The organism is Halosimplex salinum (genome assembly GCF_003730195.1).
GTDB classification, from domain to species: Archaea; Halobacteriota; Halobacteria; order Halobacteriales; family Haloarculaceae; genus Halosimplex; species Halosimplex salinum.
Genome location: NZ_QWGG01000001.1, coordinates 337,543 through 391,868, shown reverse-complemented (window position 1 = coordinate 391,868; position 54,326 = coordinate 337,543). Strand labels below are relative to the sequence as shown.

Sequence of the window (54,326 nt, the reverse complement as noted above, 5' to 3'; positions counted from 1 at the left end):
CCCAGGACCCGCCGGTCGATGCCGGTCCGTCCGTGGGTCCCGACGACGATCAGGTCGACGCCGTGTTCGTCGGCGTACTCGTTCAGCGTCTCGACCACGTCGCCCTCCTCCAGCGCCGTCTCGACGGCGACGTCACGGTTCTCCACCCGCTCTCGGGCCCACTCGAGTCGCTCCGCGAAACGACCCTCGCGGTCTTCGGCCGCCTGTTCGGAGCGCACGTCGAGCCCCAGCAGGCTCGGTTCGACCACCGAGACGGCGTGGAGCGCTGCCCCCGACGCCTCGGCGATCCCGGCCGCCTCGTCGACCGCCGCTTCGGACCCCTCGCTACCGTCGGTACCGACCAGCACGCTCTCTGGCGGGTACTCGCTGTCGCTCTCGGGCGGGACGACCAGCACCGGCGCACCGCTCGACCGGACGACCCGCTCCGTGACGCTCCCGAGGACGATCTGCTCGATGTCGCGTCCGCCCCGTGTACCCATGACGACGAGGTCGATCCCCTGGTCGTCGACGTACTCCCGGATCGTCCGCGACGGCCCGCCCTGGATCACCTCCGCCACCGTTTCGACGCCCGCCTGACGCGCCTCGGTGGCCGCCTCGTCGACGATGGTTCGCCCCTCGCCTTCGAGCACGTCCCGGACCTGCCCCTCGATGCGAGTGAGACTCGGCTGGTTCGTGTCCGCGACGTTGAGCACGTGAATCGTCGCGTCGTGCGCGTCGGCGACGGCGATAGCGACACCGAGGGCGGCGTCTGCCGCGTCGCTCCCGTCCGTCGGGAAGAGGACCGCGTCGTACATGGCTCGTTATCCGCGAGCCAGGGTGAAAAGTGCTGGCCGAACCGCCCGTGTCGAACCGCACCGCCCCCGCACTTGTTCGGGCGTCCGGGTATCACCCTACCCCCCGATGCTGTGGGCTGTTTTCACTCCCTGGGAATCCCCTTACCCCCCTTTATGCAGCTACTACCAACTCGGAAGTGAGTATGACCGACAACATCGGTGCGCCCGGAACGGATATGTCGCGTCGCGAGTTCGCCAAAGCCGCCGCCGGTACGACCGGCCTGTTCGCTCTCGCCGGCTGTCAGACCGCACAGCGCGAGAGCTCCGGCGTGACCGTCTCCGACGCCGAAGCGAGCGGGTCACCCGCGGCCCAGTCGCTGAACCCCGCGGACCTGCCGAAGACCTCGCCACCCCAGGTCGTCAACGTCGACGAACAGGGCGGGAAGGTCACCCTCTCTAGCGTCCCCTCCTACCACGAAGTCCACCCCGGCGAGACGATGGGCGGTCCCGTCGACCTGCCGGCGACGTGGGCGTTCCAGGCCGACGACCGCGAGCCCAGCGTCCCCGGTCCGATCCTCCGCACGACCGAAGGGGAGGACATGGAGGTCACGCTCGACAACACCGACGGCAAGCGGCCCCACACCGTCCACTTCCACGGCGTCAGCAAGAAGTGGGAAGACGACGGCGTCCCGACGACGACCGGCATCACCGTCCCGCCGGGCGAGAAGCACACCTACGACATCCCCGCGAACGTCCCCGGGACCCACCTGTATCACTGCCACTACCAGACCCACCGCCACATCGACATGGGGATGTACGGCTTCTTCCGCGTCGACCCGGAGGGGTACGAGGAGGCCGACGTCGAGACGTTCATGACGCTCAAGGAGTGGGACAACAACCTCAACAAGCAGATGGCCGGGATGGACGTGGACTACAGTCCCCGCGAGCGCAACCCCAACGTGTTCACCATCAACGGCAAGTCCGCCCCGCGGACGCTCCACCCCGAGGACGGCTCTCCCGTCATCGTCGAGCAGGGCGACACCGTCCGCATCCACTTCGCCAACAACGGGTACATGATGCACCCGATGCACACCCACAACCACCGCTTCGAGGTCGTCGAGAAGGACGGCTCGCAGATCCCCGAAGCGGCCCGCTACAAGGAGGACGTGCTCAACATCGCGCCGGCCGAGCGCAAGACCATCGAGTTCGAGGCCGACGCCGACCCCGGCATCTACCTCATGCACTGCCACAAGGTGTTCCACGCGATGAACGGCAACTCCTACCCCGGCGGCATGGTCGGCGGCATCGTCTACAAGGAGGCCATGGACTCCGACATCTTCGCCCAGCTCATGGACTACGCCGGCTACGAGGGCTGACCCGGTTGTAGTCGCCCGCACTCGATTCTGTTCTCCGACCCCGGCCCCGATTCACCTCGTCTCCGATCTCCGGCCCCGATTCACCTCGTCTTCGAACCCCCGGCCCCGATTCACCTCGTCGTTCGCAGCCGTTTTCGACCCGCACTCACTCCACGACGTAGGACTGTAACTCGCCGCGCGAGCGCACGTCGACGAACCGGTAGCGTCGCCCGTCGGTCAGTTCGCCGGCGAAGTCGGCGTCGTCCGCCCCCTCGATATCGTACACCTCGTCTGCCTCTCTGAGCCCGTGGTCGTGGAGTCTGTCCCGGACGTCGCCGGAGAGCGTCGACTCCGGTGGGACCTCGACGACGAACAACCGGTCGGAGAAGCTCTTGGCCGTCCAGGCGTCGGTCACGCCCTCGCGGTCGGTCAGTCGGTCCGCGAGCGTCCGCAGGTCGCCGGCTCTGTCGCTCATACCGGAGCGTTCGCCCGGCGGTCCGAAGCCGCCACCGCCGAATCGATTCGGGTCGCTGCCGCGACGGCGCTCACCCCTGCGCGACCGCTTCGTCGTACCACGACGGCCGGTCGACCGTCGTCGACCCCACCTCGCGGAACCGGACCGAGCGCCTGACGCGAACCACCGAGCCGTCGGCCCGCTCGGCGTCGTAGACGACGTGATACGATTCGACGAAGCCCGACTCGGTGACGAACGCGTGAAGCGTGGCGTTCGTGACCGCGCCGGCGTCGCTCTGGTCGTCCACGAACTCGTCGGAGCGCGTCGCTGTTCCGACGATGTGGACCAGTTCTCGGCCGTCGTCGGTCGTCCGCTCGGCGACGCTCGTCCGGAAGCTGTCGAGCGTCCGTCGGAGGTCGGCCTCCGGTCCAATGTCGAGCGCCACCGTCCCCAGCCAGAACCGCCAGGTCCCGACGTAGTCCTCTGAGGCGTCGTACCGGCTGTACTCCGTTCTGTTGTCGATCACCTGCCGGCGGAGGTACGTCTCGTCGTCGGCCCAGTACTCGGCGCGGGTCGGCGGTTCACCGATGACGACCGGCGCGTCCGGGCCCCGGACGGAGACGTCGACGTGATACCGCCGCGACGGCGAGAGTTCGAGTTCGACCGCGAGCACCGACCGGATCGACCCGTTCGGTCTGCGGACCGTCCGGTTAGAGAGCAGCGTGTACGCGTTCCCGTCGAGTGCGGCGGCGTGTGCCACCGCGAGCGCCGACGAGTCTGTCACGCCCGACGGGCCGATGCCCGGCGGGAACCCCTCGTCGGTCGGCACGGGCGCGGGCGTCACCGTCTCGGGGCCGGAGTCGGGGTCAGGCCCCGGAACGATCCCGCTACAGCCGGCGAGAACGACGAGAACGACGACGACTGCCGCGGCGCGCATACGCCGACGTTCGGTTCGTGTGCGGAAAAGGACCGCGGCGGTTCGGCGGCGGACGGACTCGACCGCCGCTCTCACGGGCCTACTCGTCTACTCGTCGCCGTAGGACTCCTCGATCGAGCGGAACACGGAGACGGCACGCTCCTCCCGATCGACGACGTCGCGCTCGCCGTAGCGGACCTCCTCGAACAGCCGCGTGAGTTCGGCCACGTCGGTCTCGTCGAGTCCGACGGCCACGGCCGCGTCGGCGAACTCCCCGGGCGTCGCCGTGTCGGGGTCGGCGACGTCGAGCAGACTGGTCATCTCCCACCACGCGCGGTACACCTCGTTGTCCACGTCGGCGTTGCGGGCTTCCAGCCGGTCCGCCACGCGACCCGCCGCGACCGCGAAGTCACGCGGGTCGACGGGGTCGCCGTCGTCGGTCGCGCGCTCTCCCTGGTCGATCTGGGTGACGGTCTGGCCGCCCGAGGCGCGGAGCAGGACGGCCGCCGTCCCGACGAGGACGACCCCGAACGCGCCGAGGATCACCTCCGGCGGCAGGTTGGTCGAGACGAGCGGGTTGCCCGCGAAGTCGCCCCCGAGGTCTCCGCCCAGCGACCCGTTCCCGACGCCCGGCCCGCCCCACGAGGGGCAGTCCGTCGAGAGGAAGTAGGAGAGCAGCGCCGGCGGCGCGATAGCGTACAGTCCGAGGAGCGACGCGCCGGCGGAGTACCGCCGCTTGATCGTCACCACGAGCGCGGCGAACGCGCCGAAGTAGACGACTCCGCCGTACCACGACGCCAGCGGCTTGATACACCGCGTCATCTCGATCGGCTCTCTCGGCTCTCCCGGCGTCCCCGGCGTCTGCGTCGGCTCCTCCGGGCCGTCGGGCGTCGGCGTCATCGATCCCCCGTCGATAGGCGGCGGGTTCGGATCGCCGTCCTGGACCGGTTCGCCCGTCTCCGACGGACCGGCGTCCACCACCGACGCGATCGTCGCCGCACCGACGGCGATCGCCGCCATCGCCACGATTCCCACCACTACCACCCGGAGGGACTTCCTCGACAGGTACTCGTCCATACCCGTGCCAATGGCTACCAATTGTAAATGTTTTTCGTGCGTATTTACCGGCTGTCAGTAGTGTTAGCCGGAATTACAGGCTCGACCGGGAGGGATTCGGCCCAGCGGTCTCCGCAGTGTATCGGAGCCGACAGTTTCCGCGACGGGAGTGGCGCGAGCGGCCGGTCACTCCGGGGCCATCCCCTTCTCGGCGAGTTCCGCGACGGCGTCGTCGGTCTTTTCGAGCCCCGAGAGGTCCATCCCCGCGAGCACGTGGTCGGTTTTCGTGAACTGCACGTCCTCGTAGGCGACGACCTGTATCCGATTCCCCCACGGGTCCCGGAAGTCGAGTCCGGGACCCTCCAACAGTTCGACGCTCTCCTCGGCGAGTCGGTCCGCAACGAGGTCGGTGTCGTCGACGACGACACCGAAGTGCCGGTGTGCGTCGCTCGACTCGCCCGCGTCGTCGGCTTCGGAGAGCGCGAGGAACTGGTCGCCCATGTCGAGGAAGACGGCGCTGTCTGTCTCGCCGCGGACGGGGAACGCGAATATCGACTCGTAGAACGCGCGCGCCTCGTCGGCGTCGCCGACGGTCAGCGCGACGTGGTTGATCCCCACCATCCGAGCGCGGTCGATGTCCTCGGCCATGGTCGGGGTTCGGTCGCCCACGCAATGAAGTGTCGGCTCCGAAGCGGTAGGCGACGGTCAGTCGTCGCCGTCGCTCTCCCCGCCGTCGGACACGTCCGACGAGGGTCGTGCGTCTTCGACACGCTCCCCGCCGTCGGTCGCCAGCGTCGTCTCCCGCTGCTGTTCGAACCACGCCCACTCGCGGCCGTGCTGGTTGGTCTCCTTCAGGTCCCACGGGTCGCCGTCCCGCACGAGCGGGCCTTCGAGCCACGACTGGACGATGTTCCAGACGAAGATCAGCTGGCCGACGGCGAGGATCAGGGCGCCGAGCGTCGCCGAGCGGTGGAGGAGCGTGAACAGCAGTTCGGGGCCGACATCCAGCGAGTAGGTCGCGTACCGGCGCGGCATGCCGGCGTAGCCGAGCAGGATCATCGGGAAGAAGGTGAGGTTGGTCCCGACCATCGTCAGCCAGAAGTGCCACTTCGCGAGCGTCCGCTGGTACATCTTGCCCGTGTAGAGCGGGAACCAGTAGTAGATCCCCGCGAAGACGGCGAACGCGATGCCGCCCATGATGACGTAGTGGAAGTGCGCGACGACGTGGTAGCTGTCGTGCAGGAGCAGGTCGACTGGGATGGACGCTTCGAACACCCCGGTCACGCCGCCGACGATGAAGTTCGCGATGAACCCGACACAGAAGAGGAAGGGGGCGGTGAGCCTGAGTCGCCCGTTCCACATCGTCGCGATCCAGTTGAACGTCTTGACCGCCGACGGGACCGCCACAGCCAGCGAGACGGCCATGAACGAGGCGCGCAGGCGCGGGTCCATCCCCGTCGCGAACATGTGGTGGGCCCAGACGCCGAAGCTCAGGACCCCGAGCGCCAGCGTGGAGTAGACGACGAACTTGAACCCGAACAGCTTCCGGCCGGTGAACTTCGGGAGGATGTAGCTGATCAGCCCCATCGGCGGGAGCACGAGGATGTACACCTCGGGGTGGCCGAAGAACCAGAACAGGTGCTGCCACAGCATCGGCCCGCCGCCCTCGCCGATCGCGTAGAACGTCGTGCCGAGGTTGCGGTCGAGCAGGAGCATGACGATAGCGCTCCCCAGCAGCGGGAAGGCGAAGACGATCTGTCCCGACTGCGTGAGCACGGTCCACGAGAAGATGTCGAGGTTCGCCCAGGTCACGTCCTCGCCGCGTTCGGTCGCGATGGTCGCGATGAAGTTGATCGCGCCCATCGTCGCCGAGACGCCGGTGAGGTGCAGGCCCAGCAGCATGAGGTCGACGCCGGCGTTGGTCTGTTCGACCGACAGCGGCGTGTACATCGTCCACGCCGTCTGGGCGGGCGCGAGACTCGGCAGGAGGAAGCCGCCCCAGATCAGCAGGGCGCCGGGGGGAAGGAGCCAGAACGCGATGGCGTTGATCCGCGGGAACGCCATGTCGTCGGCGCCGATCAGCAGCGGGACGAAGTAGTTCGAGAACGCCGCGAGCATCGGCGTCCCGAATAAAAATAGCATCGTGATGCCGTGACTGGTGAGCAGGCCGTTGTAGACGCCGCTCTCGAGGAAGTTCGAGGTCGGCGTCATCAGCTCGAAGCGCATCAGCATGACCGCGACCCCGCCCCAGGCGAACGAGAGGACGGCGAAGACGCCGTACATGAGCCCGATGTCCTTGTGGTCGACGGTGGTTAGCCAGCGAACGATCCCGCTCGGTTTGTGTGCGTGCTCCCGGTCAGTGCCGTAGGCCCCGCCGCCCGCGGCGCCGCCGCCGTCTCCGACCTGCGGCGTGTACGAGCGCCAGTCTTCGAGCCGTACGACCCAGACGAACACGCCCAGAAGGAAGACCGCTGTCAGCCCGGACAGCGTGAGCGTCGCGATATCAGCCATGTGACGGGGGATTCGACGCCCCCTCCCGTGGATGTTCGCGGGAACATATTCGGATCGCCATCTCCGACCGAGACACGGGTACCGCGGGCGCGTGCACGCTGGCGGTCGAGCCGCCGTCAGTCCCGGGCGCGCTGGATGAACACACCGAGGACGAGATACGCGTAGGCGAGCGCTCCGAGGAGAGCCAGCACGCGCCCGGCACCGACCGCGAGGGCGGCCGACGCCGCGGCACCGGCGACTTCCGCCACCAGCCCTCCGGCCATGAGTCCCAGCGCCGCGGTCGCGAGGTCGTCGCCCGCGCCGGGGAACCGACCGACCGTCGGCGGGTAGAACTGGAACGTGACGCCGACGACGGTCAGCCCGAGGAAGCCGAGGAGGTTCAGGCGGTAGTGGGCGGCGACGAGAGCTGGGTCGACCGGGCCGAACGCGAAGGAGAGCCCGAGCACGACGGCGAGCACGCCGAACCCGACGCCGACGAGCGGGCCGTAGAAGCCCACGCGCCGGCGGTCGCTCGACCGGTAGAGGTGGACGTACGCGGCCGCGAACCCGAACACGGCGACGGCTTCGACGATAGCGCCCGTTCGGAAGACGGAGCCGGCGGGGAGGCCCGCGGCGAGCAGTGCCGGCCCGAGCGCGCCCGTCGGCAGGACGACCCACGGGACCCGCGAGGGAACGGTCGCGACGAGAAAGCGAGGGAGGAGTCGGAACCCGACGGCGAAGACGAGCAGCGCGGCGCCGCCCGCGGCGAGCAAGTGCGTCGCACGCGGCGGGTAGCCGTCGAGGACGGGCGCGATCACGGTGTGCGCCGCGAGCGTCTCCCAGGACCCGAGGGCGAGATAGGCGAGGACGACCGGGACGAACAGGTTCGCCGCGCGGTCGACCGGCCGTCGGGCGGCGTTGTGGTCGCCGGTCCCCGTCTCCGCGCCGGTCTCGTTGTCCCTGAGCGTCCAGCCGAGGGTCCCGAGGAACACCGCGAGACCGGCCGCCCACGCCGCGGCCCCGACGGCCCCCACCGCATCGGGCACACCGGCGAGCGGGTCGAGGGCGAGTCCGAGCGTTCCGACCGCCGCGAGCGGCAGGTGCAGCGCCGGAGCGAACGGCCACGCCAGGTTGCGGTCGAAGTAGGAGGGGACCAGCGAGTACGCCTTCCCGAAGACGACGTGCAGGACGAAGCCGAAGAGCCCGAGCGTCACGGTCGTCCGCCGGGGCAGGCCGGCAACGGCCGCCGCCTGCCAGCCCACGAGCCAGCAGACGCCGCTCGCGACCAGCGCGCGCGACCATCGGGAGAGCGTCGCCGACGACATCCCGCGAACCTGCGACCGCGGGCCCCCTCAATCTGGCGGCGAACGCCGTCGCGGACCCCTCCTCGTCCCGAGCGGTACACACCATCGAACATGTTCGTCCGAAGGGACAGGCCGTCGGCCGGCGTACCTCCGAGTGCATGCCAGCTACGACGCTCGACATCCGGGACGTGCCGCCGCCGGAGCGCCATCCGATGATCCACGAGGCCTTCGAGGACCTCGACAGCGGTGAGACGCTCCGGATCGTGAACGACCACGAGCCGAAGCCGCTGTTCTACGAGTTCCAGGCGGAGGTCGAGGACTTCGACGCGGACAACTACGACGTGGAGCGTCGGGACGTCGACGAGTTCGTCGCCGACCTCCCCAAGGTATGACCGACGCGGACTCCGCGCCCGAGACCGAGACCGAACTCGTCCACCTGCCCGACCTCGACGGCGATGGCCGCGGCGTCCTCTTCGAGGGGGCACCGAAGACCGTCCGCCTCGCGCTCGAGGCCGGCGATCGTGTTCCGCCCCACCAGCACCCCGACGAGGAGATCGTCTGCTACGTGATCGAGGGCGAACTCGAGATGGAACTGGGCGAGGAGACGCACGAACTGGTCGCGGGCGACGCCGCCCGCTTCTCGGGCGACCAGGACATCTCGCCGACCGCCCGGGAGGACAGCGTCGCGCTGCTCGTACTCGCCGAGGGCTGACTCGGCGGATTCCACAATTTTCGACCCGAAAATCGACTACCCGAACAGGTCCAGCGCCGTCTCGATAGTGTCCGCGTCAGTCGTCCCGGCGCCGTCCGCGTCGGCGTCGCCCGCCGCCGTGCCGTCCGCGTCAGTCGTCCCGGCGCCGTCCGCGTCGCCGTCGCCCGCCGCTGCGCCGTTCTCGTCAGCCGTCGTCGCGCCGTCCGTCTCTCCCGTCGGCTCCTCCTCTGCGGCCGACCGAAGTCCGCGTTCCGGGGTCGCGATCAGCCGCGCGACGAGTCGGTCGGCGAGCGCGGAGACTGCCTCGCGGTCGGCCGTGGAGAGGTCGCCGGTCGCGTCCAGTTTCCCGAGCGCGGTCTCGACCTCGCGGTCCCGGATCTCGGCGGCCCGGTCGTGGATGCGCTCGACGGCGGCCTCCACCTCGGCGTCGGTCGCTCGCTCCGTCGGCCGAGGCGTCTCCGCCGAACGGCTGTCGCCGGCGGCGTCCGTGAACGACGCGCCGGTCATGGACGCCAGATAGTCGTGACCGTGACGCCGTCGCGCTCGACGGTCTCGTACCGGTAGCCGCGGTCGTTGAGTTTCGGATAGAGGTGCTGGGGGGCGCGGTCGTTCAACTGGACGAGGACCGCGTCGTCGTCGAGGTCGACCAGCCGTTCGAGCGTGTTCTTCAGCGGCTTCGGCGGCCCCAGGTCCCGCACGTCCAGCGTCTCCCGCGGGGCGTCCTCCGGAGCGTCGCTGGCCGCGAGTATCGCGTCGACGTTCAGTCCCGTGGACATGGGCGAAGATCGGTCCGCGACCGCCCCCAGCGTTGCGCCGAACGTGTTCGGGGACTGGTCGGATATCGAGAACGGGGAAAACGGCGGACAGGGGGTACTGCTCGGCCGGTCGGAGAACGACGGGAGTGGAGGCTACTGTTCGGCCGGTCGGAGTTCGACGCGCTCGGCCTCGTAGTCCTCGATGAACGACCCGGGGCCGCCGACGCTGACCTCGCCGTCGTCGGTCTCGAGGTAGAGGCTCGTCTCCAGCGTGTACTCGTTGGTCGCGGGTTCGACGAACGCCTGGCGGACCTGGCTGACCCGGCCCTCGACCTCCGGGCCGTCGTCCGTCGTCACGTCCGCGTAGAGCTCGGTCCCCTCGCGCCGGTGGAGCGCGGCCTCCAGCGCGGCGTGACGGAGCCACTCGCACGTCTGGGGGAGCGGGTCGGGCTCCCGGACGTGGATTTCCGTCGCGGCCGGCCAGTAGGCGCCGAAGTAGAGCCCGACGATGGACCCGGCGAGGTTGTCCTGCGTGACGGCGACGGCCTCCTTGTCGACGTGCGTCCCCGAGAGGATGCCCGAGTGGCCGATCATCGCCGACTCGTCGTCGGCCGCGTACATGAACGGCAGACTCTCGGACCAGGAGCGCGCCACCGCGGCCGACGCTTCGAGTCGCGACTCCTCGCCGTCGAGGTCCGCGGCGTCGCCGACCAGCAGGAAGACGAGCACGCCGCGGTCGACCGCGGCTTGCAGTTCCGGTTCGATGTCCTCGTAGGCGTGTTCCGGGACGGCGACGAGCACCTCGTGTTCCGCCTCGGAGATCCCCTCCCGGAGTCGCTTGACCGCGGTCTCGCGGGCCTTGACGATCTGTATCTCCGGCGTCTGCGGCTCGGTCTCGTTGAACCGGTCTTCGAGCGTCGGCGTGATCGACTCGAGGCGGTTCGAGAGCGAGTCGATCGCCTCCTGGGGCGGGAGCGCCCGGATCGTCGTCGGCGAGGCGTGGTCGTTGACGCGAACGAGGTCGCGGTCCGCGAGCCGTTCGGCGATGTTGTAGACGGCCCGCTGGGTCACGTCGGCCTCCTCCGAGACGGTGCTGACGGTCGTCTCGCCGTGTTCGAGGACGGCGAGGTACGTGTCGATCTCCGTGTCGGAGAAGCCGAAGACGTTCAGTTCCTCCCTGAGCGTCCCGTCGTCGACGTGGTCGCTGGTCATCGTATCACTTCGTTGTATGGTGTCACGTATGGTAGTTCCTCTTGCAGTTCGGGTCGTCGCGCGGGGTCACAGCAGGTCATCGAATGGGTCCCAGTCGGCGTAGATGAACGCGGCCGAGGCGACGAACACGACCGCGAGCATCGCGAAGCTCACGACCGAGACGACGAACGTGCCGGTCCCCGGCTCGATGAACGGTATCGACAGCACGAGAAATCCCAGCAAGACGCCGCTCGCGGTGAGAAACGAGCGCCAGACGTTCGTCACGGTGTACTCCTCCGTCGTACGTCGTCGCAGGGCTGACAGTTCACGGTTCCGCTCCCGGCCGGGCGCCGGCCCACGGATCCGTCGCGGCGACGGGGGCCGACAGCCGGTCCGGGAGTGGTCCCTTGCATGTCTGACGTCAGTCCTCGATCGACGGTGTTTCGGCGGTGTCGACGCCTTCGAGCGGCTCGCTGTGCCAGTACTCGTGGTCCGGGTCCGAGCGGTGACAGGCGACGGCGCGTCCGTCGTCGATCGACTCGCCGTCGCCGAGATCCGGCGCCTCTCGGGTACAGACCTCGCGGGCCTCCGGACAGCGGGTGTGGAACCGACAGCCGCTGGGCGGGTTCACCGGGTCCGGGATGTCGATCGACCGGACCGGTGGGTCCGTCATCTCCTGGGCGCTCGGGTCGAGGTTCGCCGTCGCCCACCGCAACACCTTCGTGTACGGGTGCTGAGGGTCGCCGAGCACCTGTTCGGGCGGTCCGATCTCGACGAGTTCGCCGAGGTACATGATGCCGATCCGCCCGTCGGCCTTCTCCGCGAGGTAGCGGGCGTTCGACAGCGTGTGCGAGATGAACACGAACGAGGTGCCGAACTGCTGCTGGAGTTCGAGCAGGAGGTCCATGGTCTCCACGCGGAGGGAGACGTCCAGCGCCGACACGGCTTCGTCGGCGAGGATCACGTCCGGGTTCATCAGGAGCGCCCGCACGAGGGCGACGCGCTGTTGCTCCCCGCCTGACAGCTGATGTGGGAAGCGGTTCGCGTAGTCCTCGGGCGGTTGCATCCCGACGCGCTTGAGCAGCGCGTAGATGCGCGCTCGGCGGTCCTCGGTCGAGAGGTCCGGGTCCCAGCGCTTCAGCGGCGCTTCGAGCGACGTGACGACCTTCTGGTTCGGGTTCAGCGACGCGCCGGGGTCCTGGTGGATGATCTGGAGCGCCCGACGGATCGAGCCGTACTCGACGTCGGGGTCACCGACGCCGTCCTTGGCCGCCCAGACGTCCTGGCCACGGTACGAGACCGTGCCGTCTGTCGGCCGCTGGACGCCGATGATCGCCTTGCCCAGCGTCGTCTTCCCGCACCCGGACTCGCCGACCAGGGCGAGCACGTCGTTCTCGGGGATGTCGATCGACACGTCGTCGACGGCCCGGACCGCGTCCGGTTCCTCGAACAGCGACTCGATCGTCCCCTGCTCCTCCTCGAAGTGGATCGACACGTCGTCGAGTGAGACGACCGTCTCGTCGTCCGGGGCGGTCGCGCCCGCGACGCCCGCAGTGGCCTCGGCCTCGGCGGTGTGCCCGGAGAACTGCTCCGCCGGGTCGGCCGAGGCGTCATCGACGGACTCGGTCGCGTCGAGGACCGCTTCGACGTCGAACGGGACCGCCTCGTCCGCGCGCTCGTGGTGGAAACACGCCGTCCGCTGGTCCGGCCCGGCGTCGTACCAGCCGGGCTTCTCCTCGTGACAGCGCTGGTCGGCGAGCGGACACCGCGGCGCGTAGTGACACCCGTTCGGGACGTGTGCCGGATTCGGCGCGGTCCCCTCGATGGGGGTCATCGTGTCCAGCGGCGCGTCGAGGTTCGGCACCGCCTTCAGCAGCGCCCTCGTGTAGGGGTGTTCCGAATCGCGAACGATCTGTTCGCTCGGTCCGACCTCCGCGAGTTCGAAGGCGTAGAGGATGGCCAGTCGGTCGGCCAGCCCCGCCACCAGCGGCAGGTCGTGCGTGATGAACAGGATCGACAGCTCGTACTTCTCCTTGATGTCGTCGAGCAGGCTCAGGATCGAGCGCTGCATCAACAGGTCGAGCGCCGCCGTCGGCTCGTCCATCAGGAGCACGTCCGGTTCGAGGATCAGCGAGAGGGCGATCAGCGCCCGCTGGCTCATCCCACCGGAGAGCTCGTGCGCGTACGACTCGAGCACCCTGTCGGGGTCGAGATACAGGTCCGAGAGGAGCTCTCGGGCGCGATGCATGCCCTCGTCGACGTCGTAGTCATGTGCGTCGAGGGTCTCCTCGAAGTGCCCGGCGATCGTCATCGTGGGGTTGAACGATGACAGCGCGCCCTGGAACACCATCGAGATCTCCTCCCAGCGGAACTTCTTGAGGTCGTCGCCCTCGAGGTCGAGCACCTCGACGGGCTCGCTCCCGGTCTCGGGGTAGTACCGGACGCTCCCGGTGGTGATTCCGGGTTCCTCGACGGCGTCCATCATCGCGTTCGCGAGCATGGACTTGCCCGACCCGGACTCGCCGACGCAGCCGAGGATCTCCTCGCGACGGAGGTCGAGGCTCACGTCGTCGAGCACCATCGCGTCGCGCGCCTGCAGGTCGTAGGTGACGCTGACGTCGCGCACCTCGACGATGGGGTCCTCGGTGGCCGTCGCGGTCTGGTCGCGTCCGCGACTGCCGCCGTCGATGCTCCCGTCGTCCCGTGTGCTTGCCATGTCAGATCCCTCCCGTCGCCGCGGTCGTGGTTCCGCCGGAACCGCCCTCCTCGTCGTCTTCGTCGCCGCCCTCGACCGACTTCGCGTGGCGAGCGCGGACTCGCGGGTTGAACACGCGGTCGGCCCCCTGCGCGAGCAGGGTCAACCCGAGCGCGAGGACGATGATCGTCAGCATGGGGACGAGCAGCCAGTGGAACGCGGCGGCCGAGGAGGTCGCTCCCGCCCGGTTGACGGCCGCGTTCATCATGACGCCCCAGTTGACGCTGTTGTACGGCAGGACGCCGAGGAAGTACAGCCCGACCGACCCGAAGATGACCGCGCGGGCCTGCCGGACGAAGTTCATCGTGATGTACGGCATCAGGTTCGGGATGATGTCGCTCCCGATGATCTTCGGCGTCCCGATGCCCATGATCCGCGAGGCCTCGACGTACTCGGCGTCGCGCAGGGTCAACACCTGCGAGCGGATGGCCCGTGCCAGCCCCGCCCAGGCGTTGATGGTGATGAGGATCCCGATGACGGCGGGATTGCCGTCGATCTGGAGCGCCGCCGCGAGCACGATCGTCAGCGGCAGGCCCGGGATGGTCATCATCACGTCCGTGATCGTCATCAGGACGCTGTCGACGCGTCCGCCCTTGTACCCGGCGAGCGTGCCAGTGGCCGTCCCGAGGACGACCGTGAACACCGCACCGGAGGTGATCATGATCAGCATCGACGGCGTCGCGTAGACCGTCTGCGAGAGGATGTCCGTCCCCGACGCCGTCGTCCCGAAGGGGTGGTCCAGCGTCCGGAACGCGCCGATGAGGTAGTCGCCCTGGTTCGGCGACGGCGCTTCGACGAGTTTCGGACCGACGATACCCATCAACAGGTAGAACGTGACGACGAGCAGGCCGAAGCGCGCTCGCCAGTCGCTCCAGACGATCCGGCCGGGCGCGAGCAGTTTCTCGTCGGCCCACTGTCGCCGCCGCTCGCCCTTCGTCAGCGACACGTCGGCCATCTGCTCGAACTCCGAGACGTTCCCCTTCGAGCGGGTCCCGCCGTCCGAACGAAGTTCGGACGAGGCTCGGGCTCCCTCGGAGCCCTCACCGCCGTCGGCCGCGACCCGGCCCTTCCGGCCGTGGCCCGAGACCGCGGGACGTGCGGGGCCGGACTCGTCGTCCGTGCCGACGACCTCGTCGGCGTCGATGGCGTCGTCGTTGCCGGCGATGGCGTCGAAGGTCGGGTCCTCGCCGTCGTCGTCTCTAATAGGACTCACGCGAGGCACCTCCTTTGGCGCGCGGGTCGAGTATCCCGTAGGTCAGGTCGGCGATGGTGATACCGATGACCATCGCGACCGTGATGAGGATGAACCCGCCCATCATCAGCGGGTAGTCCCGCGCGTTGATCGCCTGGATCAGGTAGAACCCGACGCCGGGGTAGGCGAAGATGTTCTCGATGATGACCGCCCCGCCGAACACGGTCCCGATGGCGATCATCAGGCCGGTGTACATCGGCAGGATGGCGTTGCGAGCCACGTATCGCAGGGCGATCCGTCGGGTCGAGAGCCCGCGCAGGCGCGCGACCCGGAGGTAGTCCTCACCGAGGACGCGGATGGAGTTGCCCCGCATCGACAGCGCCCAGCCGCCGAAGCCGACGACGGCCATCGACGCGATCGGCATCGCGCCGTGCTGCAGGACGCTCGCGAGGAACGGGACGTTGAACCCCGGCGACAGCTCCGAGGCGTAGCGGCCGCCGGTCGGGAAGAGCTCGTAGCGATAGCCGAGGAAGGCGACGAGCAACAGCCCGACGACGTAGCCCGGCGTCGAGTTGAGCACGAGACCGATGCCGGTGCTGGTCACGTCGAAGCGCGACCCCTCCTTGTACGCCATGATCGCGCCCAGCGAGACGCCCACGGTGAAGGCGAGGAACAGCGCTGAGGCGGTCAGGAACACGGTCCACGGGATAGCCGGACCGATGACGCTCGTGACGGGCTGTTCGTACCAGATAGACTGGCCGAAGTCGCCCTGCACGATCGCGGCCATGTACTCGACGTACTGGACGTAGATCGGCTCGTCGACCGCGATGTTGGTCTGGGCGGCGATGCGCTGGTTGATCTCCGCCATCGTCATGTCGCTGCCACCCTGCTGGATCGCCTGCGCGCGCAGGTAGTCCAGCGGGCCGCCCGGCAACAGCCGAACGAGGCCGAAGCTGGCCGACACCACGACGAAGACGGTGAGTATCGATTGGCCGATCCGCTTCAGTACGTAGCTCATGGGTTTCGGTTACTCGCTCGCGGTGGAGAGCGCCGCGACGAGGTCCGACGGAACGACGGTCTCGCCGTCGCGGACCTGGTCGTGGAGCACCGACGATTCGAACTCGCTCGGCAGGTTCCACGCGTTCTGCGCGTCCCAGCTGTCGAACAGCCACTGGAAGTGGAAGAACGGGTGGGACTGGTCGTACGACGCCCAGCCCTGCAGGCCGACGACGAAGTCGCCGTTCGAGTAGTCCTGTCCCCAGTAGGTCGAGGTGTCTTTCATCTCCGCCTGCGCTTCGATACCGAACTCCTTCAGCTGCGAGACGACGGTCTCCGCGCCGGCGACCCAGTCGGAGAAGCCGGACGGTCCCGCGATCGGGATCGTCAGCGGCTCGCCGTCCTTCTGCCAGGTGCCGCCGGACTTCTCGTAGCCCGCGTCCTCGAGGAGCGCGGCGGCCTCGTCGGTCTGGGCCTCGCCGCGACCGTACGTCTCGAACTCGTCGACGACGCCCTCGAGCCAGGCGCCCTCGATCTGCCCGTTGAACTCCCCGGTCAGGCCGCTCGGGTAGGAGACGGCGATCTTGGAGTTCGTGCCGGCACCGGAGTTCTTCGCGACCGCTTCGCGGTTGACGACGTGCGCGATGGCCTTGCGGACGCGCGGGTCGTCGACGGGTTCCTCGTCGAAGTTGAAGACGAGGCCCAGACCCCAGTGGCGCGGGATGAGGCTGACCTGCACGGAGTCGGGGAGCTGGTTCAGCTTGTTCGACGGCATGAACAGCGTCGCCGACCCGTCGGTCTCCTCGTTGATGAGGGAGTTCCAGCGGCCCTGGTTCTCCGGCTTGTAGAGGTACTCGACCTCGGGGTAGTTGATGTTGTCAGCGTCCGGGTGGTCGTCGTACTTCGTCAACAGCGTCCGACGGGTGTCGGCGTCCTCGAACTGGAAGGGGCCACAGCCGACCGGTTCGGGCGTGGTGTCCTCCGTGAGGTCCGCGAGCGCCTGCGAGCGCTCGTCCTCGGACTCCGCCTCGTCCAGCGCGGTGACGAACTCGCCGTAGCTGCCCTCGTGGGCGACGAGGTACTTCGGCTGGAGGTACGCCAGCAGGATGTCGCCGTTGACCTCCTCGACGAGCTCCATCTCGACCGTCGTCTCGTCGACGGCGGTGACTCGCTCGGAGATCATGCCGTCGTCCTCCGGCGCGACGAACTCGCCGAGACTGCCGCCGTTGTAGATGTCGAGTTTGATCTGGTTCGCCACGTCCGTCGCCGTGACGGCGTCGCCGTTGTGCCAGGTCTGGCCCTCGCGGACGTTCAGGGTCAGGGTCGTGCCGTCCAGCGAGTGGTCGCTGACGACGTACCCCGAGTACTCCTGGGTCGCGAGGTTGTACTGCATGAACCGGTCGAACAGCATCCGGCGTGCCTCGCCGAAGTTCTTCCCGTTCCAGGGGTTGTACTGGGAGTCCTGCGGGACCGCCCACTGCGCGAACGTGAGTCGGTCGTCGTCGGAGCCGTCCTTCGCGGTCCACTCGCCCGAGCGGGGGAGCCACTCGGTCGGCCAGTAGGTCTGCACCGCGTCGCTGTCCTTCGAGGGGACCGACCAGTCGTCGGTCGTCTGGAACGACTGTGCCAGCTTCTCCTGGAGCGGGAGCACCGGGAGCGTCTGGTTCGTCACGTACGCGAGCTCCTGGATCGTCGCCAGTGACTCGCTGTCGACCTGCACCGGCGTCGCAGTCGGCGTCGGCGTCTCGTCGTCCGCACCGCCGCCGTCGCCGTCACCGTCGCCACCGTCACCGTCGTCGGCGGGTGTATCGGTTTCGACTGCCGACTGTCCACCACAGCCTGCGAGACCAGCCGCAGCGCCCGTTGCGCCGAGTAGCTGCATCATTCGACGGCGCGAGACCGAACGCCCGTCCGTGCCGTGTCGCTGATTGTCAGACATCGCTCGTTCAGTATCATGAAGGACCATGCAATAAAAACTTTGGTTGAACCCGTTCTTCATAATCCTCGTCAGAATTAAGTGGGTCGTTCCTCTGGGTATCTCGTGAGCGGAGTCCGCGTCGGACTCCCTGGACAAGTCATGACGAGGAGACACCAACATCGTATCGAGGAGGAGTCTCGCGACGGATCGCGGCGCGGGCGGTCCGAGCGCCGTCGCCGTGAACCGGCCCGTCCGAGGAACGGTGACCGGCGATGAGCGGCGTCAGCGAGGCCGAGCGGGTCTGGTGGAAGGAAGCGGTCGTCTACCAGGTGTACCCGAAGAGTTTCCGGGACAGCGACGGCGACGGCGTCGGTGACCTGCGGGGACTCGTCGACCGCGTCGACTACCTCGACGACCTCGGCGTCGACGCCGTCTGGCTCAACCCCGTCTACGACTCGCCGCAGGTCGACAACGGCTACGACATCAGCGACTACCGGTCGATCGCCGACGGCTACGGCGACATGGCCGACTGGGAGCGCCTGCGCGACGAACTCCACGACCGCGACATGCGCCTGATCATGGATCTGGTCGTCAACCACACGTCCGACCAGCACGAGTGGTTCCAGCGCTCCCGGCGCGAAGAGGGCGAGTACGCCGACTACTACCACTGGGTCGAGGGCTCGCCCGAGGAACCGCCGAACGACTGGCAGTCCGTCTTCGGCGGCCCCGCCTGGAGCTACGACGAGGAGCGCGGCGCCTGGTACCTCCACCTCTTCGACGAGGCCCAGCCGGACCTGAACTGGACGAACCCGGACGTGCGCGAAGCCGTCTACGACATGATGCGCTGGTGGCTCGACCGCGGCATCGACGGCTTCCGCATGGACGTCATCAACATGATCTCCAAGGCCGAGGGCTACCCCGACGGCGGCGGTGAGCACTTCATGAACGGCCCCCGCGTCCACGAGTACGTCGGCGAGATGGTCGACGAGGTGCTGGCCGACGAGGAGATACTCACCGTCGGCGAGACGCCCGGCGCCTCGGTCGCGGACGCGAGGCGGTACGTCGGCGAGGACGGCCTCTCGATGGTGTTCCAGTTCGAGCACGTCACGTTCGACCACGACGAGCACAAGTGGGACGCCCGCGACCCCGACCTCGTCGAGTTCAAGCAGATCCTCGCCAAGTGGCAGACCGGCCTCGCCGAGGACGGCTGGAACTCCCTGTACCTGAACAACCACGACCAGCCCCGGATGGTCTCGCGGTTCGGAAACGACGACGAGTACCGACGGAAGTCGGCCGAGCTTCTGGGGACGCTCACCCACACCCTCTGCGGGACGCCGTTCGTCTACCAAGGCGAGGAACTCGGCATGACGAACGCGCCGTTCGAGACGCGCGAGGACCTGCGGGACGTCGAGGCGCTGAACTACGTCGACGCGACCATCGAGGACCCCGACACCGCCGCGGAGTCGTACGCGGACGTCCGCGACGCCGTCGAGGCGATCGGCCGGGACAACGCACGGACGCCGATGCAGTGGTCCGGCGACGAACACGCCGGCTTCACCGACGGCGAGCCCTGGATCGACGTGAACCCCAACTACACCGAGGTCAACGTCGAGCGCGCCCGCGAGGATCCCGACTCGGTGTTTCACTACTATCGCGACCTGATCGCCCTCCGCGACCGCGACCTCGTCGTCTACGGCGACTTCGAGTTGCTCTACCCGGACCACCCCTCGCTGTTCGCCTACACGCGGACGCTCGAAGTCGACGGGGACGACGGCGAGAGCGAGGGCGCGACCGAGCGCGCGCTCGTCGTCCTGAACTTCGACGACGAGCCGACGACGTTCGAGGCGCCCGCCGACGTGACTGTGGACGGCCTCGAACTCGCGCTCGCCAACGACGACGCACCCGCAGTTCCGGGCCGTTCGTTCGAACTCGGGCCGTGGGAGGCGCGCGTCTACCTGACGCCCGACGACTCCGACGGCAGCGACGCGACCGACCGCGCAGAACCCACGAGCGCCGACCGATGACACAGACCATACCCAGTACGGACGAACGCATCGACCGCGAGTGGTGGAAGGAGGCAGTCGTCTACCAGATCTACCCGCGGAGCTTCAACGACAGCGACGGCGACGGCGTCGGCGACATCCCCGGCATCACCGAGCGCGTCGACTACCTCGACGCGCTGGGCGTCGACGTGGTCTGGCTCTGTCCCGTCTACGACTCGCCGAACCACGACAACGGCTACGACATCCGCGACTACCGCGCGATCCTCGACGAGTTCGGCGACATGGCCGACTGGGAGCGCCTGCGCGACGAACTCCACGACCGCGACATGAAGATCATCATGGACCTCGTGGTCAACCACACCTCGAACGAACACGAGTGGTTCCAGCGCTCCCGGCGCGAGGAGGGCGAGTACGCCGACTACTACCACTGGGTCGAGGGCTCGCCCGACGAGCCGCCGAACAACTGGGAGTCGCTGTTCGGCGGCCCCGCCTGGAGCTACGACGAGGAGCGCGGCGCCTGGTACCTCCACGTCTTCAACGAGAACCAGCCGGACCTGAACTGGCGCAACCCGGACGTGCGCGAGGCGGTGAAATCCGTCGTCACGTGGTGGCTGGACCGCGGCATCGACGGCTTCCGCATGGACGCCATCAGCCACCTCTCGAAGCCCGAGGGGTACCCGAACGGCGACCCGGACGAAGACGGTCCCCTCGGGTCCGAGCACTACACCCTCGGCCCGCGACTGGGCGAGTACCTCGACGAACTCGGCGAGGTGATCCCCGAGGAATCGATGACAGCCGGCGAGATGGGCGGCGCCTCCGCCGAGGACGCCCGGGAGTACATCGAGCGCGGCGACTGCCTCGACATGGTGTTCCACTTCGACCACCTCGGCGTCGACCAGGGCGGCGACTGGACCGGCGACGACTGGGGCGAGTGGAGCCTCCCGGAGTTCAAAGAGCTGATGACGCGCAACCAGCGGGAAGTCGCTCGCCGGACCTGGGAGGCGCTCTTCCTCGGCAACCACGACCATCCCCGTATCGTCTCGCGGTTCGGGCACGACGACTACCGCGAGAAGTCGGCCAAACTCGTCGGCACGTTCCTGCTGACGATGCGCGGGACGCCCTACCTCTACCAGGGTCAGGAGATCGGGATGACCAACACGGAGTTCGACGCGCTCGGCGAGATAGACGACGCGATGACGGTCGGCATCGTCGAGGAACTGCTCGCCGACGGCGCCGTCGACTCCTTCGACGAGGTCCGCGAGGCCGTCAACTACCGGAGTCGCGACCACGCCCGCACACCGATGCAGTGGGCCGCACAGGACGGCGCGGACTTCACCGAGGGCGAGCCGTGGCTGGCGGTCAACGACAACTACACCCGGATCAACGTCGAGGACGCCGTCGACGACACCGACTCGGTGTGGCACCACTACCGTCGACTGGTCGAACTCCGGGGCGACGACCCCGCGCTGGTCTACGGCGACTACGACCTGCTCGCGCCCGACGACGAGCAGATCTACGCGTTCACCCGCACGCTCGGCGACGACCGCCGCCTCGTCGTCCTGAACTGGTCGGCAGAACCCGCCGTCTTCGAGAGCGCCGAACTCGCCGCGGCCGACGCGACGGTCATGATCGGGAACTACGACGACGCGCCGACGGCACCGCTCGGGGCCGAGTTCCGCCCCTTCGAAGCCGTCGTCTACGAGTACTGACCGGGCCGAAATCGCGTCCGGTACCGAGGTCGACCACCGCGAACTGGCCGCCGCCGCACGGCCCGGCGACGCGACGGTGCCATGGCGCGCACCTCGCACAGGCGGCCCACCGTTATTCCGTCTATTCCCGTACCTCGGGGTATGACAGCGTTTACCAGGCGCCGATTTCTCGCGGCCGCGAGCGCCGCGTCCGTCGGCGCGGCGGCCGGTTGCGCAGTTCCGGGGTCCGGCGCCGCCCGTGACAGTGGGGGCGGTGGGGACGGTGCAGACAGATCGTCGAGCGGGGACACCGGCCCGGACTCGGACCGAGACCCCGAATCCGACACCAGTTCCGAACCCGACGAGAGCGCCGTCCCGACCGCGACCCCAGCGCGCGACCCGACGACCTCGCTCCCGACAGCCGACCGGACGCTCCCGCTACCGATGTCGCCCGGCGAACTCACGTCGGAGGCCCAGTCGGGCGGCCCGCCCAAGGACGGCATCCCCGCCATCGACGACCCCTCGTTCGTCGACGCCGGGGACGTGGACTTCCTCGCCCCCGGCGACCCCGTGTTCGGCGTCGCGCGCGGCGACACGGTCAAGGCCTACCCCCAGAAGATCCTGGTGCAACACGAGATCACAAACGACACCGTCGACGGGACTCCGGTCGCCGTCACCTACTGCCCGCTGACGGGCACCGCCCAGGGGTTCGAGCGCGGCGACACGACCCTCGGCGTCTCGGGCCGACTGATCAACAACAACCTCGTGATGTACGACCGCGCGACCGAGACGTGGTGGCCCCAGATCCTCGCGACTGCGATCCCCGGGCCCTGGAACGAGGACCCGCCGACGGCGTCCCTGCGGGAGTTCCGCCTCGTCTGGACGACGTGGCTGGAGTGGACCGACCAGTACCCGGAGACGCGAGCCCTCTCCACCGACACCGGCTACGCGCGCAACTACACCAGAGATCCGTACGGCTCGTACAACCCGAGGGAGGGGTACTACGCCAACGGGCGGACGCTCTTCCCGTCGCTCGGCGACGACGACCGGTACCAGGCTAAACGCGTCTTCCTGGGTGCTCGAACGCCCGACGGGGCCGTCGCGTTCGACGAGAACGCTCTCCTCGACGCCGGGACGATGGCCGGCGAACTCGGCGGAACCCCCGTCGTCGCCGTCGCCGACCCGCGGCTCTCCACCGGATACGTGTACCTGAACCCGGACGGGCGCGAGTTCTCGCTCGTCGACGCGGAGGTCCGCGGTGCGGACGGGACGTACGCCCCCGACGACCTGCCGCTGACGCGCGTCCACGCGTTCGACGCGATGTGGTTCGCGTGGAGCGGCTACTACCCGGACACGAACGTCTATGCCTGAGACGGCGGACGGCGGGAGAGGCGGCCTGCTCGCCGACGTTCGAGGAGCGCTCACCCGGACCCGAACGGCCGCGACGCTCCCGCTCCACCGGAGGGACGCCGCGCTCGTCTTCGCGGCGACGAGCGCCGCCTACCTGACCGTCTACCTCTACGCGCTCGGCCATCTCGCGCCCGGGCTCGGGGGGTTCGGCGTGACCGTCGTCGACGGTGCGGCCGAGAAGTTCTTCCGGCCGGCGCTGGGCCCGCTCTCGTTCACCCCGGTCGCCAGGGTGAGTCTCGGCCCGCTGACCTACCTGTTCTCGGCGAACACGGTCCTCGGTGCGGGGGTGGCCGGACTCGTCGGCCTCAATCTCGCGCTGACGTATCTCGCCTGGACCCAGCCCGCCAGTTGCGGGATCGGCAGGCCCTCCGCGGGCGTCCTCGCCGGCCTGCCGGCGCTCCTGTCGGGGACCGCCTGCTGCGGACCGGTCGTCCTGATCGCCGTCGGCGTCCAGGCGTCGGGCGTCCTGCTCACCACCTTCCAGTTCCTGCTTCCCCTCGCCGTGCTCCTGTTGCTCGCCGGCCTCGTGCTCGTGGGCCGGCAGGTCGACCCCGCGGCCGTCTGAGACGGAGTCGATCGATTATACCAATGTTTAATATTCGAACGGCACTGAGTTAACATATGAGCGTCGTCAGCGTCTCGATGCCGGAGGAGTTGCTCGAACGGATCGACCAGTTCGCGGACGAACACGGCTACACCGGTCGGAGCGAGGTCGTCAGGGAGGCCAGTCGGAACCTCCTCGGCGAGTTCGAGGACAAGAAACTCGAGGGCCGCGAGCTGATGGGCGTCGTCACGGTCGTGTTCGACTACGAGACGACGAGCGTCGAGGAGAAGATGATGCACCTCCGCCACGAACACGAGGACATCGTCGCCTCGAACTTCCACAGCCACGTCGGCGGCCACCACTGCATGGAACTGTTCATCCTCGAGGGGTCGCTCGAGGAGATCTCCTCGTTCGTCGGGAAGATCCGCGCCACGAAGGACACCCTCACCATCGACTACTCCGTGCTCCCCGTCGACGACTTCGGCCCGCTCGCCGACATGACCTGATCGCGCCTGGACGACCGCAGGACTCTATTTTCCGCCGCCACGCCCGATAGCGGCGAGCCCGGAGACCGGGCGTCGGACCACGCCTCTACGGTCGAACCGGTCAGCTCTCCCCTGCCGATTCGATATAGCGAAATAAGATACATCGCCCGATCGACGCCGCTCACTGCTCGGCACTCGACTGCCGTCAGAAACGGTTACACGAGGATTTCAGGCGTTTTGACGGCTCGGGCTCCGCGACTCGTGGCCGGACTCCTGGCCGGAGTACAGCGAGTAGGTCAAGACGGCGAAGCCACAGGCGGTGAAGACGCTCTGAACGCTGACGGCGACGACGAGGTCGACCGCGACCACTCTGTGGAGGACTCCACCGAGGATCGCGCCGATGGTCACGAGGCCGATCCCGACCGCGAGCGCACGCAGTGCGGGGTCGGCCGTGCGGCGGTACGCGCGCCAGGACAACCCCGTCAGTATCGCGCCGAACGACAGGGTGGCTGCCTTGGTCAGTGCGAGGACGAACGTCGTGGTGAACACGGGTAGTACTCCGTGCACACGGGTACCAGACGGGTACCGAAATACCCCGAGACGTGTTCCCACGCTGTGAGAACGAGGCCGAACAACGGCGGACGACTCACTCCGAGTACAGCGAGTAGACGATGACGGCGAATCCGGCGGCCGTCAGCGTGCTCTCGAGGACGAGCGCGATGTCGGTGACCGCCATGTCGCTCCCGTCCCCGCCGGTGAACGGGAGCACGCCGGCGCCGACCAGCGAGAATCGCAGTAGCTGGTCGACGAACCCCGCCATCAACGTCCCTATCGTAACGATGCCGAATCCGACGGCCAGATACCACAGTGGCCTGGCCCCACTCCGGGAGTAGGCCTTGTACGAGAAGTACGTTATCAGCCCACCGAGCAGGAGCGTGATCGTTTTCAGTGCGACGAGTAGCGCGGTGGCGGGTGTGGTGTGTGGGCTCATGTTTCTTTGCGCACCTCCGACCAGAGCGATTCGAGGCGCTGGTCCGGCGTCCGGGGCCGACGGGAGATCTCAGTTTCGAACTCGCGGTCCTCGGTCAAAGCGATGACGACCTCCTCGAAGTCGACCTCGTAGATGCTGGCGTGCTGGCCGTCGGGACGGATCTCCGTCCCCTCGAACAGCAGTTGCGCCTCCTCGAGACGGTCGATCTTCCGGTAGGTCGTCGACAGCGGGATGTCGCTGGCCTCGGAGATCTCGCTCGCGGTCATCGGTTCGTCGAGCGACGTGACGATGGCCCGACAGTCCGGGTCGTCCAGCGCGTCCAGGACGTCCTGTAGATCCGGCGCCTCGTCGTCCGCGAACGGGTCACGGACCATTCTATCGACTATTTACCCGACGACCGTTATAATCGCACCGACACGCATCGGCCACGTCCGCCCGGGATTCGCCGAGCACGGAGCCGCTGAACCGTTCGATCAGATCACACGTTTCGAACATGTCCGTTCCGAACAGGTGACTCGCAGTCACGGGCGGCCGTCCGATCGAGGCGCCTGGGCGGCCTCGTCCCACGGTAGCGGCCCGTCGTACCCCGGCGGGACGTACCCACAGAGCGGGTCACTCGCAAGCGGATCCCCGGTGTACGCGTAGGCCCGGGAGCGACTCCCGCCACAGACCTGCTTGAAGGGGCACGCACCGCATTTCCCCTGTAACTCGTCGCGGTCGCGGAGCGCGGTGAACAGGTCCGACTCGCGGTACAGTTCGGTGAGGTCGTCTTCCGGGACCGTCCCCACCGATTTGGGCAGGAACCCCGACGGGAACACCTCGCCCGTGTGACTCACGAACGCGAACCCGTCGCCCGCGAGGACGCTCGCCCGCTGGTTCTCGTCCGCTGTCGGTGCGTCGGTCCCCCCGTCCGCCGCCTCGGCGGCGGCTTGCCTGCGAACCCGCCGGTAGTGGGGCGCTTCCGTGGTCTTCAGACCGAACGGGGCCTCGTCGGCGACGTCCGAGAGCCACTCCATGACGCGCTCGGCCCGTTCGGGCGAGACCGGGTCGAGCACCCGGCCGCGGCCGACGGGGACGAGGAAGAAGACGCTCCAGAGCACCGCGCCGAGGTCCGCGACGACATCGCGGATAGCCGGCAGTTCGTCCACCGTGCTCGCCGAGACTGTCGTGTTGATCTGCAGGGGGATCCCGGCGTCCTGGGCCTGTTTCGCGGCTCGCATCGTCGCCTCGAAGCTGCCCGATTCGCCGCGGAACTCGTCGTGACTGGTCGGATCGCCGCCGTCGAGGCTCAACGCCATCCGCTTGAGACCGGCGTCGGCCAGCGATCGTATCGAGTCCGCGTCGAGTTCCTGCGTCCCGCTTGGGGTGAGCGAGATGACGAGCCCCTGGTCCGTCCCGTAGTCGACGAGATCCACCAGATCCGGGCGTTTCATCGGGTCGCCGCCGGAGAGGACGACGAGCTGGCGCTCGTCGAACTCGGCGACCTGGTCGAGGAGCTGTTTGCCCTCCGCCGTCGAGAGTTCGTCGGGGTGACGCGCCGGCTCCGCGTCAGCGCGGCAGTGGTCACAGTTGAGTTCGCAGGCCTGGGTCACCTCCCAGATGAGAACCATCGGTCGCTCGGCGGTGTCGACCGGCGGCCGCATCAGCGCCACCTCCGCGACCCGCGGTCGGTCCCGCCGTGCCCGTGTCCGGCGCTCGGCCCGTCGCACTCGGTCCGCGTTCCCGTCCGAGTCTCGGTCATCGTGCCGAGATTCGAACTCGGTAACCTAAGGGGTCGGTCGCGTTCCCAGCGAGTGAAAATACGAGTCGAGGGTATACGGTGGCGGTCCGTCTCGCCCGATATGTCCGACCCCGAACACGGCTCGTCAGCCCTCGACGCGCCGGTCGACGCCCCGCGCGGTGACGTGACCCGGGAGTGGGAACTGTTCGTCCGCGAGACGTCCGGCGACCCGCTCCGCCACGCGGGGAGCGTGAGCGCCCCCACGGCCGAGATCGCACGCGAGCAGGCCGCACAGCTGTTCGACTGGACCGTCGAGACCCTGTGGGTCTGTCCCGCCGACGAGACCCGACGGTTCGCCGCCGACGGCGTCGGCCTCGGCGACCGGGCCGACGCGACCGGCCCCGACGAACCCGGGGGTGAGGAGGCGTGATCTCGGTCAGCAAACTGCTCTGTGACCTCGACGCCGAGGGCGACGGGCTCAGGTACGACGCGGCCGACGAGTCCTCGAAAGAGCAGATCCGCGAGCGCAAGCAGCGCCGTCCCGTCGTCGTCTGGAACTGCACCAAACAGTGCAACCTCTACTGTGAGCACTGCTACGCCGCGGCCGAGACCGAACCGGCGCCCGGCGAGATGACCACCGCGGAGGGGAAACAGTTCCTCGACGAACTCGCCGACTTCGGCGCGCCCGTCGTCCTCTTCTCCGGGGGCGAACCCCTGGCTCGCGACGACCTGACGGCGCTCGTCGACCACGCCAGCGACGCCGGGCTCCGACCCGTGCTCTCGACGAACGGGACGCTCCTCACCGAGGACCGCGCCGCCGCGCTCCGGGACGCGGGACTGCAGTACGCCGGCGTCTCCGTCGACGGGATGCCCGACCGGAACGACGCGTTCCGCGGGCAGGAGGGCGCCTTCGAACGTGCCCTGGAGGGCATCGAAGCCTCGCAGGCCGCCGGGCTGAAGACCGGTCTCCGGTACACGATCACTCGACACAACGCCGACGACCTGGAGGACGTGGTCGAACTGCTGGCCGACCGCGGCGTCGACCGCTTCTGTTTCTACCACCTCGACTACGGCGGCCGCGGGGCCGACATCCAGGACGTGGACCTCACGCCCGAAGAACGGCGAGACGCGGTCCGGCGGGTGTGTGAGATGACCCGCGAGTACCACGACGACGGCCACGAGATCGAGACGCTACTCGTCGGGAACTACGCCGACGCGGCGTATCTCGTCGAGTACGCCCGTCGAGAACTCGGCACCGAGCAGGCCGAGCGCGTCTACCAGTACCTCCGACGCAACGGCGGCGATCCCACCGGCGAGCGCATCGCTGACGTGGACTACCAGGGCAACGTCCACCTCACGCAGTTCTGGCAGGGCTACTCGCTGGGGAACGTCCGCGACCGGCCGTTCGGCGACATCTGGACCGACGAGTCCAACCCGCTCCTGCGGGCGCTCCGCGAGCGCGAGGACCACCTGACCGGCAAGTGCGCCGACTGCCAGTACCAGGCGATCTGTCGCGGCGGCTCGCGGCTGCGGGCGCTCGCCGACGGCGACGACCCGTTCGGACCAGACCCGCAGTGCTATCTCACGCCCGAAGAGCGCGGCGTCGGCGACGCTGCGCGGTCTCCCGGTGCCGCCGACTGACCGCCCCGCCACCGCGCATATATCGCTATCCGCGATACGAAACCGACTGCCGGCCGACCACGGAGCGGTCGACGAAGTCGTCCAGCACGGTTGCGAACGGCCGCAACGCTTTCGGCGATGCCCGAGAGACTCGGAGTGAATGGCGCTCGCGTATCTCACCGTCGACGACGCACCGTCCGAGACGCTCCCGGAGAAACTCGCCACGCTCGACCGGCGCGACGTGCCCGCGCTCTTCTTCTGTGAAGGGAAGCGACTCGCGGAGTACGCGGACCACGCCCGACAGGCCGTCGAGGCCGGTCACCTCCTCGGAAATCACGCCTACTCACACCGGCACGCCTCCGAGATGCCCGTCGAGGACTTCGCGGACGAGGTAGAACGGACGGAGACGGCCATCGACGAGGTGTACGAGGCCGCCGCCGTCGAGCGGCCGGCCAGGGTGTTCCGGTTCCCCTACGGCGACGACGGCGGCGACCGCGCCGACGAGTTTCAGTCCGTGCTCGCTGACCACGGGTTCAGTCCGCCCGACGGGGACCTGATCGACTACGACTGGTGGGCCGACCGCGCGGGCGGTCGCGACTGGTTCTGGACCGTCGACGTCGAGGACTACAACGTCGACACGAAGGACGAGCTCGCCGAGAACGTCGCCGAGGCCGGAGAGCGCCTCGACGCCGACTCGTCCGACGTCCTCCTCTTCCACGACGGTGGCAACTCGCCGGCGCAGTTCGAACACTATCTCGAACTGCTGGCCGAGCGCGGCGGGACGTTCGGCGACCCGCTGGATCTGGTCGCCGAGCGCGACGCAGCGGGGGACTGAGCGGACCGAGTCGCTTTTGCCGACACCCACGCAATCGTCGGCCGTGCTATCGGTCGAACTCCACGCCCACTCGGCGGCCTCCTACGACGGTCGCGACTCCGTGGACATGCTGCTGGAGCGAGCGGCGGCGGTCGGGCTCGACGCGCTGGCGGTCACCGACCACGACGAGATCTCGGGCGGCCGCGAGGTCGCCGAGCGCGCGGCGGCGTACGACCTCGTCGGCATCCCCGGGATCGAGGTGTCGAGCGCCGCCGGCCACGTCCTCGGGATCAACGTCACCGAGGCGGTCGATCCGGGACTCTCCTTCGCCGAGACCGTCCAGCGGATCCGCGAGCAGGGCGGGATCGCCGTCGTGCCGCACCCCTTCCAGGAGATGCGCAGTGGCGTCCTCGCGAACGTCTCCCGCGAGGAACTGCGGGACGCCGACGCTATCGAGGTGTACAACTCGCGGCTGGTGACCGGCTACTCCAACCGACAGGCGCGGCGGTTCGCCGAGCGCCACGAGTTGCCGATCACCGCCGGAAGCGACGCGCACGTCAGCGACATGGTCGGGCGCGCGGTGACGCTCGTCGACGCGGACGAGCGGACGGCGGACGGGATCTGTGCGGCGGTCGCCGACGGGCGAACGACCCTCCAGACGCGGCGGACGCCCTGGCTGGTGAGCTTCCGGCAGGCCGTGGGCAACACGCGCCGGCGCGTCCGCCTCGCGCTGGACGGGCTGTTTCGATGAGCGACACCGGCGGCGCGGCGACACGGAGACCCAGGGACGTGAGCGAGGACCTGATCGACGGCGCGTCCGTCGAGACGGCCCGCCGCGCCGTCGAAACGGACGACCCGCTCCCCGGAACCAGCGGGTTCGCAGGGGCGGTCGACGGACGCGTCGTCCGGGACGTGCTCGGCCGCCTTCCGGTGTTCACGGAATCGGCAGATCCGACTGCGTGGAGCTTCGACCCCGCGACGCTCGACGAGCCAGACGCTGTCCTCGCCGGGCACGCGCGCTCAGCGACGGGCGACGACCGGCTCTGGTCGCTCCCGGATCCGGACCCCGCGACCGACGATCGCGCGGCCGTGGAGAAGGTCCGAACTGCGGTCCGTTCGGCGATCGACGAAACGGCGACGGACGGGCTGGCAGTGGCCTTCTCCGGGGGCGTGGACTCGGCGGCGCTGGCCGCACGGCTGGACGCGCCGCTGTACGTGGTGGGGTTCCCGGGGAGTCACGACGTCGAGGCGGCCCGGACCGCGGCCGCGAAGCTCGGGCGAGAGCTTCGGGTCGTCGAACTCGCACACGAGGACCTCGAGCGGGCCGTCCCCGAGGTCGTCGCGGCGACCGGCCGGGCGAACGCGATGGACGTGAACATCGCGCTCCCGCTGTATCTGGTCGCCGAGCGCGCGGCGGCGGATGGCTTCGACCGGCTCGCAGTCGGGCAGGGCGCCGACGAACTGTTCGGTGGCTACGCGAAGGTGGCCCGGGCTCCCGAAGACGAGCGCGTCGCCGCCGACACCGTGCGCGGCGCGCGCCGCGAAGTCGTCGAGACGCTCCCCGACCAGCTCGAACGGGACGTACTGGCGCTCCGGGGGGCGGGCGTCGAGCCCGTCGCGCCGCTCCTCGACGACGACGTCGTGGCCGCGGCGCTCGACCTGCCCGGGCGGCTGCTCGTGACCGACCGGGGCGAGCGCAAGTGGGCGCTCCGCCTCGCGGTCCGCGAGTGGGTGCCCGACCCCGTCGCCTTCCGCGAGAAGAAAGCGGTCCAGTATGGGAGTCTCGTGTCGCGCGAACTCGACCGGCTCGCCCGACAGGCGGGGTACAAGCGCCGCATGGACGACCACATCGGGCAGTACGTCGACTCGCTGGTCTGAGCGGTCCGAGTGGGGTCCGTTCGGTGAGCCGGCCCGGCGGTTCCTGTAAGTCCAGTTTCACGGGGAGCTAAGGCGGTCGGTGTGGTACGCTCGGCGTGAACGTACCGGTTCGATGAAGCGAGGAACACTCCGGGCCGCCGACCGGGGCATCTCGAAGGAGGGGATGGCCGCGGTCGGGTTCGGCCTCACGGTGGTGATGATGGCCGTCGTCGGCGGCCTGTTGATGCAGACGAGCGACTCGCTCTCGGACGGCGGGCCGATCGTCTCGACGAGCGCGGAGCCGGTTTCGGCGACCGGCGAGGACAGTCAGTGGGTGCGGGTGAAACACTCCAGCGGAGACAGCGTCGCCGTCGCGGACATCGACGTGGTCGTCAGGCTCCCCGACCACGACAAACGGGCCCGTCTGCACGGGCTCCCGACCGCCCGGTTGACGCAGGACGACTACTCCGGGAACCACGTCTTCACGCGGGGTCGAAAGGGGATCGACGGCGTCGTCGTCGACGAGGACGGCAGCGACGGGATGTTCGAGGCCAGCGACGAGATCGCCTTCCGGATCGAACAGCGCCGCGTCGACCTCGAACCCGGGCAGACGGTCGACGTAGAGATCCGTCACACGGAGTCCGAGACGAGGCTCGCGAGAGAGCGGATCGACGTCGTCGACTGAGCGACGCGCGAGAAATGCGGGGCGGACGCGTCACTGAGAGACGGTCTCGATAGCTCGGCGCCCGATCTCGGCCACGTCGGGATCGAGCAGCGACTCGTTCTCGTCGATTTCATCGAGCGTGAACCAGCGCCAGGCGTCGGCGGGCTGTTCGCCGTCGGCCGGGTCGATCGTTCGGGAGTCGGCCCGGGCGTAGTAGACGGCGTCGACGTGCTGGTGGCCGACGAACTCGTCGTGGACGTTCACGTCGGCGAGCTGGAAGTGCTGTGGCTTGGGTAGCGGTTCGACGGTCGGGGAGCCGATGTTGTCCGTGTCGGCGACGAGTTCGGGGTCGAGACCGGTCTCTTCCCGGACTTCGCGGAGGCCGGCCTCGTGAGGGAGTTCGTCGCGGTCGACGTGGCCGCCGGGCGGAAGCCACTTGCCGAGGCCGTCGTGTTCGTGGAGTGCGACGGCGCCGTCGTGGACGACGTACACCGTGGCAGTGACGTGTCGGGTCGTCTCCATACCGGCCGGAAGCGCACCTGCGGCTTCGGCGTTACGGATCGACTCGCTGAAAAACGGGCGTCAGGGCGCCGTGAAGTCCTCTTCCGCTTCGAGGAGCTCGTGGTAGCGGTTTCGGATAGTGACCTCGGAGATGTTGGCGACTTCGCTGACCTCGCTCTGGGTGACCTTCTCGTTGGCGAGCAGGGAGGCGGCGTAGACGGCCGCGGCCGCGAGGCCGACGGGCGACTTGCCCGAGTGGACGCCCTGCTCTTTGGCCGTGTTCAGGAGCTGGCGCGCGCGCCGCTCGACTTCCTCCGGGAGGTCCAGATCCGAGACGAACCGCGGGACGTAGCTCTCGGGGTCCGCGGGCTGGATCTCGAGGCTCAACTCGCGGACGACGTATCGGTACGTGCGGGCGATCTCGTCCTTGCCGACGCGGGACACGGCGGCTATCTCGTCGAGACTCCGCGGGGTGCCGGCCTGCCGGGCGGCGGCGTACAGCGCGGAGGTGGCGACGCCCTCGATGGAGCGGCCGGGCAACAGGTCTTCGTCGAGCGCGCGTCGATAGATGACGCTCGCGGTCTCGCGGACGTTCTCGGGCAGGCCGAGCGCCGAGGCCATGCGGTCGATCTCGCCGAGTGCCTGCTTGAGGTTGCGCTCCTTGGAGTCGCGGGTACGGAACCGCTCGTTCCAGGTGCGCAACCGCTGCATCTTCTCACGCTGGCGGGAGGACAGGGAGTTGCCGTAGGCGTCTTTGTCCTGCCAGCCGATGTTCGTGGAGAGGCCCTTGTCGTGCATCATGTTCGTCGTCGGCGCGCCGACGCGGGACTTCTCGTCTTTCTCTGCGGCGTCGAACGCGCGCCACTCGGGACCCGGGTCGATCTCGTCTTCCTCGACGACGAGGCCGCACTCGGAACACACCGTCTCGCCGTGCTCCGCGTCGGACGCGAGGTTCCCCCCACATTCCGGACAGACGAGCGTCTCCTCGTTCTCCTCCTCTCGCTCGCGGTCCTCTTCACGCTCGCTCGTGTATTGTCTGATTGAGGTGTCGGTCATTGGTTGCAAACTACGCGGGGGTATCCCCGCCAAAACCGCCTCACCGAATTATCTGTTGCGGTGCAAACGACTTAAATCTTTTCCAAAAATGGCTCAACTTCAAACGTCTGTGCTGGACCATAGTTAATGTATCGGTTCGGGCCGATGAGCGTGACGAATTCCGGCCGCTGAAACGGTCGGTATCGGCGTTCTTGAGCGCCGAGGCGTGCGGTTTCCCGCGTCGAGTGGTTCGTTCGGAGACAGGTCGGTGTGCGTCGTGGTAGCTGAGGCGGTGGGAACCGGCGATCCCGGGGCCGTGTGGCGGCGTGTGCGGGGCAGGCATCGAAACCCTTACCGCCGGGCCACGCCTCGGCTCGCGCATGAGCGACACGGATCGCGTGGTCGACCCCGAGGAGGTGCGCCACGTCGCGGATCTGGCGCGCATCGACCTCGACGACGAGGAGGTCGACCGCTTCACCGAGCAGTTCGCCGACATCCTGGAGTACTTCGAGACGCTGGACGAAGTGCCCGAGGTCGACGAGGACGAGGAGCTGGCCAACGTGATGCGCCCCGACGAGGTGCGCGACTGCCTCTCGCAGGCGGAGGCGCTCGACAACGCCCCCGAGACCGAGGACGGCTACTTCAAGGGCCCGAACGTCTCGTGACGACGACTCTCTACACATGAGCACGGAGTACAACGGCTACATCACGACGGAGCGAATCGAGGGCGCAACCGACGGTCCGCTCGTGGACGCGACCGTCGCGGTCAAGGACAACATCTCGACGGAGGGCGTGCGCACGACCTGCGGGTCGGCCATGCTCGAGGACTACGTCCCGCCGTACGACGCGACGGTCGTCGAACGCCTGAAAGCGGCCGGCGCGACCATCCCCGGCAAGACCAACATGGACGAGTTCGGGATGGGGACGACCACCGAGACGTCGGCGTTCGGCCCCACCGAGAACCCCGTGGCCGAGGGGCACGTCCCCGGCGGCTCGTCCGGCGGGTCGGCCGCCGTCGTCGCGGCGGGCGACGCGGACATGGCGCTGGGCACCGACACCGGCGGGTCGGTTCGCGCGCCCGCCGCGTTCTGCGGCGTCGTCGGCATCAAGCCCACGTACGGGCTGGTGTCGCGGTACGGGGTCGTCGCCTACGCCAACTCGCTGGAGCAGGTCGGACCGATCGCCCCCACCGTCGAGGAGGCCGCCCAGTTGCTGGAAGTGATCGCCGGCCCGGACCCGAGCGACGCGACGGTCCGTGACGCCACGGAGGAACGCGGCGCGGACGCCTACGACTACACTGGGGCGGCCGACGGCGACGTAGACGGACTGGACATCGGCATCCCGATGGAACTGCTGGACGGTGCCGACGAGCAGGTCACCGAGGTGTTCTGGGACGCCATCGACGACCTCGAAGCCCAGGGCGCCAGCTACCACGAGGTAGATCTGGAGTGCCTGCGCTACGCGGTCGAGGCCTACTACGTGACGGCGATGAGCGAGGCCTCGTCGAACCTCGCCCGCTTCGACGGCGTCCGCTACGGCCAGTCGGGCGGCTACGACGGCAACTGGAACGAGACGTTCGCCCGGGCCCGCGAGGAGGGCTTCGGCGAGGAGGTCAAGTCCCGGATCCTGCTGGGCACGTACGCCCTCTCGGCGGGCTACCACGACAAGTACTACAAGAAAGCCCAGGACGCTCGCGCCTGGATCAAGCGGGACATCAACGACGCGCTGGACGACGCGGACGTGCTGGCCTCGCCGACGATGCCCGTTCCGCCGATGGAGATGGGCGAGAGCCTGGAGGACCCGCTGAAGATGTACCTCGCCGACGCGAACACGACGCCGGTGAACCTCGCGAACCTGCCCGCCATCTCCGTCCCCGCGGGCGAGACGGGCGACGGCCTCCCCGTCGGGCTGCAGCTCGTGGGACCGGCGTTCGGCGAGAAAGAGATCATTCGCGCCGGGAGCGCGCTGGCCTGAGTTTCCGGCGGGCAGCGTGCGACCCCGCCCTCGTCCGGGGACGCCAATTTTCAAGGTTCGTGTCGCAGATACGGATCCCATGAGCGATGGATCGGACGGGCGGGCGAACCCGGACGAGGTGTTCGGCGCCGTCGCGAACGAGACGCGCTTCTCGATCCTCCGTGCCGTCTGGGACCTGACGAAGACCGCGGAGGGCGACGCCGCCGCGTCGTTCGCGGACGTCAGGGACGCGGCGGGCGTGCGGGACTCCGGCCAGTTCAACTACCACCTGCAGGAGCTGCGACCGCGGTTCGTCCGGAAGACCGGGCAGGGATACGAACCGACTCACGCCGGGTCGCGACTCGTCGGTGCGGTCGTCTCGGGCGTCTACACCGACGACGAGACGGCTGTCGAACCGCGTCCGGTCGGAGACTGTCCGATCTGCGACGGGACCATCGAGGCCGGGTACGCGGACGGGCAGATGGACGTGGCGTGCGTCGACTGCGACGTGACGATCACGGACATGGCGGCGCCACCGATCCTCGCCGCCCGCCGCGACGCGGACCGGCTCCCAGAGGTGTACAACAAACACCTCCTCAGCGAGATCGAGCGAATCAACCGCGGGTTCTGTCCGTACTGCCACGGGCGGATCGACGCGTCCGTCGAGAAGACGGAGGCGCCGGACGTCGACGGGTTCGACGGGTTCCTCAACGTCGTCTACGCGTGCCGCGAGTGCGGCGGCACCGTCGAATCGGCGGTGGGAGCGGCGGTAATCGACCATCCCGCAGTCGTTTCCCTGTTCCACGAGGCCGGAATCGACGTTCGAGAGACGCCGATCTGGGAGCTGGTCGCGCTGATAGATGCACCCGGTGAGATCGTCTCCGAGGACCCGCTCCGCGTGGAGACGACGGTCGAAGTCGATGGCGAAGCGCTCGATCTGACGCTCGACGGGGCCCTCGACGTGATCGAGTACGAGCGGCGCCCCGCGAACGAGGGGAGCGGGTAGCGAACCGGCCGGTTCAGACCGTCGCGAGGTAGTCCTCGGCGGGAACGGCCCGGTCCCAGTAGTGGGCGTGGATGTCGCGGCCGAGCGCGACGGCGCCCTCGCCGGACCCGACGAGCACCGCGTCGAGGTCGGAGACGCCGTCCCGTGTCGGCAGGGAGAGCGCGACGAGGTCGGCGGTGACGGTGAAGGAGAAGGGCAGGTCGGCGACGCGTTCGTCGATGCGGGAGGGCGGGTCGCCGTCGGCGTAGCGCTCGATGGCCTCGTCGACGAGGCGGTCGTCGACGATGACCTGCGCGTCGAGGACGCCCCGGTCGGCGAGTTCGTCGACCATCCGGGCGAAGCGGGGGTAGTACACCTGCGCGCCGACGCGGAGCCAGTCCGCCTCGCGGAACAGTTCGACCGCCCAGCGTTCGAGATACTGCGGGTTCCGGGCGGGGTTCCGGTAGAGTTCCCAGTCGCCGGCGCCCGCGAGGCGCTGTCTGAACCGACGGGGGAGGACGGACACGTCGTGGGCCTCCCAGAACTCGTCGTCGAGGAGGTCCTCGACCGTCCGCTGGCGGTCCAGTTCGTCGACGACGAGACGCCCGCGGGCGGTCAACTCCCACGTCTCCCGTTCGCGGACGAGTCCGCGGCCGGCGAGTTCGTCGAGGGTCTTGTAGACGCCGGACTGGCTCACCGACAGGTGGTCGTGGAGGGCGGCGGTCGACCGGGGGTCGCGTTCGACCGCACGCAACACAGCGGAGCGCAGGTCCGACCGCGCCACGTAGGTGACCAGGGAATCACCTTTCATACCCGATAACTTTGGGGGCCCGTCCCTTAATCCGCCCGGTCCGATGACACGACCGCCGCCGCTGACGCCGGTTTCTCGACGTTCACGCGTCCTGTGACGTTCCACGGGTCGTGGAACGATACACCCTCCGTCCGCGACTACACATAAAATATATTATAATTTAACAGTGTGGTGGGCGGAGCGCCCGTATGGACGAGGACAGGTATCCCGCGCCGTCGAGTCGCCGTCGTTTCGTCAAGGGAATCGTCGGGAGCGCCGCGCTGGGGTCGCTCGGCACCGCCGGTGCCGGACTCACGGAGGTTCCGACGAACCGGAGCGGCGTCGGTGGCGGGAGTATCGAGGCGAAGGTCATCGAGAACACGGACGGCCCGGCCGACCGCGGGATGTCACAGATCCCGGTCACGATCGAGGACGGCTATCTCAAGGGGGTCTGGCCCGGTTCGACCGAGGGTGCGACGACCGAAGACGACGCCGTCCAGACGACGCTCGGCGGGGTGACCTACTCCAGCAAGTGGTTCCAGTACTGCGGCAACCAGACCCACCCGAAGCTCGAACCCGACAGCGAGGCGGACAACTTTCTCCGGGTGGACGACGGCGGCGCCTACGAGTGGCAGTCGGCGCTCGAATCGGGGGCGAAACTGGCAGTCGAAGAGTTCGACGACTACGAGGAGTGGGGCAACGGCGTGGGCGACGACGGGCTGGGCAAGCCCGCGGCGGCGACGTGGCGTTCGACGGAGACCGACTCGTCGCTGCCTGTCCAGGTGATCCGGAGCCCGGAGATCGAGGCGGCGGCCGAAGACGACGAGTGGTTGGCTGCCAGCACCGAGAAGGGATTCCTCGCCTGGCTCAACAGCTGTACCCACCTCTGTTGTGTCCCCGCAGGGTTCAAACAGTCGGCCACAGTCGACGGGGCCGAGAACGCCGTCTACTGCCAGTGTCACCAGTCGGTGTACGACCCCTTCTCGGTCGTCACCTCCGTGTTCACCGCCTACCCGCGCCCCCAGAACTGATCCCGGGACCGCCGCTCGAAACGTTAACTCGTTCGCGACTCACAGGAGGTTTATCATCATCTATCGTGTATGTACGGGTGATGCCCGAGATCACAGTCTCGGAGGAACTGTACAGCCAGATCCAGACGGAGTGTGCGGACGGCGACGTGGACAAGACCCTCTGGAAGATGGTCGGCAGCTACCGACGCGCGAACAATCCCGAAGCGGACAGGACCTGACGGCTTGCGCCAGTTTTCCGCCCGAGCGACGCCGCCGCACAGCGGTAGTTAACCGGGTCGGATTCGTCGCTCCACTCATGAGCGGTGGGACGCCGGCTGACGACGAAGGGAACGAACTCGACAGTGGCGACGACAGCGACGGGCCCGACGCCTCGAAGATGGGCGTGGGCATCGCTATCGGGGTCGCGCTCGGTGCCTCGTTCGGCGTCGCCTTCGACGACGTGGCGCTCGGGATGGGGATGGGAATCGCGGTGGGCGTCGCTCTCGGCGTGGCGATGGATCAGTCGGACAGCGACGGGGACTGACTACAGGATCTGCTCGTAGACCTCGGCGAGCCGGTCGACGGAGCGTTCGACGCTGATCGACTCGCGGCGGGCGAGACACGCCTCGCCGAGTCGGTCGCGCTCGTCGAAGGTCCGCTCGATGACGTCGCGGAAGGCGCTCACGTCGTCCGGGGGCGCCTTGTAGCCGGTCTCGCCCTGAACGATCGTGTCCGCGAGCGCGGCGCTCGCGATCCCGGCCACGGGCGTCCCGCAGGCGTTGGCCTCCAGCGCCGCGATCCCCTGGGTCTCCACCGGGCTGGGGAAGGCGAAGACGTCGAGCAGCGAGTAGAAGGAGGGGAGTTCCTCCCGGTCGAGCCAGCCGAGGAAGTACGCGTCCACGTCGGCGTCGTCGGCGGCCCGCTCCAGGTCACCGCGGGCGGGACCGTCGCCGCCGAACAGGAGCGTCACGTCGAGTCCCTCGGTCGCGTCGACGATCGCTTCGAGGTTCTTCTCGTAGCCGTGGCGGCCGGTGTAGCCGACGATCGGTCCGTCGGGCAGGTCGTGACGGGCGCGGAACCGCTCGGTCTCGACCGGCCGGAAGAAGTCGACGTCGACGCCGTTCGAGACGACCTCGACGGGCGTCTTCGTCGCGACGGTGTCCCGGATGTGTTCGGCGGTTCGGTCGCTCGGCGCGACGACCACGTCCGTCCGGTCGAGGAAGCGCCGTTCGTACTCCTCGGCGCTCCGTTCGACGGCTCGCTCGATCGGTCGGGTGAACGCGAGGTAGTTGGCGTACTCGCTCGTCGGCGTGTGGTAGGAGGCGACCATCGGCAGGTCGTGTTTCCGGGCGAGGCGCATCCCGGCGAGGCCGAGACTGAAGGGGGAGTGCGCGTGGACGATCTCGGCGTTGTCCACCGCTTCGGGGACGCCGGGGACCCCGACGCGAAAGCCCTCGTAGAAGGGGAACGGGAGGCTGCTGACGGGGTACTCCCCCTCGCCGGCCTCGTGGTCGCCGTCGGGATAGACGACGTCCATGCGGCCGCCGCGACGGTGCCAGCGGTCCCGCCACGTCTGGACGGTGTAGGTGACGCCGTTGTGCGTCGGCAGGTAAGTGTCCGTGAACGCAGCCACCCTGGGCAGGTCCATCGGGCCATCGTATGCTAACCGGGGCTTAATGCGTTACCATATCGACTGCTGGCACCGAACCGGGGGCGCGGGCTCGAGCGCCGAACGCAAAGTATACCTGCCGTTCGGCGGGACGTACCCACGACCGGATGGATACCGAGACGATCGCTCGCGAGCGCATCGACCGACTGTGTGACCTCGCCAGGGAGGCCACTGTCGCGGGCGAGGACGCACGCGCACGGAACTACGTCCGTCGAGCGCGACGCATCGCCGAGCGCAACCGCCTCCGCCTCCCGCGCGAGTTCACCCGTTTCACCTGCGATAGCTGTGACGCGTACCTCCGTCCCGGCCTGAACGCCCGCGTTCGCACGCGAGACGGCCACGTGGTCGTGACCTGCGACTGCGGCGAGCAGGCGCGGTACCCCTACGACTGAGCGGCAGTTCGCGAATCGCTCGCCGAATTCCGGGCGTCAGCACCCGTAACCTTTGAACGGCTTCGCCCCAAGGGATCGTATCATGAGCGACAGCACACGGGCACAACGTCTCCACGAACTCGACGTGACGGTCTGGGTCGGCAAGAACGGTATCGACCCCGTCGAAGACGAACTCAACGACCAGCTGGCGGAGAGCGACTTCGTGAAGGCGAAGTTCCTCCGGGCCGCACGCGGCGGCACGACCACGGAAGAGCTCGCCGCGGAACTGGCAGACCGGGTGAACGCCGAGGTCGTCCGGTCGCGCGGCCACACCGCGGTGTTCGAGCGATGACAGGGGCCGGCTCGGCCGTCCCGCTCCAGCAAGACCCGGTCGCGGGCGACCCGCCCGGCCCGGTCGCGGACTTCCTGATCGAGGGGGCCGGGCTGGACCCGTCGCTGGCCAACGCCCTCGGCTCCGCGATCACGTTCGTCGTCGCCTTCGTCGCGATCTATCTCCTCGGGCGGATCATCGTGATGCCCGTCGTCAACCGCGTGCTGAGCGCGCGCGACCTGGACAGTCACGCCCGCAAGCCCCTGCAGAAACTCGTCGGCATCCTCATCGTCTTCGTCGCCATCGGCGCCGCGTTCGCCTTCGCCGGCTACGGCAACATCCTCACCGCGCTGGCGACCATCGGCGCGGCCGCCACGCTCGCCATCGGCTTCGCGATGCAGGACGTCCTGAAGAACTTCGTCGCCGGCATCTTCATCTTCACCGACAAGCCGTTCCGTATCGGCGACTGGATCGAGTGGGGCGACCACGCGGGCGTCGTCGAGGACATCAGCCTCCGCGTCTCCCGCGTCCGCACGTTCGACAACGAACTGTTGACGGTCCCGAACTCGAACCTCACCGAGGACGTCATCAAGAACCCGGTCGCGAAGGAGCAACTCCGCATGAAGTTCGTCTTCGGCATCGGCTACGAGGACGACATCGACGAGGCCACCGAGATCATCCTCGAGGAGGCCGCGGCGCACGAGGGCATCCTCGGCGACCCCGAGCCCTCCGTCAGGCTCACCGAACTCGCCGACTCCTACGTCGGCCTCCAGTCGCGCATCTGGATCGACAATCCGAGTCGGTCCGACTTCGTCCGCATCCAGGGGGAGTACGTCACCGCCGTCAAGAACCGCTTCGACGACGCCGGCATCAACATCCCGTACCCCCAGCGGGACATCTCCGGCGGCATCGAACTCGGCAACGTCGAGGGCATCGCCGAACCGACCGCCGGGGACGACTAACAGAACCCACTTTCGTACCCACTTTTTACTGCGGGGGGTTTCCTCGCTCGCTCCGCTCACGGCGCTTCGCGCCGTTCGCATCGAGGTGCTCCCTCCGGTTGCACCTCGCTTCGCTCGCCGAACGATAGTGGTAGACCTGCCCTTCCCCGGGTCGGCCGACGAGACGGCCTCCCGGCCACTGCGACCGCATCGACAGCACCGTCACTACGCTGATAGCAACGCCTCCGTCCCACAGGGCGCCCTACTCCTCGCTCTCGCCGCTCACTTCGACACCCGCTGCAGGATACGCTTCGGCCAGCAACTCCCGGACGGCGTCCGTGAAGAACTCGGGGTTGTCGAGGTTCGAGGCGTGGCCGCCGCCGGGGACCGCTCGGAGGGTCGCCCCGTCGATTTCGGCGCCGAGTTTCGCCGCCTGTTTCCGCATGAACGGCGCCTCGTGCTCGCCGTAGAGGACGAGCGTCGGCGCCGTGATGGCCGAGAAATCGATCTCCGTCCGGTGGAACGCGGCGACGGCGCGGATCACCTTCGCGAACTCGTCGGTCGCCATCTTCGGGCCCGTCTCGCGGATGCGCTCTATCTGCTCGTAGTCGCCGCTGACGCCCTCGCCGGAGATTCGCTCCTGTATCCAGACCATGACCCGCTCGACGCGCTCGTAGCCGAACAGTCGGACCGGGGGCACGGTCGCCCGGAGCATCACCGACCGCTGGAGCCACTCGCTCCGCGAGAGGAGTTCCGGCCCGAACGTGTCGGCGAGCACCAGCCCGGCCACTCGGTCGGGGTGGCGCGCGGCGAACACCTGTGCGATACAGCCGCCGGTGGAGAGGCCGCAGATGACCGCCCGCTCGACGTCGAGCGCGTCGAGCAACGCGCCGAGGTCGTCGGCGAACAGGTCGACGGAGTAGCGCCCGCGGGGTGAACCGCCGGTTCGGCCGTGGCCGCGCACGTCGTAGGCGATGGTCTCGTAGTCGTCGCTGAGCACGTCGACCTGTGGGTCCCACTGCGAGTGGTCGACGATGGCGCCGTGCACGAACACGACCGGCGGCCCCTCGCCGCGGCGCTCGTAGTACGTCTCGACGTCGTTGGTACGGACGGTGGGCATGGGAGATAGTACGCCCTCGGCGGGGATAACGTCGTCACTGGGTGCGGTGCTGTGCGGAGGGGTTCGGGGCTGTGCGGGACTATGCGGTGCGATTCTGGGTCGTTCAGTGCACGGTCGTACAATTGATTGTCCGCGCCGAACAGAGTGAGGCGCGGTTCACCGACGCGAGGCCGAAGGCCGAGCGTCGGCCCTTTTTCACCCATGTTTTTCGAGAAGCCTTCCCGCAGCGAGCGCGAGGCCGAGCGGGGAACGAAGTGACCCGCGAGCCGGAGGCTCGCGAGGAAAGGCGACGATGAAAAAGATGGTATGAATGAACGGACTCCCGGGGTTGCCCGGTCGTTCGGACGTGGGGAATCCCGCTTGCCTCCTCCACCCCGCGATCCTGCGAGCGACGGGTGTCCGAGGGTCCGCTGCTCGCTTCCGCGCCTGACGGAGTGCCCTCGATCAACCACGGCCGCGCGTCCCTGCAGACGCGAAGCCGTGGACCGCCGTCCCCGCAGGACGAGGCTTCCACGTTGGCTCGCGGGGCCCACGCCCGTCGGTCCGGACGCCCCCGGTGTTCGGCCCCCGCTGAAGGCCATACCGCGGGTAACGAGCAGGGCCTAGCTGCCCGGCCTAGTCCATCTCGAGATACTGCCGTCCCCCATAAGGGCCTTTCGGGTCCGTCCAGTCACGCGATTTCTGGACTCCTCACGGCGCCGGTTCAGATCAGCCCGAGCGTCCGCGACCACCAGAGACTGGCGACCGGAATCGTCAGCGCGACGACGCTGCTCGCCCAGCGGTGGTAGGTGATGATCGCCGGCGCGTCCATATCGAAGACGACCTGCTGGGGGACCGTCACGGCCCACAGCGCGATGGCGATGAAAACGAACCCGCCGAGAGCGATCCCGACCCCTGCTGCGAGCGGCGGGTCGGTCCGCTCGTCGCGGCCGGCCGCGAGCACGATGGCCGTCACGAGCGCGAACACGGCACCGACCAGCGGATTCAACACGCCCTCGCCGTAGTAGACTCCGACGGCCGACCCGACGGCCGACCGCACCAGCAGGTACGGGGCGAGGAGCGACACGAGCACGAGCACACACCCGACGACACCGACCAGCGGTGCGAGCCGCGTCTGCTTCATAGCGAGGACTGCGGACGCTGCGGGTTTAATCGCGGTGGTCTGCGTCCGTACTCGGGACGGCCGCGCGCCGCTCGAACGCGGCCCACGAGTCGAAAAGCCGACAACAGGGGGGCCCGAACGCCCGACCATGCCATTCGGAGACACCGCCAAGAAAGTCCAGCGCGTGACGGAGCTGGCCGAGAAACTCTACGAGCGAGTCAACCAGATCGTCGAACAGGTCCAGGAGGTCCGCGAGCGAGTCGAGTCGACCAGCGACCAGATCGAGTCGATCGACCGCGAACTCGCCGAACAGCGCGTCATCGTCGAAGCGCTGGCCGAACAGCAGGGCGTCGACACGGACGCCGTCGTCGAGGAAGCGTTCCCCGACCCCGAATCCGAGACGGAGGCGGACGAAGTCGCCGAGGGGCAGGGAACAGACACCGAAGCGGGCGAAACCGGCGGTGAGGCGGCGGACTCACCGGACGACTCGGCTACGACTGACGACGCGGCCACGCAGGACGACGGATCGGACGGGACGGCGTCCGAGGAAGCGAGCGACTGAGTCGCTTCGGACAGATCGCGCGGTGTCGTTCTCCGCGGGCGTTCGGGGTCCGAACGCCCGGTCGTTTCACCCCACCAGTCGCTGGTGTTCGACCTTGAGACAGCGGTCCTGGACGAACTCCCTCCCGTCGGCCTCGACGCGCTGGCCGGCCTCGTCGTGCGTGATGCCGAGCTGGAGCCACACCGTCTCGACGTCGTCGCGGTCGAGCGCCTCGTCGACGATTCCCGGGACCTCGTCCGTCGGTCGGAACACGTCCACGAGGTCCACGGACTCCTCGACGTCGGCCAGCGAGTCGTACGGTTCGCGGCCGAATATCTCGTCGGCGTACGGGTTGACCGGGATCACGTCGTAGCCGTGCTCGCGCATGTACGCGGGGATGTCGTGGGCGGCTTTGCCTGGCGTGCTCGACAGGCCGACGACTGCGATAGTGTCGGCGTCGAGAATCTCGCGGAGTCGGTCGTCGGAGTCGACGGGCATACCCGGTAGTTCGGCCGAGACGAGGAAAAGACTGCCGACGGGCCGCACTCGATCGGCGTTGTCGACGGGTCAGCGGTCGAGCGGCGGCGGCGATGCGTCGGGGATGGTCGTCGCGACCGTCCCGTCCTCCTCGACGGTGACGGCCTGGTCGAATAGCTGGCGAAGCGTGTTCAGCGTCTCCTCCTCGTGGGCCGTCGACTCGATGACGTGGACGCCGAGCGCGTCGGCGTTCTCGATCCGGCTCGTGAACACGTGCATGAAGCGGAAGACGGTCTGCACGTCGGAGTACATCAACAGCGTCGAGAGCGAGTCGACCATGACGCGGACGTTCTCGATGCCGCGCTCCTGGCGGAACTCCTCGACGAACTCGGAGAACTTGATACCGATCCCGGTCATGTCCTCCGGCGACGAGGCGTACTTCACGATGTCCGTGTCGCGCGCGGACCGGCCCTGGTGTTTCGTGACGCAGTCGACGATCCCGATGTCGACCGACTCGGGGTCGGAGACGAGCGCTTCGTAGTCGTTGAGGACACGACTCGCGCTGTCGCGAGTGGTGACGACGATGACGCCTTCACCGCGCTCGGACCCCGCTGCGAGGATGTCGAGCGCCATGCGCCGCTTGCCGGACAGCGGCGGCCCGGACACCAGCAGGTTCGTGCCGGGGGGCAGCGTCGCGTTTCCGAACGTCGGTCCGAGTTCGTACATTCCTTCGAGGTCACCACCGTCGCACTCTCCCACCACGAGGCCGTGCGATATATTTCGATTAGTCGCGGCGGTCGTTAAAATCTTTATTATGGGCCCGCGGACGCCCGGCCTCGTCAGATCGAGAACACCAGCGTCGCTCGGCCGACCACGAACGAGAGGATCGCGAGGAACATCCCGTACTTGAGGTGGCCCTGTCCGGCGGTCGGGTCGTCGAATCCCTCGTAGCCGGCGTAGAGCATGACGGCGACCGCCGGCGCGACGACGACGAGATACGAGAGGCCGAGCATGTCGAGCAGGTACGGGAGTGGACTCGCGAGCGCTGCCACCACGAGGAGCGCCAGCGCCAGGACGAGTGCGCGGTGCTCCCCGACGACGACCGGGAGCGTGCTGAGCCCCTCCTCACGGTCGCCGTCGACGTCTTCCACGTCCTTGATGATCTCGCGGGCGAGCGTCGAGACGGCCGCCAGGAGCGCGAGCACGACCGTCGGTTCCGGGTTGCCGACCGTCGCCCCGCCGAAGAGGAACGTGCTCCCGCCGAGGCCGGCGACCAGTGCGTTCCCGGCCCCGGGCGTCCCCTTGAAGAACTTCGTGTAGGCGACGAGCAGGAGGAGGTTGACGACGGCGATTCCGAGCGCGAGCGGTGGGAGCAACAGCGCGCATCCGGCCGCCAGTGCGAAGAGGAGGGCGCTGAAGCCGAGCGCGCCGCGCGGCGAGACCGCGCCGCTGGGGATCGGCCGCTCGGGCGCGTTGATCCGGTCGATGTCGCGGTCGAAGTAGTCGTTGATGGCGTTGCCCGCCGCGGTAGCGAAGACGGTCGCGGCGACGGCCGCCGCGACGAGCGGGAGTTCGTCGGCGGATGCGCTCGCGACGAACGCACCGATGCCCGTCAGCGCGCCCGCCGCCACGGCGTTGCCCGGGCGCGTCAGTTCCAGCAACCCCCTGGCCTGGACCATGTGACTCCCGTTCGGCGAGGAGCGTATAAATGACGCGGGACGGCGCCGTCGCGAACCGAGGAGTTTAAACACCGATGCCCGTGTAGGAATGTACGTCGGGCGCTTAGCTCAGTTTGGACAGAGTGCTTGGCTTCGGACCAAGCTGTCGCGGGTTCAAATCCTGCAGCGCCCATGATTTTGTGAGGAACGGACGTGACGAGCTAAATCTGGGTCAAAGGATTTGAACCACGAGAGTCGCAGCGCCGAGTGAAACGAGGCGACCGTCTCTCGGAGGTTCACAATCCTGCAGCGCCCACTTCTCTGCGACGAACGGACGTGAGGAGCGAGAAGCGTCCGCGAAGGATTCGAACTAGACCGAGGTTCTGCGCCGCAGGCGCAGGTTCTCGAGCGTAGTTCACAATCCTGCAGCGGCCGTATTTTCGAGGGGCCGATTCACTCGACAGCGACGGGGTGGTCCTCCTATCGAACGGAGCGCCGTTGCTTTCGGTCGATGGTTGAGCGACAGTTGGTTTCCACCGAGGTTCACGTACATCCGAACCAGTGCAATAGAGAAAATCAATCGTTCATTGAGTCAGTGTGTGTCGAACGAGTCGATCACATCGCTCGTTGAGTACGTCTCGACCAAATCCTGTTCGTCGAAGTCAGAATCGTCACTCCAGATGGCTGTATCATTAGCGAGCGCACACGCCAAATAGAGTACGTCGTCAGGGTCGGTGTCGCCGATTGCTTCGTCTGCTGTTTCGATCGCTGGATAGAATTCGTCGGAAGGCACAACCTCGATATACTGGAACAGGAGGTCGATGAACTGTGCCACTCGGTCCGGCTCCATCCCGGACTTCTCCACGATCAGGTCTTCGTAGTTCTCGATCTCATCGTACACGAACGCGGGCGTCAGGAGGTCGGGTTCTAGTGTGACGATGAGCTCCCTCGTTTTCGAATCGGCGATAAGTGCAGAGATGACGACGTTGGCATCGATGGCCAGCTTCATTCGTCGTCTCTAGACCGATTCCTCGTCAACGCGCTTGCGTCCACTCTCGTTTATTTTGTCGGCGATCTCCTGCACGTCGCTCGCAGTGAGTTCGCTCTCGGTGGTGAGTTCGTCCATCACTTCGAGCGTCTCGATCTTCTCCTGGATGGCCTGTCGCGTGACCTCACTCCAGTTGATTTCGGGGCGCTTGTCCATGCGTTCTTTGAGGTCGTCGTCAACGTTGACCGTGATAGTCGGCATACAGGAACCTATGTGAACACAGAATACTGTGTCTTTCGGTGTGTATAGAATCCAGCGGTTTTGGCCGCCTCACGGCTCAGAAGACGATTCGTTCGATAACTGATCCGGGGCCTGCAGCGCCCACTTGTCCTGCGAACGAATGTGAGGTGCGAGAAGCATCCGCGAAGGATTCGAACTAGACCGAGGGTCTGCGCCGCACGCGCAGGTTCTCGGGCGTAGTTCACAATCCTGTAGCGTCCATTGATTTTGGCGGTTATAATGGCCTGACAGCGTCGGGATTATCCGCCGAACGGACCTGATCTCGCGTTTGTTCGGAACGGTAGGTGATTTAAACCAGGAATCGCGTACAGCCAAGTTGATCTCCATCGACAAACTCGATCGCCGATCGACGAATGGCCGTAGTTGTGCTTGTGAGGGCAGAAACTAGACGGTAGGTGTGGACTCACACTCACTCGTGTTCTTCCCGCCCTTCGTAATAGACGGTTCACAGGAGAATTGTGGCCACGGTTCTGCGTGGGGCGAGGTTCTGACGACACGGGTTCCCGCGAACGCCTCAGCGGTCCATTCTGATTCACGGCTCGTTGTCATCGACTCTTCCCCGCCTGCCGTTCTCCGACCGGGTGGTTTCGATCGCTCGGACGAACCAGTGGACGGTCGCACCGATGCCGACGACGGCGAGGAGATGGAAGATCGCCCGAAACAGGCACCCCCCGAGGATCAGTCCCTGGCCAGTATGCAGGACGACGCTCGGTGTTGAACTCATAAATGAAGGTCGGGCTCGCTAAATTCAGCTACGTAGTCTGAACTCCTCGGTACGACAGTACGACTCCGACCACGAAGACGATCGTCGCCAGGTAGATCGGTCCGAGATGCGCCACCCAATCGTGAGTGAACGCATCTCCCGTCCAGTGCATCGGTAACGCGAGCGCCAGGCCGACGACGGCGCTGACGATCGCCGTCGCCCACGCCCACGTGAGCCGCTGGCGCACGCCGTACCACGAGAGGCTCGTGACGGCGATGCCCGTCGAGATGATGAACGCAGCAGTGGCGACGTGGAGGTGACTGATGTAGTACGCCACCGTCGGTTCGAGATCGCCGCTCGTCATCCCGGCCAGCGTACCGACGCCGAGTTCGAAGCCGCTCCCCACGAAATTCAGCACGAGAAATACGACACCGTAGCCGACGAACGCGATCCCTGCGAGTGCCATCAACAGTGCTCCGTTCCGGAGCTGTGACCTGTACTGAACCTGTTCTCCCCGCTCGTCCACGACTGATTTATCTGTCGCCATAGTAATTACTTGGTTCCCCCGAGTGAGATGCTCTTGACACCGTACTTGTCACACGCGTTGGCCGCCCGATCCGAGACGAATTCGTACCGTGTGTTCTCTCGGACGTTCGTCATGTCGAGAGATTCGCTCATCGGTGATCACCTGTCAGTCGTCTCCGGCCACCTCGGCCGGGGTGGCGACGGTCATCTCCACGTCCTGAGCGAGTGAGACGAGCGTGTAGACGGGTGCCCGCCGTGCCCACTCGTCGATCTGGTCCTGATCGAGGTCCTCGCCGTCGATCTCGACTTCGGCGGTCAGGTTCTCGAACACTGAGTCGGCCTCTTTGAGTTCCGTGAGGCTGAAGAGAACTGCTGGATCGAAATCCGTCTGGACGCGCGTCTGGAGGTGGTCGACGTCCACGCCGTTGGCGGCGGCGTTGATGGTGATGCCGACGTTGATACAGGCGGCCAGTGCCGATAGCGCCCCTTCGACCGGCTCTAATCGGTCGGTCGCGCCGATCCATCCACCCGCATCCAACACTTCCTTCCAGCCGCCGTATGGAATCGTGTATTCGCGCGTGTCACGAGCGATCGTCTCGCCCCCGAGATCGTAGCTATCGATCTTCGCCAGGCTGTGGGCAGCCGTCCCTTCGTAGGTCGCTGACGCCCCGAGGCCAAGCTGGACGGCTTCGGGCTCCTCGGCTGCGTGTTCGGCGAACCCTTCGAGTGTTTCGAGGTCGATACCGTGTGCGGTTTGCTTATCGTCAGTCATCGAGGTCTCCTCCCTGCCAGCGACGATACGACGGCGAAGATACTGTAGTTACTTCGTGACCGTTCGCCAGGAACTGCTGTCTTCGCAGTCGTTGAAAACCAGTCACCACCTGTGATTCGAAGGTGGTTTGGACCGTCTGCGTTCCCGTGTCTCTCTGGAGGCGTCGACCGTACTACCTGCAAAAGTAACGCTGCCATTCCCGACACAGCGCTGTTATTTTGACAGGGCCGTGGATGCAGCGCGCGTAAACAGACGACACATTAGCGCTCGTTGCTGTCCGAAAATATAGGTCAGAAATCACTCGATAGATAGTTGACTACGGCTTCGCTTCGAAGACGAGACTCGTCTTCGTCTCGGCGGCCCGACGGAATCGCGTGAACCCTCCCTCGGTGACAACCTCACGTGTTTGTTCTTCCCCCGCCTGTGCGCCCATCCCGTAACCGACCTCCTGACTGAGCGAGTTCGGCGTACAAGCCACGGTCGAGATCGAGTACGCGAGACGACCGAACGGAGTGAGGTTGTCTTCGACCCGGTCGTCGGCATACGGTTCGACGATCATCCAGGTGCCGTCGTCGGCCAGTGTCTCTCTGACGTGGGACGCCACGCCGACGGGGTCGCCCATGTCGTGATAGCAGTTGAACATCGTCACGAGATCGTAGTCGGAACCGTCGTACTCCCGCGCAGTCGCCGCCTCGAAGTCGACGCGGTCGGCGACACCTGCCGATTCCGCTCGCTCGCGCGCCGTCTCGATCGATGCCTCGTGGTAGTCGACACCGACGACCGTCGCGTCGGGATACGCTTCGGCCATGCGAATCGTCGGAGCGCCGTGGCCACAGCCGATGTCGGCGATCCGCCCGCCCGCGTCCAGCGTCCCGGCTACACCGTCGAGCGCCTCGATCCAGTCGAGGAGGAAGTTCCCGTAGGCCGGACCGAAGAAGCGTTCGGTGCCGTGGAACACGTCCTCGTCGTGTTCGTGCCAGCCGACGCCCTCGCCCGTTCGAAACGCCTCCCGAATGTCGGGTTCGATTTTGGCCAACGACGCGACGAGTTGGAACGCGCCCGGCATGAACACCGGGCTCTCTTCGTCGGCTAACACGTACGCCTGCTCGGGGGTGAGATCGTAGCGGTCGGTCTCGGGGTCGTAAGCCACGTACTCGCCCGCAGCCTGTGAGCGAAGCCATTCGCGGACGTAGCGTTCAGAGGTATCGGTTTCCTCGGCCAGCTCGGCAGACGTGAGCGGGCCGGTCTCGTCCAGCGCCGCATAGAGTCCGAGATCGTCGCCGATGGTGGCCAGGGCGGCGTGGACTGTCGCGCCGAGGTCAACGAGTGACGTTTCCACGAGCTCGTTCAGCTTTTCTTCGTCGATCGGGTCTGCTTGGGTTTCTAATGACATAGGGTCGCTTCCGTAGTTACACGACCTTCAGGTGTTCACTCCGGAGTTCTTCATCCGTGTAGTCCCGGCCGTGAACGTCGCGCATATGCGTCTTCGCCAGTTCGATCGCCTCTTCTTCGGTTTCCGATTGTATGATGAACCGGCAATCGGCTGCTGCCGCTTCACAATCGAGCCTGTGTGCGTGTTGCTGGTCGTCAGTCATGTGGATTGCCTCCCCGCCAGCGACGATACGACGGCGAAGATACTGTAGTTACTTCGTGACCGTTCGCCAGGAACTGCTGGCCTGGCAGTCACTGCAAAAGTATCACCTCCTGCGATCCGAGGACGGTCGGGACCGAACGTTTCCCCGCCCGGCTCCGGGACGAACCCCTCGGACCGAGCCGAGATTACAGCAGCCTACGCATCGATCAGATCAAGCAACGGAATCCGTAGTCTCCACTCTACGTGGGTTCGACTGGCGTAGCCTCCGACGTGTGCGTTTCGAACACCGATTGCGCCCACTCGCGGACAGCCGCTACGTCGGTGTCGATCAGTACGTGGACCGTGCCACTGTCTTGTTCGTAACAACTGATAGCGACGCGCTCGTCGAGGAGACCGATTCCGCATCGGGGGAGCGAATCGTGCTCCAGAACGGTGAAATTGTCCCGTTGCATCATCTCGAAGCTGCGCTCCGGGTACGTCGAAAGAAAGTACGTATGGCTCTCTGGTCGAGCCACCAAGACGACGTCGACCCCCTCGTCGACCAGTTGAACGAGAACCTCGAAGCACGGCTCCATCAAGGCGATCTCGGGGCGAACCAGTCGAAGTTCGTTCGTCTCCTCGAGAAGCGACTCGAATCGGGTGATCGGGCGGTACGGTGAATCGGGTTCGGCAACAGTGACGGTCATCGCTTCCCACGTCTCGATGGTGAACTCGCTGACCTCACCGGGAAGCCAGCGCCAGATATCACGCAATTTTCGCTCTGTTTCGACCTGTTCGATCAGGTCCTCCATCCCGGAAGCGACCACCTCCCCAAGCCGGGTTGCTGAAAACTGGTACCCGTCTTTGCGGATCCAGACCCGGTCTTCGAACTCGCCCAGCGTCCGCCGTATCGTGGAGGACGAAACACCGACCAACTCACAGAGTTCGGACCGACTCCGGGGGCGCTCTGTCAGCGCGACGAGCGTCGGGACGCGGTGTTCGGACCGCGCGAGATACGCGATGTCACCGATTGGTGACTCCGCATTCGAGCGTGGTATGCTGTCGTGACCCATGACTCAACTACGTATACGAACTAGAAAACGATTGATCCCACTTACACGACGATGCCGAGTCACTTGCGTTCGTTGCCTGAGCAGCCGATTCAGGGAACTGTGTGCCGTGTGTCTTTCAACTGGTCACAGAACCGTATACAGAGCGTCAAACTCTGGATACGCAGACCCTCGAATTCAGACGTCTCACGACTGAAAGGCCGATTCGGTCGACAGTCGAACCGGAGAGACGTTTCGACGTTCGACCTGCAAACACGGGCCGGGCTTGTGAAATTTGCAGGTGTCGGAGTCGTGGTGGCGTAACGGGAACACAGGACGAGTGGTTCCGCCCACACCGAGAACAGATCACCGGATCAGACCCGTCTTCTCGTCGAGCGGGTTCGAATCTGCTCTGACCGACGTGTAGACGCGCTCTGCCCACTCACGCGCGATCGGTGAATCCGTATCGGCGAACACCTGCATGAGCCCGGTGGTTTCGTCGTAGCCGCCGATACCGACACGCTCGTCGAAGAGAGCGAGGCCGTACGGCAGTTCGTCACGCGTCCGGAGTGTCAGGTGCCCGCGGTCGATCGCTTCCAGGGCGCGCTCCGGGTACGTCTCGAACAGTTTCTCCACGATCTGTGGAAGATAGATGATCTCGGTGTCGGTATCGTCGAACACCCGCTGGTGGAACTCGCCGAGGACCAGCGGCGCCATGTGCGTCGTGTTGAACCCCCGGAACGTCTCCGATTCGGTGGCGAGCGCGACGAACCGCTCGACCGGCCGGTACGGGTCGTCAGGTTCGGCGACGGTGATCGTCGCGTCGACGAACGGTTCGACGACGAACTCCCGGTGATCCTCACAGATCACGTCGAGGAGCGGGGTGAGTCTGTGCGCCGTCTGTATGTTCGCTTCGAACCGGAGCACCTCCTCCGCGACGACCTCGCCGCGCCAGGTCAGCTGGAATCGGCCGTCTCTCTTCTCGACGAGTCCGTGCTCGTCGAGCCACCGCGTGTAGCGGTGGCTCGTCGCCCGCGAGACGTCGAGTCGCTGTTCGATCTCCCGGCGATCGAGCGGTCCTTCCAGCAGCGCTTCGAGGACGGGCTCGTGTCTGACGATGTCTCCGAGGAGTTCCGTATCGACGCGATCACCCGCGGCGTCCAGACGCTTGCCGAGATAGCGGCGGTTTCGCTCGTTCTCCAGGATAGCCTCGAAGACCGGCGAGCCGGGTGGCGGGCGACCATCGTCCTCCGATCGGTCGTCTCGGTCACGGATCATGTAACTCACTCACTAGAGAGTGGGTGTCACAGATAGTAACTCTATCTCGTCCGCGCTCCGAGACTCGTCTCACTCCCTGAAACGGTCCTCTCCTCACCGAACACGTCTCGATAGGTGAGGCCAACAGCTGTGCCGTCGTCTGATATTGTATGGCACACCACGCGATCCCTGTCGAACAGATCGAACAGTTCGAAGCGGGATTCCACGGAGACCTGATTCGTCCCGACGGCGTTCGAAAAAACTCCGCTCCTTCGGACCCGGCAGAACGGCGCAGCCGTTCCGCGGACGTCGACTACGACGACGCCCGCGCGGTGTGGAACGGGATGATCGACAAGCGTCCGGCCCTGATCGCCCGCTGTCGAAGCGTCGGAGACGTCGTCAGCGCAGTGGACTTCGCGCGCGAGAACGACCTGCTGGTCGCGGTCCGCGGCGGTGGCCACAACGTCGCCGGAACCGCCGTCTGCGACGACGGGCTGGTGATCGATCTCTCCGAGATGAGGGGCGTGTGGGTAGACCTTGACGCACGGACTGCACGGGTCCAGGCCGGTGCCACGTGGGCAGACGTGGACCACGAAACTCAGGTCTTCGGGCTGGCAACGCCCGGTGGAGTCGTCTCGGAGACGGGGGTCGCGGGACTGACGCTCGGTGGTGGCATCGGTCATCTCCGCTGCAAGTACGGCTTGACGTGCGACAACCTCGCATCGGTCAATCTGGTCACGGCGGACGGCGAGTACCTGACCGCCAGCGGGGACGAGAACCCGGACCTCTTCTGGGGGCTCCGCGGTGGCGGCGGCAACCTCGGGGTGGTCACCGGCTTCGAGTTCGACCTCCACCCGGTCGGCCCGGACGTGGCGGTTTGCCTCGTCTTCTATTCGAGTGACCGGACGGTCGAGATACTGGAAGCCTACCGCGACTACGTCGCGGATGCTCCCCCGGAAGTCAGCTTGCTCACCCTGTCCGGTGTGATGCCCGACGAGGATCTCTTCCCGAC

General features: G+C 67.3%; 62 protein-coding genes, 1 tRNA gene and 1 other RNA gene (2 of these 64 only partly in view). 26 read left to right on the top strand and 38 right to left on the bottom strand.

The genetic code is table 11. From position 1 onward, the window contains the following. Positions 1-794, bottom strand: partial view of a universal stress protein gene (locus D1409_RS01920; protein ID WP_123533488.1) — the 5' portion only. It extends 70 nt beyond the left edge of the window; the window shows 794 of its 864 coding nt (coding positions 1-794); its start codon is at positions 792-794; its stop codon lies off the left edge, out of view. A 182-nt stretch (positions 795-976) separates the two neighbouring features. On the opposite strand from D1409_RS01920, the gene D1409_RS01915 reads away from it, so the two are divergent. After that, positions 977-2,149, top strand: a complete 1,173-nt coding sequence (locus D1409_RS01915; protein WP_123533486.1) for a multicopper oxidase domain-containing protein — start codon at positions 977-979, stop codon at positions 2,147-2,149. 145 nt (positions 2,150-2,294) lie between these two features. On the opposite strand, the gene D1409_RS01910 is transcribed toward D1409_RS01915, so the two are convergent. The 6 genes from D1409_RS01910 to D1409_RS01885 all read right to left on the bottom strand — a co-directional run bounded on the left by D1409_RS01910 (position 2,295) and on the right by D1409_RS01885 (position 8,369). Continuing rightward, entirely contained in the window at positions 2,295-2,603 is a 309-nt protein-coding gene (locus D1409_RS01910) for a hypothetical protein (RefSeq protein WP_123533484.1), read from the bottom strand. Positions 2,604-2,673: 70 nt separating this feature from the next. Next, positions 2,674-3,519, bottom strand: a complete 846-nt coding sequence (locus D1409_RS01905; RefSeq protein ID WP_123533482.1) for a DUF7537 family lipoprotein — start codon at positions 3,517-3,519, stop codon at positions 2,674-2,676. A gap of 87 nt (positions 3,520-3,606) precedes the next feature. Then, positions 3,607-4,575 carry a DUF4129 domain-containing protein gene (locus D1409_RS01900; RefSeq protein WP_235853479.1) on the bottom strand — a complete coding sequence of 323 codons (969 nt, stop codon included), beginning with the start codon at positions 4,573-4,575 and terminating at the stop codon, positions 3,607-3,609. Between the two features lie 165 nt (positions 4,576-4,740). Continuing rightward, a complete protein-coding gene (locus D1409_RS01895; protein WP_123534787.1) occupies positions 4,741-5,202 on the bottom strand; it encodes a VOC family protein in 462 nt (153 codons plus the stop codon). A gap of 57 nt (positions 5,203-5,259) precedes the next feature. Then, positions 5,260-7,065, bottom strand: a complete 1,806-nt coding sequence (locus D1409_RS01890; RefSeq protein ID WP_123533480.1) for a cbb3-type cytochrome c oxidase subunit I — start codon at positions 7,063-7,065, stop codon at positions 5,260-5,262. 116 nt (positions 7,066-7,181) lie between these two features. After that, the gene (locus D1409_RS01885) at positions 7,182-8,369 is read right to left on the bottom strand and encodes a hypothetical protein (protein WP_123533478.1); all 1,188 of its coding nucleotides are present in this window, start codon (positions 8,367-8,369) and stop codon (positions 7,182-7,184) included. A gap of 137 nt (positions 8,370-8,506) precedes the next feature. Here D1409_RS01885 and D1409_RS01880 point away from each other — a divergent pair, with 137 nt between their 5' ends. Together D1409_RS01880 and D1409_RS01875 are read left to right on the top strand one after the other, a co-directional pair. After that, complete coding sequence (locus tag D1409_RS01880; protein WP_123533476.1) at positions 8,507-8,740, top strand: DUF2249 domain-containing protein; 234 nt, start codon at positions 8,507-8,509, stop codon at positions 8,738-8,740. Next, on the top strand, positions 8,737-9,060 hold the full coding sequence (locus D1409_RS01875) for a cupin domain-containing protein (protein WP_123533474.1): 324 nt from the start codon (positions 8,737-8,739) through the stop codon (positions 9,058-9,060). The genes D1409_RS01880 and D1409_RS01875 overlap by 4 nt, the downstream gene beginning before the upstream one ends. 36 nt (positions 9,061-9,096) lie before the next feature. On the opposite strand, the gene D1409_RS01870 is transcribed toward D1409_RS01875, so the two are convergent. The 8 genes from D1409_RS01870 to D1409_RS01835 form a co-directional block, all read right to left on the bottom strand. Then, the gene (locus tag D1409_RS01870; RefSeq protein WP_123533472.1) at positions 9,097-9,567 is read right to left on the bottom strand and encodes a hypothetical protein; all 471 of its coding nucleotides are present in this window, start codon (positions 9,565-9,567) and stop codon (positions 9,097-9,099) included. Then, positions 9,564-9,836 (bottom strand): DUF2249 domain-containing protein, encoded by a 273-nt coding sequence (locus tag D1409_RS01865; RefSeq protein WP_123533470.1) that lies wholly within the window; start codon positions 9,834-9,836, stop codon positions 9,564-9,566. Before D1409_RS01865 ends, D1409_RS01870 begins: the two co-directional genes overlap by 4 nt. Before the next feature lie 132 nt (positions 9,837-9,968). Then, positions 9,969-11,027: a TrmB family transcriptional regulator gene (locus D1409_RS01860; RefSeq protein WP_123533469.1), complete on the bottom strand. Its 1,059-nt coding sequence runs from the start codon at positions 11,025-11,027 to the stop codon at positions 9,969-9,971. 66 nt (positions 11,028-11,093) lie between these two features. Further along, complete coding sequence (locus D1409_RS01855; RefSeq protein WP_123533467.1) at positions 11,094-11,291, bottom strand: hypothetical protein; 198 nt, start codon at positions 11,289-11,291, stop codon at positions 11,094-11,096. Between the two features lie 136 nt (positions 11,292-11,427). Continuing rightward, complete coding sequence (locus D1409_RS01850) at positions 11,428-13,722, bottom strand: ABC transporter ATP-binding protein (protein WP_123533465.1); 2,295 nt, start codon at positions 13,720-13,722, stop codon at positions 11,428-11,430. 1 nt (position 13,723) lies between these two features. Continuing rightward, the gene (locus tag D1409_RS01845) at positions 13,724-14,974 is read right to left on the bottom strand and encodes an ABC transporter permease (RefSeq protein WP_123534785.1); all 1,251 of its coding nucleotides are present in this window, start codon (positions 14,972-14,974) and stop codon (positions 13,724-13,726) included. Then, positions 14,961-15,971 (bottom strand): ABC transporter permease, encoded by a 1,011-nt coding sequence (locus D1409_RS01840; RefSeq protein ID WP_123533463.1) that lies wholly within the window; start codon positions 15,969-15,971, stop codon positions 14,961-14,963. The genes D1409_RS01845 and D1409_RS01840 overlap by 14 nt, the downstream gene beginning before the upstream one ends. Positions 15,972-15,980: 9 nt before the next feature. Continuing rightward, on the bottom strand, positions 15,981-17,888 hold the full coding sequence (locus D1409_RS01835) for an ABC transporter substrate-binding protein (RefSeq protein ID WP_123533461.1): 1,908 nt from the start codon (positions 17,886-17,888) through the stop codon (positions 15,981-15,983). A 251-nt stretch (positions 17,889-18,139) separates the two neighbouring features. On the opposite strand from D1409_RS01835, the gene D1409_RS01830 reads away from it, so the two are divergent. From D1409_RS01830 to nikR, 5 genes are all read left to right on the top strand, one after another. Then, a complete protein-coding gene (locus D1409_RS01830; protein WP_123533459.1) occupies positions 18,140-19,891 on the top strand; it encodes a glycoside hydrolase family 13 protein in 1,752 nt (583 codons plus the stop codon). Next, on the top strand, positions 19,888-21,579 hold the full coding sequence (locus D1409_RS01825) for a glycoside hydrolase family 13 protein (protein ID WP_123533457.1): 1,692 nt from the start codon (positions 19,888-19,890) through the stop codon (positions 21,577-21,579). Before D1409_RS01830 ends, D1409_RS01825 begins: the two co-directional genes overlap by 4 nt. Positions 21,580-21,720: 141 nt before the next feature. Beyond that, positions 21,721-22,929 (top strand): DUF3179 domain-containing protein, encoded by a 1,209-nt coding sequence (locus D1409_RS01820; protein ID WP_123533455.1) that lies wholly within the window; start codon positions 21,721-21,723, stop codon positions 22,927-22,929. Then, positions 22,922-23,533: a hypothetical protein gene (locus tag D1409_RS01815; protein ID WP_235853478.1), complete on the top strand. Its 612-nt coding sequence runs from the start codon at positions 22,922-22,924 to the stop codon at positions 23,531-23,533. The genes D1409_RS01820 and D1409_RS01815 overlap by 8 nt, the downstream gene beginning before the upstream one ends. Before the next feature lie 56 nt (positions 23,534-23,589). Further along, positions 23,590-24,018, top strand: a complete 429-nt coding sequence (gene nikR, locus D1409_RS01810) for a nickel-responsive transcriptional regulator NikR (RefSeq protein ID WP_123533454.1) — start codon at positions 23,590-23,592, stop codon at positions 24,016-24,018. 207 nt (positions 24,019-24,225) lie between these two features. Here nikR and D1409_RS01805 read toward each other — a convergent pair whose 3' ends face one another. The 4 genes from D1409_RS01805 to D1409_RS01790 all read right to left on the bottom strand — a co-directional run bounded on the left by D1409_RS01805 (position 24,226) and on the right by D1409_RS01790 (position 26,631). Further along, a complete protein-coding gene (locus D1409_RS01805; RefSeq protein WP_123533451.1) occupies positions 24,226-24,546 on the bottom strand; it encodes a DUF7521 family protein in 321 nt (106 codons plus the stop codon). Positions 24,547-24,643: 97 nt separating this feature from the next. Beyond that, positions 24,644-24,988 (bottom strand): DUF7521 family protein, encoded by a 345-nt coding sequence (locus D1409_RS01800; RefSeq protein WP_123533449.1) that lies wholly within the window; start codon positions 24,986-24,988, stop codon positions 24,644-24,646. Beyond that, positions 24,985-25,362 (bottom strand): winged helix-turn-helix domain-containing protein, encoded by a 378-nt coding sequence (locus tag D1409_RS01795; RefSeq protein ID WP_123533447.1) that lies wholly within the window; start codon positions 25,360-25,362, stop codon positions 24,985-24,987. Before D1409_RS01795 ends, D1409_RS01800 begins: the two co-directional genes overlap by 4 nt. 147 nt (positions 25,363-25,509) lie before the next feature. Continuing rightward, a complete protein-coding gene (locus tag D1409_RS01790) occupies positions 25,510-26,631 on the bottom strand; it encodes a TIGR04053 family radical SAM/SPASM domain-containing protein (RefSeq protein WP_123533445.1) in 1,122 nt (373 codons plus the stop codon). A 198-nt stretch (positions 26,632-26,829) separates the two neighbouring features. Here D1409_RS01790 and D1409_RS01785 point away from each other — a divergent pair, with 198 nt between their 5' ends. The 6 genes from D1409_RS01785 to D1409_RS01760 all read left to right on the top strand — a co-directional run bounded on the left by D1409_RS01785 (position 26,830) and on the right by D1409_RS01760 (position 31,684). Next, positions 26,830-27,138 carry an Htur_1727 family rSAM-partnered candidate RiPP gene (locus D1409_RS01785; protein WP_123533443.1) on the top strand — a complete coding sequence of 103 codons (309 nt, stop codon included), beginning with the start codon at positions 26,830-26,832 and terminating at the stop codon, positions 27,136-27,138. Continuing rightward, positions 27,135-28,349 carry a TIGR04347 family pseudo-SAM/SPASM protein gene (locus D1409_RS01780; protein WP_123533441.1) on the top strand — a complete coding sequence of 405 codons (1,215 nt, stop codon included), beginning with the start codon at positions 27,135-27,137 and terminating at the stop codon, positions 28,347-28,349. The genes D1409_RS01785 and D1409_RS01780 overlap by 4 nt, the downstream gene beginning before the upstream one ends. Positions 28,350-28,488: 139 nt before the next feature. Next, positions 28,489-29,163, top strand: coding sequence for a polysaccharide deacetylase family protein (locus D1409_RS01775; protein ID WP_123533439.1), 675 nt, complete (start codon positions 28,489-28,491; stop codon positions 29,161-29,163). Positions 29,164-29,206: 43 nt separating this feature from the next. Further along, the gene (locus tag D1409_RS01770) at positions 29,207-29,893 is read left to right on the top strand and encodes a CehA/McbA family metallohydrolase (protein ID WP_123533437.1); all 687 of its coding nucleotides are present in this window, start codon (positions 29,207-29,209) and stop codon (positions 29,891-29,893) included. Between the two features lie 53 nt (positions 29,894-29,946). Beyond that, positions 29,947-31,020, top strand: coding sequence for an asparagine synthase C-terminal domain-containing protein (locus D1409_RS01765; protein ID WP_394339014.1), 1,074 nt, complete (start codon positions 29,947-29,949; stop codon positions 31,018-31,020). A gap of 112 nt (positions 31,021-31,132) precedes the next feature. Next, a complete protein-coding gene (locus D1409_RS01760; RefSeq protein WP_123533433.1) occupies positions 31,133-31,684 on the top strand; it encodes a type IV pilin in 552 nt (183 codons plus the stop codon). A 30-nt stretch (positions 31,685-31,714) separates the two neighbouring features. Here the strand turns inward: D1409_RS01760 and D1409_RS01755 are convergent, their stop codons facing one another. After that, positions 31,715-32,185, bottom strand: coding sequence for an NUDIX hydrolase (locus tag D1409_RS01755; protein ID WP_123533431.1), 471 nt, complete (start codon positions 32,183-32,185; stop codon positions 31,715-31,717). 60 nt (positions 32,186-32,245) lie between these two features. Beyond that, positions 32,246-33,220, bottom strand: a complete 975-nt coding sequence (locus D1409_RS01750; RefSeq protein ID WP_123533429.1) for a transcription initiation factor IIB — start codon at positions 33,218-33,220, stop codon at positions 32,246-32,248. 359 nt (positions 33,221-33,579) lie between these two features. Here D1409_RS01750 and gatC point away from each other — a divergent pair, with 359 nt between their 5' ends. The 3 genes from gatC to D1409_RS01735 all read left to right on the top strand — a co-directional run bounded on the left by gatC (position 33,580) and on the right by D1409_RS01735 (position 36,158). Further along, a complete protein-coding gene (gatC, locus tag D1409_RS01745) occupies positions 33,580-33,864 on the top strand; it encodes an Asp-tRNA(Asn)/Glu-tRNA(Gln) amidotransferase subunit GatC (RefSeq protein ID WP_123533427.1) in 285 nt (94 codons plus the stop codon). Positions 33,865-33,880: 16 nt separating this feature from the next. Further along, on the top strand, positions 33,881-35,173 hold the full coding sequence (gene gatA, locus D1409_RS01740) for an Asp-tRNA(Asn)/Glu-tRNA(Gln) amidotransferase subunit GatA (protein WP_123533425.1): 1,293 nt from the start codon (positions 33,881-33,883) through the stop codon (positions 35,171-35,173). A 79-nt stretch (positions 35,174-35,252) separates the two neighbouring features. Next, positions 35,253-36,158, top strand: a complete 906-nt coding sequence (locus tag D1409_RS01735; protein ID WP_123533423.1) for a DUF7351 domain-containing protein — start codon at positions 35,253-35,255, stop codon at positions 36,156-36,158. Between the two features lie 13 nt (positions 36,159-36,171). Here the strand turns inward: D1409_RS01735 and D1409_RS01730 are convergent, their stop codons facing one another. Then, the gene (locus tag D1409_RS01730; protein WP_123533421.1) at positions 36,172-36,948 is read right to left on the bottom strand and encodes a helix-turn-helix transcriptional regulator; all 777 of its coding nucleotides are present in this window, start codon (positions 36,946-36,948) and stop codon (positions 36,172-36,174) included. Positions 36,949-37,136: 188 nt separating this feature from the next. Here D1409_RS01730 and D1409_RS01725 point away from each other — a divergent pair, with 188 nt between their 5' ends. The 3 genes from D1409_RS01725 (at position 37,137) to D1409_RS01720 (ending at position 38,481) form a co-directional block, all read left to right on the top strand. Continuing rightward, positions 37,137-37,958 carry a QcrA and Rieske domain-containing protein gene (locus D1409_RS01725; RefSeq protein ID WP_123533419.1) on the top strand — a complete coding sequence of 274 codons (822 nt, stop codon included), beginning with the start codon at positions 37,137-37,139 and terminating at the stop codon, positions 37,956-37,958. A gap of 80 nt (positions 37,959-38,038) precedes the next feature. Continuing rightward, positions 38,039-38,176 (top strand): hypothetical protein, encoded by a 138-nt coding sequence (locus D1409_RS24235; RefSeq protein WP_164471530.1) that lies wholly within the window; start codon positions 38,039-38,041, stop codon positions 38,174-38,176. A gap of 77 nt (positions 38,177-38,253) precedes the next feature. Continuing rightward, positions 38,254-38,481 carry a hypothetical protein gene (locus D1409_RS01720; RefSeq protein ID WP_123533416.1) on the top strand — a complete coding sequence of 76 codons (228 nt, stop codon included), beginning with the start codon at positions 38,254-38,256 and terminating at the stop codon, positions 38,479-38,481. On the opposite strand, the gene D1409_RS01715 is transcribed toward D1409_RS01720, so the two are convergent. After that, positions 38,482-39,585: a glycosyltransferase gene (locus D1409_RS01715; protein ID WP_123533414.1), complete on the bottom strand. Its 1,104-nt coding sequence runs from the start codon at positions 39,583-39,585 to the stop codon at positions 38,482-38,484. 128 nt (positions 39,586-39,713) lie between these two features. Between D1409_RS01715 and D1409_RS01710 the strand changes: the two genes are divergently transcribed. From D1409_RS01710 to D1409_RS01700, 3 genes are all read left to right on the top strand, one after another. Further along, positions 39,714-39,998, top strand: a complete 285-nt coding sequence (locus D1409_RS01710; RefSeq protein WP_123533412.1) for a ribonuclease P protein component 4 — start codon at positions 39,714-39,716, stop codon at positions 39,996-39,998. Positions 39,999-40,080: 82 nt separating this feature from the next. Further along, a complete protein-coding gene (locus D1409_RS01705; RefSeq protein ID WP_123533410.1) occupies positions 40,081-40,329 on the top strand; it encodes a YhbY family RNA-binding protein in 249 nt (82 codons plus the stop codon). Then, positions 40,326-41,270 carry a mechanosensitive ion channel family protein gene (locus D1409_RS01700; RefSeq protein WP_123533408.1) on the top strand — a complete coding sequence of 315 codons (945 nt, stop codon included), beginning with the start codon at positions 40,326-40,328 and terminating at the stop codon, positions 41,268-41,270. Before D1409_RS01705 ends, D1409_RS01700 begins: the two co-directional genes overlap by 4 nt. Positions 41,271-41,511: 241 nt before the next feature. Here the strand turns inward: D1409_RS01700 and D1409_RS01695 are convergent, their stop codons facing one another. The 3 genes from D1409_RS01695 to D1409_RS01685 form a co-directional block, all read right to left on the bottom strand. Further along, a complete protein-coding gene (locus tag D1409_RS01695) occupies positions 41,512-42,369 on the bottom strand; it encodes an alpha/beta fold hydrolase (protein ID WP_123533406.1) in 858 nt (285 codons plus the stop codon). A 312-nt stretch (positions 42,370-42,681) separates the two neighbouring features. Next, positions 42,682-42,995: signal recognition particle sRNA (gene ffs, locus D1409_RS01690), an RNA gene on the bottom strand. Positions 42,996-43,072: 77 nt separating this feature from the next. Then, positions 43,073-43,492 carry a DUF7548 family protein gene (locus D1409_RS01685; protein WP_123533404.1) on the bottom strand — a complete coding sequence of 140 codons (420 nt, stop codon included), beginning with the start codon at positions 43,490-43,492 and terminating at the stop codon, positions 43,073-43,075. 127 nt (positions 43,493-43,619) lie between these two features. Between D1409_RS01685 and D1409_RS01680 the strand changes: the two genes are divergently transcribed. Continuing rightward, the gene (locus D1409_RS01680; RefSeq protein WP_123533402.1) at positions 43,620-44,033 is read left to right on the top strand and encodes a DUF5798 family protein; all 414 of its coding nucleotides are present in this window, start codon (positions 43,620-43,622) and stop codon (positions 44,031-44,033) included. Between the two features lie 66 nt (positions 44,034-44,099). Here D1409_RS01680 and D1409_RS01675 read toward each other — a convergent pair whose 3' ends face one another. The 3 genes from D1409_RS01675 to D1409_RS01665 form a co-directional block, all read right to left on the bottom strand. After that, positions 44,100-44,510: a CoA-binding protein gene (locus D1409_RS01675; protein WP_123533400.1), complete on the bottom strand. Its 411-nt coding sequence runs from the start codon at positions 44,508-44,510 to the stop codon at positions 44,100-44,102. Between the two features lie 69 nt (positions 44,511-44,579). Continuing rightward, positions 44,580-45,215, bottom strand: a complete 636-nt coding sequence (locus D1409_RS01670; RefSeq protein WP_123533398.1) for an RAD55 family ATPase — start codon at positions 45,213-45,215, stop codon at positions 44,580-44,582. A 113-nt stretch (positions 45,216-45,328) separates the two neighbouring features. Beyond that, a complete protein-coding gene (locus tag D1409_RS01665) occupies positions 45,329-46,168 on the bottom strand; it encodes a geranylgeranylglycerol-phosphate geranylgeranyltransferase (RefSeq protein WP_123533396.1) in 840 nt (279 codons plus the stop codon). Positions 46,169-46,265: 97 nt separating this feature from the next. Between D1409_RS01665 and D1409_RS01660 the strand changes: the two genes are divergently transcribed. Next, positions 46,266-46,340 (top strand) — tRNA-Arg (locus D1409_RS01660). A 399-nt stretch (positions 46,341-46,739) separates the two neighbouring features. Here D1409_RS01660 and D1409_RS01655 read toward each other — a convergent pair. The 9 genes from D1409_RS01655 to D1409_RS01610 all read right to left on the bottom strand — a co-directional run bounded on the left by D1409_RS01655 (position 46,740) and on the right by D1409_RS01610 (position 53,335). Then, positions 46,740-47,156: a PIN domain-containing protein gene (locus D1409_RS01655; protein ID WP_123533394.1), complete on the bottom strand. Its 417-nt coding sequence runs from the start codon at positions 47,154-47,156 to the stop codon at positions 46,740-46,742. 9 nt (positions 47,157-47,165) lie between these two features. Further along, positions 47,166-47,396, bottom strand: a complete 231-nt coding sequence (locus D1409_RS01650) for a hypothetical protein (RefSeq protein WP_123533392.1) — start codon at positions 47,394-47,396, stop codon at positions 47,166-47,168. A gap of 571 nt (positions 47,397-47,967) precedes the next feature. After that, positions 47,968-48,159 carry a hypothetical protein gene (locus tag D1409_RS01645; RefSeq protein ID WP_123533390.1) on the bottom strand — a complete coding sequence of 64 codons (192 nt, stop codon included), beginning with the start codon at positions 48,157-48,159 and terminating at the stop codon, positions 47,968-47,970. Between the two features lie 28 nt (positions 48,160-48,187). Beyond that, the gene (locus D1409_RS01640) at positions 48,188-48,685 is read right to left on the bottom strand and encodes a hypothetical protein (protein ID WP_123533388.1); all 498 of its coding nucleotides are present in this window, start codon (positions 48,683-48,685) and stop codon (positions 48,188-48,190) included. Between the two features lie 144 nt (positions 48,686-48,829). After that, positions 48,830-49,435 (bottom strand): OsmC family protein, encoded by a 606-nt coding sequence (locus D1409_RS01630; RefSeq protein WP_123533386.1) that lies wholly within the window; start codon positions 49,433-49,435, stop codon positions 48,830-48,832. 316 nt (positions 49,436-49,751) lie between these two features. Further along, the gene (locus D1409_RS01625; RefSeq protein WP_123533384.1) at positions 49,752-50,828 is read right to left on the bottom strand and encodes a class I SAM-dependent methyltransferase; all 1,077 of its coding nucleotides are present in this window, start codon (positions 50,826-50,828) and stop codon (positions 49,752-49,754) included. A 16-nt stretch (positions 50,829-50,844) separates the two neighbouring features. Then, a complete protein-coding gene (locus tag D1409_RS01620) occupies positions 50,845-51,030 on the bottom strand; it encodes a DUF1059 domain-containing protein (RefSeq protein WP_123533382.1) in 186 nt (61 codons plus the stop codon). Between the two features lie 238 nt (positions 51,031-51,268). Continuing rightward, a complete protein-coding gene (locus D1409_RS01615; RefSeq protein ID WP_123533380.1) occupies positions 51,269-52,081 on the bottom strand; it encodes a helix-turn-helix transcriptional regulator in 813 nt (270 codons plus the stop codon). A gap of 342 nt (positions 52,082-52,423) precedes the next feature. Further along, positions 52,424-53,335: a helix-turn-helix transcriptional regulator gene (locus tag D1409_RS01610; RefSeq protein ID WP_123533378.1), complete on the bottom strand. Its 912-nt coding sequence runs from the start codon at positions 53,333-53,335 to the stop codon at positions 52,424-52,426. Positions 53,336-53,484: 149 nt separating this feature from the next. Between D1409_RS01610 and D1409_RS01605 the strand changes: the two genes are divergently transcribed. Continuing rightward, positions 53,485-54,326, top strand: the 5' portion of a protein-coding gene (locus D1409_RS01605) for an FAD-binding oxidoreductase (protein ID WP_123533376.1). Its footprint extends 649 nt past the window's final position; only the first 842 of its 1,491 coding nucleotides appear in the window; its start codon is at positions 53,485-53,487; the stop codon falls past the right edge of the window.

Coding starts and splice junctions, on each gene's coding strand:
- D1409_RS01685 (WP_123533404.1), bottom strand. CDS start 43,492: ATGAAGCAGACGCGGCTCGCACCGCTGGTCGGTGTCGTCGGGTGTGTG.
- D1409_RS01730 (WP_123533421.1), bottom strand. CDS start 36,948: ATGAAAGGTGATTCCCTGGTCACCTACGTGGCGCGGTCGGACCTGCGC.
- D1409_RS01735 (WP_123533423.1), top strand. CDS start 35,253: ATGAGCGATGGATCGGACGGGCGGGCGAACCCGGACGAGGTGTTCGGC.
- D1409_RS01795 (WP_123533447.1), bottom strand. CDS start 25,362: ATGGTCCGTGACCCGTTCGCGGACGACGAGGCGCCGGATCTACAGGAC.
- D1409_RS01835 (WP_123533461.1), bottom strand. CDS start 17,888: ATGTCTGACAATCAGCGACACGGCACGGACGGGCGTTCGGTCTCGCGC.
- D1409_RS01620 (WP_123533382.1), bottom strand. CDS start 51,030: ATGACTGACGACCAGCAACACGCACACAGGCTCGATTGTGAAGCGGCA.
- D1409_RS01755 (WP_123533431.1), bottom strand. CDS start 32,185: ATGGAGACGACCCGACACGTCACTGCCACGGTGTACGTCGTCCACGAC.
- D1409_RS01720 (WP_123533416.1), top strand. CDS start 38,254: ATGAGCGGTGGGACGCCGGCTGACGACGAAGGGAACGAACTCGACAGT.
- D1409_RS01645 (WP_123533390.1), bottom strand. CDS start 48,159: ATGAGTTCAACACCGAGCGTCGTCCTGCATACTGGCCAGGGACTGATC.
- D1409_RS01725 (WP_123533419.1), top strand. CDS start 37,137: ATGGACGAGGACAGGTATCCCGCGCCGTCGAGTCGCCGTCGTTTCGTC.
- D1409_RS01670 (WP_123533398.1), bottom strand. CDS start 45,215: ATGTACGAACTCGGACCGACGTTCGGAAACGCGACGCTGCCCCCCGGC.
- D1409_RS01900 (WP_235853479.1), bottom strand. CDS start 4,575: ATGGACGAGTACCTGTCGAGGAAGTCCCTCCGGGTGGTAGTGGTGGGA.
- D1409_RS01790 (WP_123533445.1), bottom strand. CDS start 26,631: ATGCGGCCGCCGGTCGACACCGCCGAGCGACCGATGGTTCTCATCTGG.
- gatA (WP_123533425.1), top strand. CDS start 33,881: ATGAGCACGGAGTACAACGGCTACATCACGACGGAGCGAATCGAGGGC.
- D1409_RS01915 (WP_123533486.1), top strand. CDS start 977: ATGACCGACAACATCGGTGCGCCCGGAACGGATATGTCGCGTCGCGAG.
- D1409_RS01700 (WP_123533408.1), top strand. CDS start 40,326: ATGACAGGGGCCGGCTCGGCCGTCCCGCTCCAGCAAGACCCGGTCGCG.
- D1409_RS01680 (WP_123533402.1), top strand. CDS start 43,620: ATGCCATTCGGAGACACCGCCAAGAAAGTCCAGCGCGTGACGGAGCTG.
- D1409_RS01760 (WP_123533433.1), top strand. CDS start 31,133: ATGAAGCGAGGAACACTCCGGGCCGCCGACCGGGGCATCTCGAAGGAG.
- D1409_RS01610 (WP_123533378.1), bottom strand. CDS start 53,335: ATGATCCGTGACCGAGACGACCGATCGGAGGACGATGGTCGCCCGCCA.
- gatC (WP_123533427.1), top strand. CDS start 33,580: ATGAGCGACACGGATCGCGTGGTCGACCCCGAGGAGGTGCGCCACGTC.
- D1409_RS01640 (WP_123533388.1), bottom strand. CDS start 48,685: ATGGCGACAGATAAATCAGTCGTGGACGAGCGGGGAGAACAGGTTCAG.
- D1409_RS01865 (WP_123533470.1), bottom strand. CDS start 9,836: ATGTCCACGGGACTGAACGTCGACGCGATACTCGCGGCCAGCGACGCT.
- D1409_RS01800 (WP_123533449.1), bottom strand. CDS start 24,988: ATGAGCCCACACACCACACCCGCCACCGCGCTACTCGTCGCACTGAAA.
- D1409_RS01710 (WP_123533412.1), top strand. CDS start 39,714: ATGGATACCGAGACGATCGCTCGCGAGCGCATCGACCGACTGTGTGAC.
- D1409_RS01715 (WP_123533414.1), bottom strand. CDS start 39,585: ATGGACCTGCCCAGGGTGGCTGCGTTCACGGACACTTACCTGCCGACG.
- D1409_RS01840 (WP_123533463.1), bottom strand. CDS start 15,971: ATGAGCTACGTACTGAAGCGGATCGGCCAATCGATACTCACCGTCTTC.
- D1409_RS01870 (WP_123533472.1), bottom strand. CDS start 9,567: ATGACCGGCGCGTCGTTCACGGACGCCGCCGGCGACAGCCGTTCGGCG.
- D1409_RS01905 (WP_123533482.1), bottom strand. CDS start 3,519: ATGCGCGCCGCGGCAGTCGTCGTCGTTCTCGTCGTTCTCGCCGGCTGT.
- D1409_RS01655 (WP_123533394.1), bottom strand. CDS start 47,156: ATGAAGCTGGCCATCGATGCCAACGTCGTCATCTCTGCACTTATCGCC.
- D1409_RS01820 (WP_123533455.1), top strand. CDS start 21,721: ATGACAGCGTTTACCAGGCGCCGATTTCTCGCGGCCGCGAGCGCCGCG.
- D1409_RS01665 (WP_123533396.1), bottom strand. CDS start 46,168: ATGGTCCAGGCCAGGGGGTTGCTGGAACTGACGCGCCCGGGCAACGCC.
- D1409_RS01630 (WP_123533386.1), bottom strand. CDS start 49,435: ATGACTGACGATAAGCAAACCGCACACGGTATCGACCTCGAAACACTC.
- D1409_RS01860 (WP_123533469.1), bottom strand. CDS start 11,027: ATGACCAGCGACCACGTCGACGACGGGACGCTCAGGGAGGAACTGAAC.
- D1409_RS01830 (WP_123533459.1), top strand. CDS start 18,140: ATGAGCGGCGTCAGCGAGGCCGAGCGGGTCTGGTGGAAGGAAGCGGTC.
- D1409_RS01785 (WP_123533443.1), top strand. CDS start 26,830: ATGTCCGACCCCGAACACGGCTCGTCAGCCCTCGACGCGCCGGTCGAC.
- D1409_RS01625 (WP_123533384.1), bottom strand. CDS start 50,828: ATGTCATTAGAAACCCAAGCAGACCCGATCGACGAAGAAAAGCTGAAC.
- D1409_RS01850 (WP_123533465.1), bottom strand. CDS start 13,722: ATGGCAAGCACACGGGACGACGGGAGCATCGACGGCGGCAGTCGCGGA.
- D1409_RS01750 (WP_123533429.1), bottom strand. CDS start 33,220: ATGACCGACACCTCAATCAGACAATACACGAGCGAGCGTGAAGAGGAC.
- D1409_RS01880 (WP_123533476.1), top strand. CDS start 8,507: ATGCCAGCTACGACGCTCGACATCCGGGACGTGCCGCCGCCGGAGCGC.
- D1409_RS01675 (WP_123533400.1), bottom strand. CDS start 44,510: ATGCCCGTCGACTCCGACGACCGACTCCGCGAGATTCTCGACGCCGAC.
- D1409_RS01890 (WP_123533480.1), bottom strand. CDS start 7,065: ATGGCTGATATCGCGACGCTCACGCTGTCCGGGCTGACAGCGGTCTTC.
- D1409_RS01895 (WP_123534787.1), bottom strand. CDS start 5,202: ATGGCCGAGGACATCGACCGCGCTCGGATGGTGGGGATCAACCACGTC.
- D1409_RS01875 (WP_123533474.1), top strand. CDS start 8,737: ATGACCGACGCGGACTCCGCGCCCGAGACCGAGACCGAACTCGTCCAC.
- D1409_RS24235 (WP_164471530.1), top strand. CDS start 38,039: ATGCCCGAGATCACAGTCTCGGAGGAACTGTACAGCCAGATCCAGACG.
- D1409_RS01650 (WP_123533392.1), bottom strand. CDS start 47,396: ATGCCGACTATCACGGTCAACGTTGACGACGACCTCAAAGAACGCATG.
- D1409_RS01705 (WP_123533410.1), top strand. CDS start 40,081: ATGAGCGACAGCACACGGGCACAACGTCTCCACGAACTCGACGTGACG.
- D1409_RS01615 (WP_123533380.1), bottom strand. CDS start 52,081: ATGGGTCACGACAGCATACCACGCTCGAATGCGGAGTCACCAATCGGT.
- D1409_RS01695 (WP_123533406.1), bottom strand. CDS start 42,369: ATGCCCACCGTCCGTACCAACGACGTCGAGACGTACTACGAGCGCCGC.
- D1409_RS01885 (WP_123533478.1), bottom strand. CDS start 8,369: ATGTCGTCGGCGACGCTCTCCCGATGGTCGCGCGCGCTGGTCGCGAGC.
- D1409_RS01815 (WP_235853478.1), top strand. CDS start 22,922: ATGCCTGAGACGGCGGACGGCGGGAGAGGCGGCCTGCTCGCCGACGTT.
- nikR (WP_123533454.1), top strand. CDS start 23,590: ATGAGCGTCGTCAGCGTCTCGATGCCGGAGGAGTTGCTCGAACGGATC.
- D1409_RS01910 (WP_123533484.1), bottom strand. CDS start 2,603: ATGAGCGACAGAGCCGGCGACCTGCGGACGCTCGCGGACCGACTGACC.
- D1409_RS01825 (WP_123533457.1), top strand. CDS start 19,888: ATGACACAGACCATACCCAGTACGGACGAACGCATCGACCGCGAGTGG.
- D1409_RS01775 (WP_123533439.1), top strand. CDS start 28,489: ATGGCGCTCGCGTATCTCACCGTCGACGACGCACCGTCCGAGACGCTC.